Source organism: Janthinobacterium lividum (assembly GCF_011601275.1).
GTDB lineage: Bacteria > Pseudomonadota > Gammaproteobacteria > Burkholderiales > Burkholderiaceae_D > Janthinobacterium > Janthinobacterium lividum_E.
This window is the reverse complement of the sequence record NZ_JAAOLY010000024.1, coordinates 1-57,671: the sequence shown is the minus strand read 5'-3', so window position 1 is coordinate 57,671 and position 57,671 is coordinate 1. Positions and strand designations below refer to the sequence as shown.

Genomic DNA, 57,671 nt, shown 5'->3' with positions numbered 1-57,671 from the left:
CTCCGCGGCCTCGTCACGGCTCATGTTGGGCAAAGTGCCCGTCAGGACGAAGGTCTTGCCGTCCAGCTTGCCGCCAGCGGCTGGCATTTCAGGCAATTGTGACAGTAATTCATTTCTCAGGGCGTCCAGTTGAACCAGCAGCTTGACATGGCTTTCATCGGCCAGCCAGTGCGCCAGCGACTCGGCCACGGCGGCGGGCAAGCCCGCGTGGAAGCCGGCGCCTTGCGCGGCCAGGCTGGCCAGGGTCACGCCCCGCTCCACCAATTGCTTGCTGCGCGGCTCCGTCAGCTTCGGAATGCCGATGGCCGCCAGCAATTTGGTTTCCTCGAGCTGCGTGCGCAGCTTGGCGCTGGGCGCATGTTCACCCTGCGGCGTCACGCCAGCGTCCAGCAATGCCTGCAGCGCCTGCTGGTTCTTTTCTTCGGCAAAGAAATCGGCAATCGATTCCGCCACCGTGCCGCCAATATCGGGCAGCACGCGCAGCAAGGCCGCTGGCGCTTGCCGCACATACGCCAGGCTGCCCAGCCACTCGGCCAGGGTCTTGGCCGTCGATTCGCCCACGTGGCGGATGCCCAGCGCGAACAGGAAACGCTCAAGCGGCGGGCGCTTGCTCGCCTCGATACCTGCCAGCAGGTTTTCCGCCCACTTGGTGGGAATCTTGCCTTGTTGCACGGTTTCTGGCGTCGAGCCGTCGCGCTCGTCGGCGCGCAGCTTCATTTCCAGCAATTTATCGAGGGTCAGGCTGTACAGGTCGGCCAAGCCGTGCACGTATTCCAGTTCGACCAGGGTATCGATATAACGTTCCCCCAAGCCTTCAATATCCATCATGCGGCGGCCTGCGAAGTGGCGGAACGCTTCCTTGCGCTGCGCCGAACAGAACAGGCCGCCCGAGCAGCGGGCAATCGCCTCGCCCTCTTCACGCACCACGTGCGAACCACACACGGGACACGCTTCGAGCATCTTGAACGGCAGCGGCGCCGGCGCCAAGCGTTTTTCCAGCACCACGCTCAGCACTTCGGGAATCACATCGCCGGCGCGGCGCACGACGACGGTATCGCCCACGCGCACATCCTTGCGCAGCACTTCATCTTCATTGTGCAAGGTGGCGTTCGTCACCGTCACGCCCCCCACAGACACGGGTGCCAGGCGTGCCACGGGCGTCATGGCGCCCGTGCGGCCCACCTGGATATCGATGCCCAGCACCTGCGTCAGCGCCTCTTCGGCTGGAAATTTATGTGCAAGAGCAAAACGCGGCGCGCGTGACACAAAGCCCAGCTCCTGCTGGTCTTCCGTCGCGTTCACCTTGTAGACGACGCCGTCGATTTCATACGGCAAGGCGGGGCGGCGCGCGCCGATATCGGCATAGTAGGCCAGCAAGCCCTGCGCGCCCAGCACCACCTTGCGCTCTTTGGACACGGGGATGCCCAAGGTTTCGTACCAGTCCAGCAAGGCCGAATGCGAAGCCGGCATGGCGGCGCCATCCAGGGCGCCGATGCCGTAGGCATAGAAACGCAGCTTGCGCTGCGCCGTGATGCGCGAATCGAGCTGGCGCAAGCTGCCGGCCGCCGCATTGCGCGGGTTGGCGAATTCCTTCTGCCCCGCTTCGCGCTGGCGTGCGTTCAGGCGGGCAAAATCGCCCTTGAACATCATCACTTCGCCGCGCACGTCGAGCAGGGCCGGTACATTGCTGCCATGCAGGCGCAAAGGGATGCCGGAAATGGTGCGGATATTCGCCGTCACGTCCTCGCCAGTGGCGCCGTCGCCGCGCGTGGCCGCCTGCACGAACAGGCCATTTTCATAGCGCAGGTTGATGGCCAGGCCGTCGAATTTCACTTCGGCCGCATACGCGACGTCCTGCGCGTCGAGGCCCAGGCCTTCGCGCACGCGGCGGTCGAAATTGACGATATCGTCTTCGGAGAAACCATTGTTCAGCGACAACATCGACACCGCGTGCGTGACTTGCTCGAATTGCGGCAAGGGCGCCGCGCCCACGCGCAAGGTGGGCGAATCGGGCGTGCGCAAGTCGGGATGGGTCGCTTCCAGCACCTGCAGTTCGGCAAACAGCTTGTCGTACTCGGCGTCGGGGATGGTGGGATTGTCGAGCACGTGGTAGGCGTGCAGGTGCCGATTGAGTTCGGCGGTGAGATCCAGGACGCGCTGGGCGGCGTCCTGGTTGATCGGATCAGTCATTGTTGCGGGATTCTTCAGCTAAATAAACGCAGGGCGCGGGTGGAGCCGGCCGGAATGTCGGCCGCGTCCATTTCCTGGTAAAACTCTTGCACCTGTCCGGCGATCTCGGCCAGCGCCGCATCGGACAGGGCCTGGTTGTAATCGTCGACGATGGTCGCATCGAGGCGGCCCACCAGTGCCTTGGCGCAAGCGACCATGGTACCGAAACCGTCGCGCGCGGGCGCCACGCAGGGCACGTCCAGCAGCAGGGTCAGACGGGGCGTCGTTTCCTCGGCCAGCGTGACATTCGTCGACAGCGAGAACAGATAGCCGCCCTCGCCGTCGGGCATGACGAAGCGGCCATCCGGACGCACGTCAAAGCCTTGCTTTTCCAGCGCGAACAGCAAGGTGGAAATGGCCCATGGCGCGCCATTCGTGTGCAGGTTCACGCCCAGCTGGGCATCGTGGCCGGCAACGAAACGGTGCAGATTACGCGCTTCGGCCATCACTTCCATCATGTCGGGCACTTCCGGCTCGGCGCCGATCTCGTCAGCCACCCCGCGCAGGCGCGTGACCAGTTCCGAGTATTCGAGTTCATTCAAGGCCGTGCTGCGGCTGGCCAGCTGCACGCCGCCCTGCATCTTGGTGTAGACACCGCCATGCGTGATCGGTTCCCAGTCGCCATTCACGTGCAAGCCGATGAAGTGGACGGGCTTGTTGCCCACCAAGCGCAGGGTTTGCAGCACGGGCAGGATCTTGTCGCCGCGCACGGGCGCTTCCAGCGACAGGGGCAGCAGGCAATCGATGAGCGGGTCGACCAGGCTGGTCGCCTGCTCGCTGACGGCACTGACTTCCGGCTGCACCGGCGCGGCAGGGGCGGCGGCAGGCGCTTCCATGCCGGCACCACCCAACGATGGTTCCGCATGCACGGGCGCATCGGGCACGGGCGCCGCTGGCGGCGCGCCGAACGATGGTTCGGCCTTGGCGGCGGGCGCGGCGTCAAAGCGCGGTTCCTGGCGCAAGACGGGTTCCTGGGCTTCCACCGCAGGTGCATCGCCATCGCGCATCAACACGTCGTCATGGTCCGTGGAAAAAGCCCGTTCCACGCTTTTCTTGGCCTTGTATTCCTGCCATTTGTTGTACGAGAAAACGCCGACGATAAAGACGCCGCCGGCGCCGAACAAGGTAATTTGAAGGTCTGTCATGCTGCTTGTGCCTCGGTTGCAAAATTTGCGGCGGACTCCATGTCCACCGCCACGATGCGCGATACGCCCTGCTCCTGCATCGTCACACCGATCAATTGATGGGCCATTTCCATCGCAATCTTGTTATGCGAAATGAAAAGGAATTGGGTCTGGTCGGACATGCGCTTGACCATGCGGCAGAAGCGTTCCGTGTTCGAATCGTCCAGCGGTGCATCGACTTCGTCGAGCAGGCAGAACGGCGCCGGATTCAGGCGGAACATGGAAAACACCAATGCGGTCGCGGTCAGCGCCTTCTCTCCACCCGATAACAGGTGGATGGTGGCATTTTTCTTGCCGGGAGGCTGCGCCATGACTTGTACACCGGAATCGAGAATCTCGTCGCCCGTCATGGTCAGCTTGGCCTGCCCTCCGCCGAACAGAATCGGGAACAGCTCGGAAAAGTGGTGGTTGACCTTGTCGAACGTGTCTTGCAGCAAGTCGCGCGTTTCCTTGTCAATCTTGTGGATCGCGTCTTCCAGGGTATTGATCGCTTCCGTCAGGTCGGCATTCTGGGCATCGAGGAAATTCTTGCGCTCGGACGCCTGCGCCAGCTCGTCCAGCGCGGCCAGGTTGACGGCGCCCAGGCCCGTGATGGCGTTGGTCAGGCGCGTCACTTCGCCCTGCAGATACGATGGACGCATGTCCGGGTGCAGCTTTTCGCTCAAGACAGCTTCATCGGCGCCCGATTCCAGCAATTGCTGGGCGAATTGCTCCTGGTTCAGACGCGCGGCCTGTTCCTTGAGCTGCATTTCCATGATCTTGTCGCGCTGCGGCTGCAAGCTGCGTTCCGATTGCGTGCGCGCATCTTCGGACAGGCGCAGCTGCTGCGTAATTTGATCCAGTTCGTGGCGCGCGTCCGCCAGCGCCCGCTCCTGCGTCGTGCGGCGCTCGAGCAAGTCCTGCAAGCCGTCGGCGGCCGCGCCGCTTTCCAGGTTGGCCAGTTCCAGTTCGCCCGCCTGCAGGCTGGCCGTCACTTGCTGGGCCTGCGTACTGGCCGTAGCGATGTTGCGGCGCAATTCCTCGATCTTCGCGCGGTGGGCTTTTTCCGCGTATTCCGTATCCTTGGCAGCCCGCTCCAGATCGCGCAAAGCTTCGCGCGCTTCGGCCAGGCGCTGCTCTTTCTGCAGGAAGTCCGTATGGCCGTCTTCGTGCGCTTCCTGCAAGTTGCCCAGTTCCATGTCCAACTGTTCGAATTTCTCTTCCGATTCAGCCTTGATCTGCTGCTGCTCCGCTTCCTGTGCGGCGATTTCCGCCAGGTCGGCGCCGATCTGCGTGCTGCGCTGGTTGAAGCGCGCTTCCACTTCCGACAGTTTCACCACGTCCAGCTGCAAGGTGTGCACGGACGACGTGAGCTGCTGTATGCGCAGGCGCAAGTCGGACAGGTTACGCGTCAAGGTGGCGACGGCCGCGTCGGCCCGCACGGAACGGGCGCGCGCCTCTTCGGCCAGCAATTGCTGCGCGCGCAACTGCTTGCCGATATTCTCGATTTCCTGCTGGCGGCCCAGCATGCCTTCCTGCTCCGAATCGGCCGCATAGAAGCGCACGCTGGTGGCCGTGACCACGTGGCCGACGCGCGTGACGAAATAGCCGCCCGGCGGCAATTTACTACGTTCGGCCAGCGCTTCGGCCGCGTCTTCCACGGCGTAGGCGTTATACAGCCAATCCTGCAGCAAGCCGCGCAAGCCCGGATCGTTCAGTTTGAGCAAGTTCAGGAAAGGCTTCAGGCCCGGCACTTCCGGTTGCGTCAGCGGCGCCACGGTCGACGGCGCATACAGGGCCAGCTTGGCCGGTGGCGCATCGGCAAAGAAGGCCTTGGCCCAGTCGATGTTCGACAGTTGCAAAGCCGACGTACGCTCGCGCAGGATCGATTCCATGGCCGCTTCCCAGCCCGCTTCAATCTGCAGCTTTTGCCACAGTCGCGGCAAGGTGTCGAGCTCGTGCTTTTTCAGCCACGGCTGGACCTTGCCCTGCGTCTGCACCCGTTCCTGCAACTGTTTCAAAGCGGAAAGACGCGCTTCCAGCTGGGCGTTGGCGGCCGTCTCGGCATTGACTTGCGCCTGTGCTTCGGCCCGTTCCTGCTCCAGCTTCGGCTGCTGCTCCAGCGCCTCTTCCAGGTAAAAGCCCTGTTCTTCCAGGGTTTGCTGCTTTTCTTCCAGCTGCAGTTTCAGGTTTTCCAGGTGGCTGCTGTCGGGCAGGCTGAGGCTGTTCTTTTCCTGCTGCAGGCGCTCGCGGCGCGTGAGCAAGCTGGCCAGGATGTTCGAGGCGTTGCGCTGGTGCGCCGATTCCAGTTCCAGCTGCTGCTGGGCCTGCATGATCCGTGCGCGCGATTCCGTGCTCTTGTTTTGCGCGGCGCGCCAGGCGGCGTCCAGCTCGGGCAATTGCTCGCCCTTCTGCTCGGCCATCATTTGCGACTGTTCCACCTTGGCGGCCAGTTCCTCGAGGTGGAATTCCGCCTCTTCGATCTGCTCCTGATATTCGGCGCCCTGGCTGTTCCACTGGTCGCGCTGGGCCGTCAAGGTGGTCAGCTGCGCCTGCAGGCGGGCGCGCGATTCGATGACGAACTTGATCTGCGCTTCCAGGCTGCCGATTTCCGCATTCGTCTGGTACAGATGGCCTTGCGCCGTATGCAGGCGGTCGCCCACGGCAAAGTGCGCCTGGCGCATCTGCTCAAGAGTCAGTTCCACATTGCGCAGCTTGGCCGTCTGCTCTTCCAGGTCCGTCTGCGCCTGTTCCACTTCGCGGAAATAGCGTGTCTGCTCGTTTTGCGCCTCATTCTTGCGCAGCAGCCACAACAGCTTCTGCTTTTCTTCCTGGTCCGCCTGCAAGGCGTGGAAACGGGTGGCCACGGCCGCCTGTGCTTCCAGCTTTTCCAGGTTGGCATTGAGTTCGCGCAAGATGTCTTCCACGCGCAGCAAATTCTCGCGCGTATCCTGCAGGCGGTTTTCCGTTTCGCGGCGGCGTTCCTTGTATTTCGATACGCCGGCAGCTTCCTCGAGGAAGACGCGCAATTCTTCCGGGCGCGATTCGATGATGCGCGAAATCATGCCCTGCCCGATGATGGCGTAGGCGCGCGGACCGAGTCCCGTGCCGAGGAAGATATCCTGGATGTCGCGCCGGCGCACGGGCTGGCCATTGATGTAATAGGTGGACGTGCCGTCGCGCGTCAGAGTGCGCTTGACGGCGATCTCGGCGTACTGGCCCCACTGGCCGGACGCCTTGCCATCGTTATTGTCGAACACCAGTTCCACGGAAGCGCGCCCGGCGGGCTTGCGGTGGGTGGAACCGTTGAAAATGACGTCCTGCATCGATTCGCCGCGCAATTCCGACGCTTTCGATTCGCCCAGCACCCAGCGCACGGCGTCGATGATGTTCGACTTGCCGCAGCCATTCGGCCCGACCACGCCCACAAGCTGACCTGGCACCTGGAAATTGGTGGGATCGACGAAAGACTTAAATCCCGACAACTTGATGGAAGAGAGACGCACGTGTTTTAGAGTTCCTGGCCTATGCTGGCGGTTATATTATGGGTGAACCCGGTTCATATTCAGTTCAGATGCAGCATCGTGATGGCTGTCTGGCCATTCAACGCAAAAAAGTGGTTCATCATACCATTTCCTGATGCTTTTCTGGCCAAAAAACCGTAGCGCCAAGCGCCAGTTGTCAGCAGATCACCGGGCAGGACGGCCATCCTGCGCCAGTTTCCAGTCTGCACGAGAAAAAACGCGCTCATGGCCGGACAGCACCATGGCCAGTTTTTGCAGCCACTGCTCGGTCGGCATGGGTTCGGCCTTGAAGCTGAGCACGACCATCAGCACGAGGCTGGCCAGGGCCAGCGCATGGCTGACGGCGAAATTGACGGCGCCACGGGCATTCCACATGAAGCCCAGCGCCAGAGCCAGGCCCAGCACGCAGCCGCTGACGGCTTCCGACACGCTATGCGCATGCACGACCACGCGGGAAATGGCCACCAGCACGGCAAAGGCTACGCCGACGAGCACGCCGGCATGGCGCCAGCGCGGTTCGGCCCGCTGCAACAGCACGTACATCAGCACGGGAAACACGGCGCCGGCGCGCATGGCGTGGCCGCTGAAACCCGTAAAATCGAGCGTGCTGCTGCCCACGCCCCAGCTCATGAAGGCCAGCTTCGACAGCACCACGAGCGCCAGGCCGCCGCCGTACCATAGGCTCCAGCTGAGCACCAAACGCCACTGGCGCGACACGAGCAGCCACAGGGCAATCGCCACGCCAGCCGGCCCCATCACGGACATGTCGGCCGCAAAAGAAATCCCATTCCACCAATTCATCGTGCATGCGCTTATTTCATGATCAGCGTGCACTATGCCACGACTCTGCCCTGTTCCGCGCGGCTTTTGCTGTGCTGCAGCGAAGAATTACATTCCATTACAAAATTTCTACGCAAAACCATCGGCCTGGCCAGCGCAGGAGGGGCGTCAGATATTCGTCAGGCGCTTGCCCTTGGGCGGCGCAAAGTCGCGGATCGATTCGATCAGGCCCACGTCCAGCGCCTGGTCGGCCGTCAGGTGCAGGTCGGAATACGCGTGCACCTGCCACTGCTCTTCCGTCAGGCTGACGTGGCCGCGCAGAATGCGCTCCGTGCGCATGTCGTCGGCGCGCAAGCCCTCGACGATGATGCTGAGCGCATCGGGGCGCGAACCGGGCGACGCTGTCGCATGCGACTTGTGCACCATGAAGCGGGCCGTGTCGCTGGCGTGGCGGCGCCGCCCCGCCAGGAACAGGGTGACGGCGATGGACGCCACGGCGCCCGCGTTATAGGTGATGATGTCGAGCGGCAACTTGCTGAGGAAGTTGTACAAACAGATGCCATCGCTGACATAGCCGCCGTTGGACTGTATCAAGATGTGCGCGGTGGTGAGCTTGTCTTCCGTGATGTCGGCCACGGCGTTGAAGACGCGCCGCACCATATCGCTGTTGACGTCGCCCGAGAGGGTAAAGTAACCGTGCTGCTCGGTGTTGTTTTGCGTCTCGCTTTGTGTAGTGTTCATGGCAGGCACCCGCAAGAAAGCCAGGATTTCATCATAGCGCATTCCCGCGCGGCCGGGCGCCCTTTTGCGCCGGGCCAGCGCCCCTCCCAGCCCCGCAAACCGGGGCTTTTGCTGCAATTTGGCAACGTCTTTTCAGATTGACAGAAACACCCTGCTGGCATATATTCCTCCCACTTGATCGGGAGAGGGCAACCCAGCGTTGCCGCCGAAGGGGCACTACCCAAAAACTCTCAGGCAAAAGGACCGATTAGGCGGACTGAAGTTGTTGCTTTGGCGACACTACAGCTCAACTCTGGAGAGCGGCCGCGGCTATTGCCGGCGGCCCACCGAAGGGGCGCACGGGGCAAGCCCTCGTAATCTCTCAGGTACAAAGGACAGGGGGGTCAGTGTTCACGCCGGAAAGCCGTGTTTGGCTCCGTGTGTTCTGTTAACTTCCCCATTTACCTTCGTCCCGAGGAATCCATGACGCTCAAAGCGACCCCACTCAACAACGCCCACCGTGCCCTCGGCGCCCGCATGGTCGATTTCGGCGGCTGGGACATGCCTGTCAACTACGGCTCGCAAATCGAAGAACACAACGCCGTGCGCGGCGACGCCGGCATGTTCGACGTGTCCCACATGTGCGTGGTCGATATCGAAGGCCCGAACGTGCGCGCCTTCCTGCGCGGCTTGCTGGCCAATAACGTCGACAAGCTGCAAGTGTCGGGCAAGGCCCTGTACTCGTGCATGCTGAATCCTGAGGGCACCGTCATCGATGACCTGATCGTCTACTTCTTCAATGAAAACTGGTTCCGCCTCGTCGTCAACGCGGGCACGGCTGAAAAAGACGTGGCCTGGATGCAGCAGCAAAACACCGCCACCAACAGCGGCCTGACGATCACCCAGCGCCGCGACGGCAATGACACCATGGCCCTGGTGGCCGTGCAAGGCCCGAACGCGCGCGCCAAGGTGTGGCAAGTGCTGCCGGAAACGCAAGCCGCGTCCGAAGCCATCAAACCGTTCAACGTCGTCATCGTCAAGGACACGGCGTTTGGCGAAGTGATGCTGGCGCGTACCGGCTACACGGGCGAAGACGGTTTTGAAATCGGCGTGGCCGCGACCCAGGTGGAAGCGCTGTGGAACGCATTGATCGCCGCTGGCGTCAAGCCGGCCGGCCTCGGTGCGCGCGACACCCTGCGCCTGGAAGCGGGCATGAATCTGTACGGCCAGGACATGGACGAAACCGTCAACCCGCTCGACGCGGGCCTGGCATGGACCATCGACCTGGTCAGCGAGCGCGACTTCATCGGCAAGGCCGCCCTGCTGGCCAAAGGCCAGAACGCGCAATTCGTCGGCCTGATCCTGCGTGAAAAAGGCGGCGTGCTGCGCGCCCACCAGAAAGTGATCATCGCCGGCAGCGACGCCACGGGCGAAATCACGAGCGGCACCTTCAGCCCGACGATGCAGGAAGCGATTGCCCTGGCGCGCGTGCCGAACGGTGTGAACGTGGGCGACACCGTGCACGTGGAAATCCGCGGCAAGCAATTGGCCGCTTCTGTTGTCAAGCTGCCTTTCGTGCGTAACGGTAAAATCCTGGCTGCGTAAGCGTATTTATAGAGCCGCCCGCAAGACCGAACAATCATAATCAATAACGAACACTTACCATCTGGAGCCACACATGAACATTCCTGCTGACCTGAAGTACACCGCTTCCCACGAATGGGTACGCCTGGAAGCCGACGGCACGATCACCGTCGGCATCACCGAATACGCGCAGGATGCACTGGGCGACATCGTCTTCGTCGAACTGCCTGACGTCGGCACCACCTTCACCGCCGGCGACGACGCCGCCGTGGTGGAATCGGTCAAGGCAGCAAGCGACATCTATGCGCCGCTGTCGGGCGAAGTCGTGGCCGTCAACGACGACGTCGTCAACTCGCCTGAATCGATCAACGCCGACGCCTACGCCAACTGGCTGTTCAAGATCAAGCCAGCCGACGTGTCGGCTCTGGACGGCTTGCTCGACGCTGCCGCCTATGGCGCCACCACCAGCGCGTAATCGCGTTTGACTCACGGGCCGCGTTTGCGGCCCGTTTGCATTTAATTTTGTAGCTATGCCCCGGCGCCGCGCCCGCGCGCCGCATCCCGGTTTTTCAGTCTTTTTTGGCCTCTATATCATGACCCGCACCAGCCTGACCCAACTCGAAGCACGCGATGCCTTCATCGCCCGCCATATCGGCCCTTCCGCCACCGAACAGCAAGCCATGCTGGCGACCCTCGGCTATCCATCGCGCGCCGCGCTGATCGACGCCCTGGTGCCAAGCAACATCCGCAACAAGGGCGCCCTGCCCCTGGGCGCGTACTCGCAGCCGATGCCGGAACAGGAAGCGCTGTCGCGCCTGAAAGCCATCGCCGGCAAGAACCAGGTGCTGAAATCCCTGATCGGCCAGGGCTACTACAACACGTTCACCCCTGGCGTCGTGCTGCGCAACATCTTTGAAAACCCGGCCTGGTACACGGCATACACGCCTTACCAGCCAGAGATTTCGCAAGGCCGCCTGGAAGCCATTTTGAACTTCCAGCAAGTGATCACGGACCTCACCGGCATGGGCATCTCGAACGCCTCGATGCTGGACGAAGGCACGGCCGCCGCCGAAGCGATGACCCTGATCCAGCGCGTGGGCAAGTCGAAGTCGACCGTGCTGTATGTCGCCAACGACGTGCTGCCGCAAACCCTGGAAGTGGTGCAGACGCGCGCCCAGCCGATCGGCATCGAAGTGCGTACGTTCGACCCGGCTGAAATCGAGTCGCTCGATGCCTGCTTCGGCGTTCTGCTGCAATACCCTGGCGTGAACGGCGTCGTGCGCGACTACCGCGCCGGCGTGGAAAAGCTGCATGCGAATGGCGCCATGGTCATCGTCGCGGCCGACCTGCTGGCCCTGACCATGCTTACGCCACCGGGCGAATGGGGCGCCGACGTCGTTGTCGGCAACAGCCAGCGCTTCGGCGTGCCGCTCGGTTTCGGCGGCCCGCACGCAGGGTACCTGTCCACGCGCGATGAATTCAAGCGCAATATGTCGGGCCGCCTGGTGGGCGTGACCGTCGATGCGCAAGGCAACAAGGCCTATCGTCTGGCCCTGCAAACGCGCGAACAGCATATCCGCCGCGAAAAAGCCACCTCGAACATCTGCACGGCGCAAGTGCTGCTGGCCGTGATGGCCTCGATGTACGCCGTCTACCACGGCCCCGCCGGTCTGCTGCAGATCGCCCAGCGCGTGCACCGCTTTACGGGCGTGCTGGCCGCCAACCTGAAGACTCTCGGCTACGGCGTCGTCAACGCGAGCTACTTCGACACCCTGACCATCAACGTGGCCGATGCGGCGCAGCTGCACGCGACGGCCATGCACCACGGCGTCAACCTGCGCAAGATCGACAACACCCATGTCGGCGTATCGCTCGACGAAACCACCACGCGCGACGATATCGCGCTGCTGTGGAAAGTGTTCGCGCACGGCCTGGTCAACGCGCCTGCCGCCCCGGACCTGGACGCCGTCGAAGCGGCCGTCACCAGCGCCCTGCCCGCCAACCTGGCGCGCGAGAGCGCCTACCTGACCCACCCCGTCTTCAACAGCTACCACTCGGAACACGAGATGCTGCGCTACCTGCGCAGCCTGGCCGACAAGGACCTGGCGCTGGACCGCACCATGATCCCGCTCGGCTCGTGCACGATGAAGCTGAACGCGACGTCGGAAATGATTCCCGTCACCTGGCCCGAGTTCTCGAACATCCACCCGTTCGCGCCGGACGCGCAAACGGTCGGCTACCGCGAAATGATCTCGCAACTGGAAGAGATGCTGTGCGCGCTGACGGGCTACGCGGCCGTCTCGCTGCAGCCGAACGCCGGCTCGCAGGGTGAGTACGCGGGCCTGCTGGTGATCAAGGCCTACCACGAATCGCGCGGCGAAGGCCACCGCAACATCTGCCTGATTCCTTCGTCGGCGCACGGCACCAACCCTGCATCGGCCAACATGGTCGGCATGCAGGTCGTCGTCACCAGCTGCGACGCCAACGGCAACGTGGATCTGGCCGACCTGAAAGCGAAAGCGGAAAAGCACAGCGCCAACCTGGCCTGCGTGATGGTCACCTACCCGTCCACCCACGGCGTGTTTGAAGAAGGCATCCAGGAACTGTGCGAAATCATCCACTCGCACGGCGGCCAGGTCTACATCGACGGCGCCAACATGAACGCGCTGGTCGGCGTGGCCGCTCCCGGCTCGTTTGGCGGCGACGTGTCGCACCTGAACCTGCACAAGACCTTCTGCATCCCGCACGGCGGCGGCGGACCAGGCGTCGGCCCGATCGGCGTGGGCGCCCACCTGGCGAAATTCCTGCCGAACCAGCGTTCGAGCGGCTACCAGCGCGACGTGGCGGGCATCGGCGCCGTCAGCGCCGCGCCATTCGGCTCGGCCAGCATCCTGCCGATTTCGTGGATGTACATCGCCATGATGGGCGCGGAAGGCTTGACGGCAGCGACCGAGACGGCCATCCTGGCGGCGAACTACATCGCGCGCCGCCTGGCGCCGCACTATCCGGTCCTGTACTCGGGCCACGACGGCCTGGTCGCGCACGAGTGCATCCTGGACCTGCGCCCGATCACGGACGCCACCGGCATCAGCAACGAAGACGTGGCCAAGCGCCTGATGGACTTCGGCTTCCACGCGCCGACCATGAGCTTCCCCGTGCCGGGCACCTTGATGATCGAGCCGACGGAAAGCGAATCGAAAGTGGAGATCGACCGCTTCATCGACGCCATGATCGCCATCCGCGCGGAAATCGCCAAGGTCGCCAGCGGTGAATTCGACCACGACGACAACCCTTTGAGGAACGCGCCGCACACGGCACAAGTCTTGATGTCGGATAGCTGGGACCGCAAGTACAGCCGTGAGATCGCCGCGTATCCGGTCGCGTCGCTGCGCCAGCGCAAATACTGGCCGCCGGTCGGCCGCGCCGACAACGTGTATGGCGACCGCAACCTGTTCTGCGGCTGCGCCCCGATCAGCTCGTACGAAGAAGAGTAAACGCCAGGCGCCCGCTCACGCGGGCATGCCGAGGACAAGAAGGCAGGCCACGTGGCCTGCCTTTTTTCATGCCCGCAAGGCAGTAGGTCGGATTAGCGCGTGAGCGCGTAATCCGACAACATGGTTGGCGTATGGTGATGTCGGATTACGCTCCGCTAATCCGACCTACAACGCCAGCAAGACCGCACCCGGCAAGCCCAGCACGGTGCCCAGTACCGTCAGACACACGACATCGCGCCGCTCGCAGCGGGCGCGGTGCGAACTCCAGGCGGCGAACAGCAGCGCGACAGCCACGCCGCTGAGCGAGATTCCCACTTCCGTCATGCCAGCCCTTCCGTCATCGTTTCTTTCTTCATCGTTCCCGTCCTTTTCATTCATTGAACAAGCTACCTACCGGTAGGCAGTAAGTGTACAATAAAAAACAAGGCGGCGTCCATGCCCCGTTTTTTCACGATATGAAGGAAGCGCAATGCAGCAACAAACCACAATCCCCGCCGCCAGTCTCGGGCTGGCGGCCTCCCTGGCCCTCGTGGCCGTGCTCGGCCCGGCCGGCATCGACATGTACCTGGCCTCGATGCCGGCCATGGCGCGCGAGCTGCACACCTCGTATGCGAACGTGCAGCTGAGCCTGACCGTCTTCCTGCTGGCCCTGGGTGGCGGACAACTGCTGTGCGGGCCGCTCACCGACATGCTGGGCCGGCGCCGTCCGCTACTAGCCGGCATCGCCGTCTACATCGTGGCCGCCGTGTGGGCGTCGCAGGCGGATCAGTTGAGCACCCTGCTGCTGGCGCGTACCTTGCAGGGCCTGGGTGCGGCGCTGACCCTGGTCGTGGTGATGAGCATGGTGCGCGACGTGGCCGATGGGGTCAAAGCGGCGCAGCTGTTTGCCCTCCTGATGACCATCGTGGGCCTGGCGCCCGTGCTGGCGCCGGCCGTGGGCGGCATGCTCGATGCTCACTACGGCTGGCGCGCCGTGATGCTGGCCCTGGCCGCGCTGGGTATGTTCACTCTGCTCAATAGCGCGCTTTTCCTGCCGGAAACGCTGCCCCGCGCCCGCCGCGTCTCGCCGCAGGGCATGCACCGCACCTATGCGCGCATCGCACTGGACCGCGCCTTCCTGCTGCCCGCGCTGGCCCTGTCCGCCACTTTCTTTTTCCTGTTTGCGTATATCGGCGGGGCGTCGCTCGTGTACCAGCGCGATTTCGGCTTGTCCGCCAGCAGTTTCGGCCTGGTCTTCGGCGCCACGGGCGTGGCCGTGCTGCTGGGTGCCATGGCCAGCGGCCGGATGGTGGAACAGCATGGCGTGGCGCGCTTGAGCGTGGCGGGCAGTGTGGCCATGCTGGGCGGCGCGGCACTGGCCCTGCTCGGTGCGTGGGCGGGAGCGGGCATCGCCGCCGTCGTGCCGGGCATGTTCGTGGCCCTGTTCGGCCTGGGCATCGCGGAAGCGGCGCTGATGGCCATGGCCATGGGCTCGCAACGCAAAGCGCTCGGTTTCACGGCCGCCCTGCTGGGCGCCATCCAGATGAGCTTGTCGTCCCTGGCCACGCCGCTGGCGGCCAGCCTGTCCGAATGGGGTCCGCTGCCCTGGCTGCTGTTCTTGACCGTGGCCGGCCTGCTGGTATCATGGCTGACCCTGGCCACTGCGCGCGTCCATCCGGCACCCGCCAGCAGCCTGGGAGCGCACTGACGCTTCACCCAACCACTAGCCTCATATGAAGAAACGCTCGGCCTCGGCCGATAACATCTGCGCCGTCGCCGTCGTGCACTTTTCCGAGCACGGCTACGACGCCTCGTCGCTCAGCGACATCGCCGAGCAGGCGGGCATGCGCAAGGCTTCGCTGTACTCGCATTTTGCCGGCAAGGATGCCCTCTTCCTCGACGTCTTTGCCGATGCGCTGGCCGAAGAACAAGCGTTCATGGACAGCTGCTTCGCCGACGAGGCAGCGCTGACGGCGCCCGGCGGCCAGCATGCCGGCGCCCTGTATTGCGACCGCATGGCGCGGCGCTACGCGGAGTCGGCCCATCTGCGCTTCCTGCTGCGCACGGCGTATTTGCCGCCCGCGCCCTTGCGCATCGAAGTCGGCACGGGCTATGAAGCCTTGCTTGCGCAATTGCAGCGGCATTACGTGGCCAGCCTGGGCCGCATGGCGCCTGCCCTGGCGCCGCAGCGCGTCGACCTGTATGCGCAAGCCTACCTGGGCATCGTCGATAGCCTGCACGTGGAGCTCATTTATGCAGGCGGCGCCGCGCTGCAGCAGCGCCATGCGGCTCTGTGGCAAATCCTGTCGGATTCGCTCGCGATGGCACAAACGGCCTGATACGCTATAACGCTATCGACGCTTCGAAAGCACCGGTTTGCCACATTCAAAGCATGAGTAAAAAGCCAGCAAGCGGAACGACGGCAAACAGCACAACAACGCCAAGGCATCCTGATCTGGATCCAGGTCTGGAACCCGCAGGAGAAGTGCCACGCTCACGCTCGCGTGGCGCCCTGGCATGTAGCCATTTGATATGACAGGACTGGCAGAAGAATGTCGTTTTGTTGTTGCGCCAAGCTTCAATCGTTCGATCGGTGTGGCATGCAACCGTGCCGCAACGGGCACATTCGAAATGTGTTTCTTTCGGCAGCTTTTTAGACAAGTGCTTGCCAACAAAGAAGATGACGACAAGGCCGGCGATTACCGCCCCAACGATCACTTCCATAGATATTTGTTTTTCTGTATATGCATAGAGTTTACCGTGACTATTTCAAGCCAAGCAGCGTACTCGAGCATAATGGATTGCCAAGCGGAAAAAATCACACATTGTCACATTACACTTTGGAAACCTAAGATTTCTTCAGTTGACACCTGGTCAGCCCATCCATAAGATGCCCTCATTATTCATTTACGGAGTCCCACGTGGGTACTTGTTCTAGTGACAGTAGCCGATCTTGTATCGGTGATTGCCTCGGCAGCTAAACAGCAAGCAACGCGGAACCCTCTTTCCTCCGTGCCTTGCTGAGCAAGGTGCGGTGTCTCGCGCGGCCAGTCCGGCTGCGCGCCTCCTCCCTCTTTCCGATCGCGACCGGCTACTGACCCGGATTGCCCGCCGGCGTCATGGTTCGCCATGTTGCGTCGGCGGCACGCAAGTCTTGCCTGCGGCTACGCCGCCCGTCAACACCTCGCCGTGAAAGGAAGAGCCATGAATCTCTTCACCCGCTTATTCGAATCGTTCCTGCGCAAGCGCCATACGGCAGGCCATTTCCGCCGCCGCGCCATGCCGCTGGAAAACAGCACGGCCCGTCCCGTGCCCGACCACCTGGCGCGCCAGCTGCTGGCGGCCGCCCATGAAGACCTCGACAGCGCGCTGAACCGCCTGCACACGCGCCTGGAAGGCTTGCGCGATGCCGAGGCGCAAGTCATCGGCGCGCAAACGGGGCCGAACGAAGTCGAGCATGAAAAGCCGCTGGCCTGGTACCAGCACCTGTGGCTGTGCTACAAGAATCCGTTCAACCTGCTGCTCACCGTGCTGGCCATCGTTTCCTACCTGACGGAAGACCCGAAAGCCACCATCGTCATCGGCACCATGGTGATTCTCTCGACCCTGCTGCGCTTCGTGCAGGAAGGCCGCTCGAACCGCGCCGCCGAGCGCCTGAAAGCCATGGTCAGCAACACGGCCACCGTGCTGCGCAATGGCCAGCGGATCGAACTGCCGATCCGCCAGCTGGTGCAGGGCGACCTCATCGTGCTGTCGGCCGGCGACATGATCCCCGCCGATTGCCGTTTGCTGTCCGCGAAAGACCTGTTCGTCAGCCAGGCCGCCATGACGGGCGAATCATTGCCGGTGGAAAAGATGGCCGAACTGGCCGATGGCAATGGCAAAGATCCCATGGACCTGGCCAATCTGCTGTTCATGGGCACCAACGTCATTTCCGGCGCCGCTACGGCCCTGGTCTTGGCGACGGGCAACCGTACGTATTTCGGCACCATCGCCACGCGCGTGACCGCGACCGAACGCACGCCGACGGCGTTTGAAGCGGGCGTCAACAGCGTCAGTTGGCTCTTGATCCGCTTCGCCCTCGTGATGGCGCCGCTCGTATTTCTCATCAATGGGTGGACCAAGGGCGACTGGATGGAAGCGTTCCTGTTCGCCCTGTCCGTGGCCGTGGGCCTGACGCCGGAAATGCTGCCCATGATCGTCACCAGCACCCTGGCCAAGGGCGCCGTAAAACTGTCGAAAAAGAAAGTCGTCGTCAAGCGCCTGGACGCCATCCAGAACTTCGGCGCCATGGATGTGCTGTGCACGGATAAAACTGGCACCTTGACGCAGGACAAGATCGTGCTGGAACGCCATACGGACGTCTTCGGCCAGCCGTCCGATGAAGTGCTGCAATTTGCCTACTTGAACAGCCACTACCAGACGGGCCTGAAAAACCTGCTGGACCGGGCCGTGCTCGACCATGTGGAATTGCAGACGGAAATGCAACTGGCGCGCGATTACGTGAAAGTCGATGAAATCCCGTTCGATTTCGTGCGTCGCCGCATGTCTGTCGTCGTCTCCGAACGCAACGATCACCATGAACTGATCTGCAAGGGCGCCGTCGAGGAAATCCTCGCCGCCTGCAGCCATCTGCGCCTCGGTGGCGTCAGCATTCCGCTCGATCCTGCCCTGCTGGAAAAGGTGCTGGAAACCACGCATGGCCTCAACGCGGAAGGCTTGCGCGTCGTGGCCGTAGCCGTCAAGGAAGTGCCGCCGCATAAAACCGTGTATGGCGTGGCCGATGAAACGGCGCTGACCCTGATCGGCTACGTGGCCTTCCTCGATCCGCCGAAGGAATCGACGGCGCCCGCCCTGCGCGCGCTGGCGGAACACGGCGTCACCGTGAAAGTGTTGACGGGCGACAACCACCTCGTGACGGCGAAGATTTGCCGCGAAGTGGGCCTGGCCGTGCATGGCGTGCTGCAAGGCCCGCAACTGGACGACATGGACGATGCCACCCTGGCCAAGGCGGCCGAAGACAATACCGTGTTTGCCAAGCTCAGCCCGCTGCACAAGGAGCGCCTCGTGCGCGCCCTGCGCGGCAATGGCCATATCGTCGGCTTCATGGGCGACGGCATCAACGACGCGCCCGCCCTGCGCGCGGCCGACATCGGCATTTCCGTCGATTCGGCCGTCGATATCGCCAAGGAAGCGGCCGACATCATCTTGCTGGAAAAGAGCCTGATGGTGCTGGAAGAAGGCGTGCTGGAAGGCCGGCGCACCTTCAGCAACATGCTCAAATACATCCGCATGACGGCCAGCTCGAACTTCGGCAATGTGTTTTCCGTGCTGGTGGCCAGCGCCTTCTTACCGTTTTTACCGATGCTGCCGCTGCACTTGCTGGTGCAAAATCTGCTGTATGACGTGTCGCAGATCGCCATCCCGTTCGACAATGTCGACGCCGAACTGATCCAGCAGCCGCTGAGCTGGAATCCGCGCGACATCGGCCGCTTCATGGTGTTCTTCGGCCCCATCAGCTCGATCTTCGACATCAGCACGTTTATCCTGATGTGGCATGTGTTCGGCGCCAATACGCCCGAGCAGCAGACGCTGTTCCAGTCCGGCTGGTTCGTCGTGGGGCTGCTGACGCAAACCCTGATCGTGCACCTGATCCGCACGCCCAAGCTGCCCTTCATCGACAGCATCGCGTCCGTGCCCCTGCTGGTGGCCACCACCGCCATCATGGCCGTGGGCGTCTTCCTGCCGATGGGACCGCTGGCAACCTACTTCAAGCTGCAAGCGCTGCCGTTGGGCTATTTCCCATGGCTGCTGGGCATTCTCGTCTGCTACACGGTGCTGACGACGTTCATGAAACGCGTGTATCTGCGCAAATTCGGCTGGCAATAGTATGATGAGCCGCTCTTTCTCCTCACAAAGGCACGCATGAGCGGCTCCCCCCTTTCCAGACGTAAGCTCGCCCTGCTGCTGTCGGGTCTCGTGTTTCCCGGCAGCGGGCATTTTGTATTGAAACGCAAGGCGCGCGGCTGCCTCTTCCTCGTGCCGGCCCTGATCGCGCTCGTGATCGTATTGCGCCAGATCATGGCACGTTTGGACCAGGTAATGGCACAGATCGACAGCGGCGCCCTGCCCCTCGACGTGCAGCTGATCGTGGAAAAAGTCGATGCGCTGTCCGCCAATGACGGCCCGGCCATGACAGTGGCCGTGGGCGTCCTGGTGGCGTGCTGGATAGCCAGCCTCATCGACACCTTCCTGATCAAGCCATGACGGAAGAAGCAGCGGCGCGAAAACTGCGCAAGGAAGCCAAGATGCAGGCGCGCCGCGCGCAGCTGGCGCTCAGCCGCCAGGACCACGGCGGTCCGCTGGCCTGGCGCGGCTGGTTCGACGGTTCAGCCCATCCGAACCCGGGCAAGCTGGGCATAGGCGCCCTACTGCTGGGGCCGAATGGCGAACGCATCGAAGTGAGCGAGGCGGCCGGGTATGGCAGCAGCAGCGACGCGGAATATGCGGCCCTGACGGCCTTGCTGCAGGCGGCACTCAAGATGCGTCCGCCGCCTGTGCAACTGCTGCTGTACGGCGACAGCCAGGTGGTGATCAATGACGTGCTGGGAACAACGCCGATGGGCGCCAAGGGACTGGAAACGCAGAGGGCCACCGTAGTGGCCCTGCTGGAACAATTCACTGACGTGAGCTTGCGCTGGTTGCCGCGCCACAGGAATGGCGAGGCGGACCGGCTATCGCAGTTGGCGATCGCCAGCTGGCTGGAAAAAGATTAAGCGGCGCGGCCAATTTGCAAGGTAACCTTGGCTTCCTTGCCTGCCGGACGTTTTACCCCCTTCAAACCGCTGACGCTGGCCTGCTGCCCGTTCAGTTTAAAGACGCTGACGACCTGCGCCAGGTTATGCGCCTGGTGCTGCATCGATTCGGCGGCCGCCGCCGACTCTTCCACCAGCGCCGCATTTTGCTGTGTCACGGCATCCATCTGGCCGATGGCGCGGTTGATCTCGTCGATGCCCACGCTTTGCTCGCTGCTGGCCGCCGTGATTTCCGTGATGATGTCGCTCACGCGCTGCACGCTGTCGACGATGTCGTTCATGGTCGAACCGGCTTGCGCCACCAGCATGCTGCCCGCATTGACTTGCTCGACCGACGCGCCGATCAGGGTCTTGATCTCCTTCGCTGCGCTGGCCGAACGCTGGGCCAGGTTGCGCACTTCGGAGGCGACAACGGCAAAGCCGCGGCCCTGCTCGCCCGCACGCGCCGCTTCCACGGCCGCGTTCAGGGCCAGGATATTCGTCTGGAAGGCGATGCCATCGATGACGGAAATGATGTCGACGATCTTGTTCGACGAGGCGTTGATCGATTCCATCGTGCCCACCACCTGCGCCACGACTTCGCCGCCCTTGACGGCCACTTGCGCGGCCGACGCCGCCAACTGGTTCGCCTGGCGCGCATTGTCCGCATTCTGCTTCACGGTGCTGGTCAGTTCTTCCATCGACGACGCCGTTTCTTCCAGCGAACCTGCCTGCTCTTCCGTGCGGGACGACAAGTCCTGGTTACCGGCGGCAATTTGCGTCGACGAGGTCGCGATGCTGTCCGTGCCCGTACGTACTTCGCTGACGATGTTAAGCAGGCTCGTATTCATGTCCTTCAACGCTTGCAGCAATTGCCCCGTTTCATCCTTGGCGCTGGCGTCGATCTGCGCCGTCAAGTCGCCATCGGCCACCTTGCGGGCAATGTCCACGGCTGTGCGCAGGGGGCGCACGATGCCCATCGTCAACAACCAGGCGCAGACCACGCCAAAGCCCAGCGCCAGCACGGCCAGGGTCAGCAGCAGGTTGCGGCTCGTCTTGGCGACCTCGTCGATCTCGCGCGCCGTCGTGTCGATGCTGGCGCGCTGGTGCTGCAGCATGTCGTTGACCACTTTCAAGTATTTCGTCGAACCGGGCACGAAGACGCCCTTGAAAGCTTGCTCCGCTTCCGCTTCCTGCCCATCCGCCTTCAGCTTCGACACTTGCGCGCGCGAATCGAGGTAGACCTTGCGCTGTTCGCTCACGAGGCGAAACAGTTCCTTTTCTTCCGGACTGGAAATCAAGGCTTCGATTTTCTTTTGCAATTCGCCCGAGACCACCGACGATTGCTTGGCTTCTTCCGCAAAATACGCGCCCAGTGTCGTATCGCTGCTGCGCGCGATGGCCGTCGTGCGGCGCACGCCGCTATCGATTTTCGCGTACCAGTCGGAAATATAGCGTTCCTTCGCCAGCGGCAATTCCATCATGTTGCGCGTGGCCATGGCCACGTCATGCAAGCGCCACACGCTGATGCCCGTGATAAGCATGGAAAACAGCAAAATCACGGCAAAACCCAGGCCGAGGCGCACACCAATACTGACGTTTCTTAACAAATTCATGTGAATATCCTAAAAAAGCGGAACCAGACTATATAAAAGGGTTGCGGCTGCTCGGGGCAGCCGCGGCTGCCATCAGCGTGTGCCGATGCGCAAGGCGGTTTGCGGCGCCGCCGGGCGTTTGGGCGCCAGCTGGCCGTTCAATTTAAAGACGCTGACGACCTGCGCCAGGTTGTGCGCCTGGTGCTGCATCGATTCGGCGGCCGCCGCCGACTCTTCCACCAAGGCCGCATTTTGCTGTGTCACGGCATCCATCTGGCCGATGGCGCGGTTGATCTCGTCGATGCCCACGCTTTGCTCGCTGCTGGCCGCCGTAATTTCCGTGATGATGTCGCTCACGCGCTGCACGCTGTCGACGATGTCGTTCATGGTCGAACCGGCTTGCGCCACCAGCATGCTGCCCGCATTGACTTGCTCGACCGAGGCGCCGATCAGGGTCTTGATCTCCTTCGCTGCCGAAGCGGAACGCTGGGCCAGGTTGCGCACTTCGGAGGCGACGACGGCAAAGCCGCGGCCCTGCTCGCCCGCGCGCGCCGCTTCCACGGCCGCGTTCAGGGCCAGGATATTCGTCTGGAAGGCGATGCCATCGATGACGGAAATGATGTCGACGATCTTGTTCGACGAGGCGTTGATCGATTCCATCGTGCCCACCACCTGCGCCACGACTTCGCCGCCCTTGACGGCCACTTGCGCCGCCGACGCCGCCAACTGGTTGGCCTGGCGCGCATTGTCCGCATTCTGCTTCACGGTGCTGGTCAGTTCTTCCATCGACGACGCCGTTTCTTCCAGCGAACCCGCTTGCTCTTCCGTGCGGGAAGACAGGTCCTGGTTGCCGGCGGCAATCTGCGTCGAGGACGTCGCGATGCTGTCCGTGCCGCTGCGTACTTCGCCGACGATGTTGAGCAGGCTCGTGTTCATGTCCTTCAACGCTTGCAGCAATTGCCCGGTTTCATCCTTGGCGCTGGCGTCGATCTGCGCCGTCAAGTCGCCATCGGCCACCTTGCGAGCGATTTCCACGGCCGTGCGCAGGGGACGCACGATGCCCATCGTCAAGACCCAGGCGCAGATGACGCCAAAAGCCAGCGCCAGCGCGGCCAGCACCAGCATCAGGTTGCGGCTGGTATTGGCGACGGCGTCGATCTCGCGCGCCGTCGTGTCGATGCTGGCGCGCTGGTGTTCCAGCAAGTCCAGCACCATCTTCTGGTACTTGGCGGCGGCCGGCACGAAGGTCTTTTCAAACACCTCGTTGGCAGCATCGACCTGTGCTTCACCCTTCAGCTTGTAGACCTGGTCGCGCGAACTGATGTACACCTTGCGCTGTTCCAGCAAGCCCGCGAACATGGCTTTTTCTTCCGGCTTGTCGATCAGCGCCTCGATTTTCTTTTGCAGTTCGGCAGAGCTGGACGACGAGACTTTCGATTCTTCGGCGAAATAGCCGCTGAGCGAGGTATCGCTGCTGCGGGCAATGGCGATGGTGCGGCGCACGGCGCTGTCGATACGGCCATACCAGTCGGAAATATAGCGTTCCTTGGCCAGCGGCTGCTCCATCATGACGCGCGTGGCGCTGGCCACGTCGTGCAGGCGCCAGACGCTGATGCCCGTAATGAGCATGGAAAACAGCAAGATCACGGCAAAACCGAGTCCGAGGCGGACACCGATGCTGACGTTGCGTAATACATTCATGTGACTATCCTAAAAAGCCCCGACGCCAGCATGCCGAACGGCTGATGGCATCCCTTTGGCGCGCATTGGCTGGCTGCGGTATCAAAGCGGGCGTGAAAAAGTGAAACCAAAGTGAAACTGGCGCACGGTTCGGCTGAACCGTGCGCCAGGAAAGGCGCTAGCGTGCGCCTTGTACAAAAAGCAAACAATGCTTGGGGTCAATTATTTCCGATAAACTTGGCCTGCTGGCCAGCAGCAAGACGACTTAAGCGGCTAGTTTTTCGATCAAGCCCATGTCGGCGCTGGACATCAGCTGGTCGATATCGACCAGGATCAGCATGCGCTCGTCGATGGTGCCCAGGCCAATCACGTATTCCGTGTTGATCGAACGGCCCATGTCCGGCGCCGGCTTGATCTGTTCCGGCATCAGGGTGGTGACGTCTGAGACACGGTCGACGACCATGCCAACGACGCGGTTGCCAATGTTGAGGATGATGACGACGGTAAACTGGTCATAGCTGGGCGTGCCCAGATTGAACTTGATGCGCATGTCGACGATGGGCACGATGATGCCGCGCAGGTTGACCACGCCCTTGACGAACTCGGGCGCATTGGCGATGCGGGTCGGCGTTTCATAGCTGCGGATTTCGCTGACTTTCTGAATGTCGATGCCATATTCTTCCTGGCCCAGGGTAAAGGCCAGGTATTCGGCAGCCTTGGCAACGGTTGTGCCAGTGTCGCTGGAATTGGTGTTCATGATAATCCTTTCGTTAACTCGCCTGGGGCGCAGGCCAGGACGCGCTGCATGCAAGCCCTGGATGTGACGCCAAGCACGATGGAATGGCTGCCACTTGTATGTTTTTGCAAATACTTTCTCGCAATTAGCTTATGCTTCTAATTTCCGTGCGGCAATGTTACCCCATGTAAATTTTACATGCACTAAAAAAGAGCATTCGTCTGACTGGCGCTTTTCAAAAATACAATTTATGTGGCAAATACGGCACGCCGAAGTGCCGGGCGTCCCGCCACAGGCGGCGGCGTTTTATGCCACACTGACGGCCCCTGCTTTTTACAACGTTGAACCATGCATTCTTTGCTTTCCCAATGGCAGCCGCGCCTGCTGGCGCTGGCCACGGCCGGCCTGGGCGATGACAGCGCCCACGACATCAACCATCTGCACCGTGTCTGGCGCAACGCCAGCGTCCTGCTGCAGGACCACGCGCAGGCCGACGCCCTCACGGTGATGGCCGCCTGCTATCTGCACGACCTGGTCAACTTGCCGAAAAACCACCCCGAGCGCCACCTGGCCTCGCGCCAGGCGGCGGCGCTGGCTTGCCGCCAGCTGGCCGAACTGGATTTTCCGGCAGAAAAATTGGCCGGCGTGGCCCACGCCATCGAGACGCACAGTTTTTCCGCCAACCTGACGCCGCACACGATCGAAGCGCAAATCGTGCAAGATGCCGACCGCATCGACGCGCTGGGCGCCGTGGGACTGGCGCGCCTGTTCTATACGGCCGCGCGCATGGATAGCGCGCTGGCGCATGGCAGCGACCCGCTGGCCGCGCATCGCCCGCTCGACGACAAGGCCTACGCACTCGACCATATCGTCACCAAGCTCGACAAGTTACCCGGCAAGATGCAGACGGCGGCGGGCCGCGCGCTGGCTGAACAACGGCTGGCCGTGCTGACGGATTTCCGCGCCGCCTTTGCGGACGAATGGGGAGGCGGCGCATAAACCTGGTGGCGATAGCCAGCAGCGCGCATGCTGTCTATAATGCAAGGCTCAGCTATCGCGCCGCGCGCCAGCAGAACACTGCAGGACGCCGGCGCAATACCAACGCGCCGAAAGCATGCATGTCCGATAAAACCAGCCCCGACAGTCATTCCCCGTCCTCGCCCGCCGCGCCCGCGCGCGCCGGCAATCTCAATTTCATCCTCGTCTGCGTCTTCATCGATATGCTGGGCATCGGCCTGGTGGTGCCCGTGCTGCCCATCCTGATCGGCAACTTTGTCGACGGCAAGGATGCCCAGGCATTCTGGTACGGCATCATGGCTGCCCTCTTCGGCTTGCTGCAATTCATTTTCATGCCCATGCTGGGCGCCATCAGCGACCGCGTGGGACGCCGTCCTGTACTGCTGTATTCGATGGCCGGCATGGGCATCAACTTTCTCGCCACAGGCTGGGCGCCGAACCTGGCCTGCCTGTTCATCGGCAGGGTCATCGGCGGCGTCTCGTCGGCCAGCATGTCGGTCGCGTCCGCCTACGCCTCCGACGTTTCCACGCCCGACAACCGGGCCAAGAGCTTCGGCAAGATCGGTGCCGCCTTCGGCCTGGGCTTCATTTGCGGCCCCATGCTGGGCGGCCTGCTGGGCGAAATCGATCTGCGCCTGCCGTTTTACGTGGCGGCAGGCCTGTCGACGGCCAATTTCATCTACGGCTATTTCTGCGTGCCCGAATCGCTGCAGCCGGGTCCGCGCGCACCGTTTACCCTGGCGCGCATCAATCCGTTTGCCGCCCTGCTGAAACTGGTGCGCCGCGTGGAAATCCGCGGCCTGGTGCTGGCCTTCGGCCTGATGACGTTTGCGCAAATGATGCTCAATACAACGTGGGTGCTGTACACGCACTTCCGCTTCGACTGGACGCCGCGCCAGAACGGCATCGCCCTGTTCTGCGTGGGCCTGTGCGCGGCCGTCGTGCAGGCGGGCTTGCTGGGCATACTCATCAAACGCTTTGGCGAAGTGCGTTTATCCCTGCTGGGCATGGCCTCGGGCGCCCTCACCTATCTGCTGTACGGGCTGGCGACGCAGGGCTGGATGATGTATGCGCTGATCCTGTGCAACTTGCTGGCCTTTGCCGCCGGCCCGGCCCTACAAGGCATCATCTCGAAGTCATCGAACGCCGGCGAACAGGGAGAACTGATGGGTTCACTGCAATCGATCAGCAGCCTGGGCATCATCATCATGCCTTTGCTCGGCAGCATGATCCTCGGTGAAGTGAGCCATTTGCCGCCGCAGGACTGGCGCATCGGCAGCACCTTCTACCTGTGCGCCATCATGCAAACCCTGGGCATCGTGGTGGCCTGGCGCTACTTCAAGGCACAACGCCAGGCAAGACTGATGGTTTCCATCACAAAGTAGCCGGCGGCATAATATTGCATTTGAGAAATAAATAGGCGAGAATGGGATAATCAGCGGGGCGTTACCGACGCCCTGCATTCGATGGCAAGCAAGGATGGGTATGACTGACTTTTATTCCAGCGCCTGGCGCCGAACCATGGCCATACTGGCGCTGGCGCTGCCGTCCCTGGCCGGCGCGCAATGCTCGCGCGACATCCAGGTGCCCGTCTCCGCCATCGGCGCCAGCGTGGTGATCAATGGCGCCAGCATCGGCGGCATCTATCCCGACTTGCTGCGCAGCATGGGCGCCAAGCTCGGCTGCAATTTCATCTTCACGGCAGTGCCGCGCGCGCGCCTGGAAGCGATGTTCGAGGCGGGCAAGGCCGATATGCTGATACCCGCCAGCAGCACGCCGCGGCGCGACCAGCATGGCCTGTTCATTCCCCTGATGGGCAACCGTCCCCTGCTGATCTCGCTGCAAGGCGCGCGCGCGCCCATCAATACCATGCAGGAACTGATCGAGCGGCGCGAACTGCGCGTGGCGCTCGTGCGCGGCTACGACTATGGCGTGTCTTACCAGGCGCTGGCGAAGGAACTGAGCAGCCAGGGACGCCTGTTCTACGAAGTCGACGCGCTCTCCGTGGCGCGCCTGATGCAAAGCGGCTTCATCGACGCCACCATCATGAGTCCCACCATCCTGGCCGGCGTGGCGCAAAACGATGCGCGCGTTTATGGCCTGGCCGACCGCCTGCGCCTGGAAGCCTTGCCGGAATTGCCGTGGGGTATGAGCGGCGCCTACCTGTCGCGCAAGTCGCTGACGGCGGAAGACCAGGCCACCTTGCGCGAACTGCTGGAAAAAGCAGGCCGCTCGGGCACCCTGATGGAGGGTTTCCAGCGCCATCACCGCCAGGAACTGTTGTCGCAGAGCATACGCCCTCGCTAAGGCCCGCATGTCCGGTTTCGTCGTCTCCGTCGTCCTGTTTGCCGCCCTGCTGCACGCCAGCTGGAACGCCATCGTCAAGTCGGGCAAGGATACCTTTCTCAGCACAGTGCTCGTCTCCGTCGGCGCGGCCCTGATCTCGCTGGCCGTGCTGCCCTTCGTCGATGCTCCCGCACCCGCCAGCTGGCCCTATCTGGCCGCCTCGGCCGTGGCGCAGCTGGCCTATTATTCTCTGCTGGCGGCCGCCTACAAGGCCGGCGACATGAGCCATGCCTACCCCCTGATGCGCGGCAGCGCGCCGCTCATCGTGGCGCTGGCCAGCTGGCCGCTGATCGGCGAGCGCCTGTCCGCCATGCAGATGGGCGCTGTCGCCTGCATCTGCGCGGGCATCCTTGGCCTGTATGTTGCCGCGCGCCAGCGCGCCACGCCTGGCACCACGAAACAAACAGGGCGCGCCACCGCCTTTGCGCTGGGCAACGCCTGCGTCATCGCCAGCTATACCCTGATCGACGGCATCGGCGTACGCCTGTCCGGCGCGCCAGCCGCCTACACCATGTGGATTTTTGTCTTGAACGGTACGGGGCTGCTGCTGTGGACGGCGTTGCGCCGCCCCGCCGACTTGCTTGCCTATGCGCAAACGCAATGGCGCCTGGCCGCCTTTGGCGGTTTCGGCACCCTCGCTTCGTATGGCCTGGCCCTGTGGGCCATGACGCAGGCGCCCGTGGCCGCCATCGCGGCCCTGCGCGAAACGTCGATTTTGTTCGCCATCGCCATTGCGGCCCTGTTCCTGCGCGAAAAAATCAGCCCCCGCCGCTACCTGGCCATAGCCCTGATCGCAGCGGGCGCCATCCTCATGCGGGCCGGCTAGCGGGCGTCGAGCGGCGCAATCGGCAACTCGATCGCGCTGGCCGCCCCTGCCGCGTGGTACACGCGCTGCGTCGCCTTTTTATAATCGCCAGGCTGGGCCAGGAAGATGTTCGGCACGAAGGTTTGCGGGTTGCGGTCGTACAGCGGGAACCAGCTCGACTGCACTTGCACGGCGATGCGATGGCCGGGCAGGAAGACGTGATTGGCGTTCGGCAAGGCGAAACGGTAGCGTTCGACCTTGCCGGCTGGAATGGCAGTCGGGTGCTCGAAGCTGTCGCGGTAGCGGCCACGGAAGATATCCATCGCCACGCCCAATTGATAGCCGCCCATGGCCGGCTGCGACGGCACTTCGTCCGGATACACATCGATCAGCTTGACCACCCAGTCGGCATCCGTGCCGCTGGTGGCGGCGAACAGGTTCACCATCGGTGCGCCGGCGATGCGCACGGCCGTCTTCAACGGTTCGGAAACATAACTGAGCACATCCGTGCGGTCCGTATAGCCGCGCTGGTCGCTGACCAGCCAGGGTTTCCACTGATCGCCATCGCCGAGGCGCACGGGACGCGCCACGAACGGCACAGGCTTGGCCGGATCGGCCACGTATTCATCGAACGCGCCGCTGGCGGCAACAGCCGCCGTTGGCGCTGGCGCAAAGCCCAGCTTGTAACCATCCTGCAGGTAGATCGGCGTGAGCTTCGTGTCGCACGTTTCGCAAGCCAGCGGCCACTGCTGCAGGCGCTGCCACTGGTTCGTGCCGCTCTGGTACGACACCACGGGCGCCGTGTTCGCTTCCGGCGCGCCATCCTTCAGGTATTGATTGAGGAATGGCTGCATGACTTTTTCGCGGAACTGGCGCGCCGTATCGCCGTCAAATTTCAGGGCGCCCAGGGTCGAACCTTCATAGTTGACGCCGCTATGACGCCACGGCCCCACCGCCAGGTAATTGAGATTGTTGCGCTTGTCGCGCCCTTCCATCGCCGCGTAGGTGGCATAGGCGCCATAGATGTCTTCCTGGTCCCACTGTCCTACCACGTGCATGGTGGGCACGATCAGCGGACGCTTGGCGAGGATCTTGTCGAGCGCCTGTTCCTGCCAGTAACTGTCGTAGGCCGGGTGCTCGAACAGCTTTTTCGTGTACGTCAGCTTGTCGATGCCGAATTTCTTCGCGTAGTCGCCAGCCGAGCCGATGCGCAGATACGCTTCGTAATCGTCGTAGACGCCCAGCACGGGCGATTCGGCGCTGCCGCGCACGCTCGTCTGCCACGCCAGGTAAGACAAACTCGGCATGCGGAAGGCGCCGTTATGGAACCAGTCGTCGCCGCGCCAGCCATCGACCATGGCGCTCATGGGAATGGCCACCTTCAGCGCCGGATGCGGGTCGACCAGGGCCATCAGCACCGTATGCCCTTCGTACGAGGAGCCCAGCATGCCTACCTTGCCATTACTTTCCGGAATATTCTTCGACAGCCAGTCGATGGTGTCCCACGCATCGGTGACGTTATCGACTTTGGTATTGTTAAGCGGGCCGCGCACGGGACGCGTCATGACGTAATCGCCTTCGGAGCCATGCTTGCCGCGCACGTCCTGGAACACGCGGATGTAACCATTTTCCACCAGGGTATCGTCGCCCTGCGGCAAGGTGGCCAGCATGCTGGCGCTGGTGGCGCGCTGGGCCCGGCGGGCCGCGTTGTACGGCGTGCGCGTGAGCATGATGGGCGCCCGTTTGGCGTCTTTCGGCACGACGATCACCGTGTACAGCTTGACGCCGTCGCGCATGGGAATCATCACCACGCGTTTGACGTAATCATTAACATCGGGCATGACCAGCTTGGCGCCGATATCGGGCGCCATCGGCGGCGTTTGCGCCAGCACGGGTGCGGCAAACAAGGAACTGATAACCAAGGCCAGGCCGGTGAGCCGGACGGGGGACGACACGCGCATACTGTTCTCCAATGGATTCATGCCACGCAAAAGTGGCCGAACGGCAATAATACCCGGAAAGCAAGTTACGCAGTAGGCCAGTCTCTGACGCAGCGCAGCAGATAAATCGGGGCGCAACTTGACAGAACGCGCCCGAACTGCAACCATAACGCCATGAAATTTATCCCGTCACAACACGCCTGCTTGAATTGGTGGTCCCGCTCACTTTCGCGCGGCCACTGCATAGTGATGTGAATTTGATCCACGCCGCCTCGATCGGTGGCGTAACAGGCTCAGCCTGGATCATCCCCGATGCAGGCGGCTCAAAAGGAAACTTGATGAGCTTGCCTAACACCCCAGATACCCAAGACCAGAACGACGCACCGGCGGCACCGTTGTCGGCCGCCGCCATCGCTGCGCAATCCGTGATCCTGACGGGCGACCGCCCGACCGGTCCCTTGCACCTGGGCCACTACGTGGGCAGTTTGCGCGACCGCGTCAGCTACCAGAACAGCTACAAGCAATTCATCATGCTGGCCGACGCGCAGGCGCTGACGGACAATATGGAAGACATCGACAAGGTGCACCGCAATGTCGTCGAAGTGGCGCTCGACTACCTGGCCGTCGGCATCGATCCGAGCAAGACTACTGTGTTCATCCAGTCGCAGATTCCCGAGCTGGCCGAGCTGACCTTCTATTACCTGAACATCGTTACCGTGGCGCGCCTCGAGCGCAACCCCACCGTCAAGGAAGAAATCCGTTTGCGCGGCTTCGAGCGCGACATTCCAGCGGGCTTCCTGACCTACCCTGCCAGTCAGGCGGCCGACATCACGGCCTTCAAGGCCGGCGTGGTGCCTGTGGGCGAAGACCAGATCCCGATGATCGAGCAAACGAATGAAATCGTGCGCCGCTTCAACCGCATGTACAACCGCGAAGTATTGATGGAATGCAAGGCGCTGGTACCGGACATCGGCCGCCTGCCCGGCATCGACGGCAAGGCGAAGATGAGCAAGTCGCTGGGCAACACCATCAACCTGGGCGCGACCTCGGCCGAAATCACGGCCGCCGTGAAAAAAGTCTACACCGACCCGCTGCACCTGCGCGTGGAAGACCCGGGCCACCTGGAAGGCAATATCGCGTTTACCTATCTGGACGCGTTTGACCCGGAAAAAGCGGCGCTGGCCGAAATGAAGGCCCATTACGTGCGTGGCGGCCTGGGCGACAGCATCGTCAAGAAGCGCCTGGACGTGGTCTTGCAGGAAATGCTGGCGCCGATCCGTGCCCGCCGCGAAGAGTTCGCCAAGGACAAGGGGCAAGTCATCCAGATGCTGAAAGAAGGCACGTTCCGCGCACGCGAAGTGGCGGCCCGCACGGCCGATGAAGTCAAGTCGGCGCTGGGCCTCAACTACTTCTGATCACAGACAGTAATAGCAAACTGATGCGCTCAGGCGGAGTCGGGTAAAATCCCGCTTCCGCCTGGGCGCGATGCATTTGTGTCACCGTGGCACCAGCAATCCGTAGAGAAGACAACGCGCCATGACCGATACCCCTATCGAACAGCTGCTGCAGCAGCATTTTTCCATCGATGCGCTGCAACAGGCACCCGCGCCCCTGCAGCAGGCGCTGCGCATGCTGGGCGGCTGGCTGGCCGCCGAACGCGACACGGCCTATCCGCACACCCCGTATGCGGAACTGCTGAAGCAACTGTCCGACACCAGCCTGCCCGCACACGGCATGGCCGTGGCGGATTTCCTGCAAGAACTCGACACCACCGTGCTGGCCAATACGGCCCAGCTGAACCACCCGCAATACATCGGCCACATGACGCAGGCCCTGCCGTGGATCAGCGTGCTGGCCGAAGCGTTTACAGCCACCCTGAACCAGAACCAGGTCAAGATCGAGACGGCGTACGTGTCGACCCTGATCGAAAAACAGATCCTCGGCTGGCTGCACCGCCAGGTCTACCAGCAGCCCGATCATGTCTACACGCAAGCGATGGCTGCCACCAGCGGCGCGCTGGGCAATGTCGTCAATGGCGGCACCATGGGCAATTTGACGGCCCTGGCCGTGGCGCTGGAGCAGCAACTGCCCGGTACGCGCAAGCGGGGACTGTTTGCCGCCATGCAGGATTCGGGCTACGCGGGGCTGGCCGTGATCGGCTCGGCCCGCAGCCATTATTCCATCAAGAAAGCATTGGCGACTTTGGGCCTCGGTGAAAACGCCTTGCGCCTGGTGGCCGTCGACCGCGACAACCGCATCGACGTGGCCGCGCTGGAAGACACGATCGCCGATTTAAAACTGCGCAGGATCAAGGTCGTCGCCATGATAGGCATTGCCGGCACGACGGAAACGGGCGCCATCGACCCGCTGGCCGCCATGGCGGCCATTGCCGCGCGAGAAAGCATCTGGTTCCATGTGGATGCGGCCTGGGGCGGCGCCCTCCTGATCGCGGAACATTACCGCGCGCTGTACGACGGCATCGCCCTGGCCGACTCCGTCGTCATCGACGGGCACAAGCTGCTATGGGTGCCGATGGCGCAAAGCATGGTGCTGTTCAAGGATAGCGCCAGCCTGAACTTGCTGAAGCACAACGCCAACTACATCTTGCGCGACAACTCGGGCGACCTGGGCCAGACGTCGCTGGAAGGCTCGCGCCGCTTTGACGCCTTGAAACTGTGGACCTCGTTCAAGGTGCTCGGTGTGTCCGGCTACACGACCTTGCTGCAGCAGGCGGCCACCCTGTCCGGCCAGTTGCAGGATTTGCTGGCCGACCAGCAGGATTTCGAACTCGTCACACGCTCGGACACCTTCATTCTGACCTACCGCTACGTGCCCGCGCACCTGCATCAGCGCATGGAGGCCTTGCTGGCCGGCGGCCAGGTGGAGGCCGCTGCCGAACTGAACAAGCAGCTGAACACGCTCAACGCCAAGCTGCAAAACCGGCAAAAGGCGCAAGGCCACAGCTTCGTATCGCGCACGGTACTGGAATCGACGCGCTACCCTGGCCCCACCAATGTGCTGCGCGTAGTCATGACCAACGTCAGGACCCGCCCCCGCCACCTGCGCGCCATCCTGGCCGAACAGCGGGCCATCGGCCAGGCGCTGGTGGCGGAACTGGGCTTGTAAGGAACTACCCACCCATCAGCCTTGACTGGATGCACGATGCGCCGGCTTGCCCCTCTTCGCGATTTATTTCTGCACCTGGTCAAATGGCTGCTGATCGCCGCTGCTGTGGCCGTGCTGGCCGGCACGGCTTCGGCCGGATTCCTGCATGCCCTCGACTGGGCAACCGCTACGCGCCTGGCCCACGCCTGGCTGATCTGGCTGCTGCCCGTGGCCGGCTTTGTGGTCGGCTGGCTGTATTTGCGCTACGGCAGCAGTGTCGAAGGCGGCGCGAACCTGCTCATCGATGAAATCCACGATCCGAAAACAGTCATCCCCTTGCGCATGGCGCCGCTGGTGCTGGGCGGCACTGTCATCTCGCATCTGTTTGGCTCCTCCGTCGGGCGCGAAGGCACGGCCGTGCAAATGGGCGGTGCGCTGGCCGACCAGCTGACCCGCATGTTTCGCCTGAACAATGAAGACCGCCGCATCATCCTGATGGCCGGCATCAGCGCTGGCTTTGCCTCCGTCTTCGGCACGCCGCTGGCAGGCGCCATCTTTGGCCTGGAAGTGCTGGCCATCGGCCGCTTGCGCTACGAAGCCATGCTGCCCTGCCTGGCTGCTGCCGTCATCGCCGACCAAGTGGGCTTGCTGTGGGGAGTCCACCATACGCATTACGCCGTGCCGTTGATCCCCGCCCTCTCCGCCTGGACCTTGTGCGCCATGGTGCTCGCCGGCGTGCTGTTCGGCGTGACGGGCAAACTGTTTGCGCAAGCAACGCACGGCTTGAACGGCCTGATGAAGCGCTGGATCGGCTACGCGCCGCTGCGCCCGCTTGTGGGCGGCCTCGTCGTTGCCATTGCCGTGTGGCTGATCGGCACGGACAAGTATATCGGCCTGGGCATCCCCACCATCGTCGATGCACTGAAGGAACCCTTGCCCGCATACGACTTCCTCGGCAAAATGGCGTTTACCATTGTTTCATTGGGAACGGGTTTCAAGGGTGGCGAAGTAACGCCATTATTCTTCATCGGCGCGACCCTGGGCAATGCGCTGGGCCCGCTGCTGCACCAGCCCGTCACCCTGCTGGCCGCCATCGGTTTCGTTGCCGTGTTTGCGGGCGCGGCCAACACGCCGATCGCGTCGACCCTGATGGCCATGGAACTGTTCGGCGCCGAGATCGGAGTCTACGCGGCCATCGCCTGCGTCGTGGCCTATCTGTTTTCCGGCCACGCGGGTATTTACCGGGCGCAACGCAGCGGGCATGCCAAGCGCACGCCCCGCAAGGACATCGACGCATGACACAGTATATCTAGACCGGCGCGCCATGCTGCCTGAGCTAGAAGGCAAAAGTGTGCTCGACCTGGGCTGCGGCTATGAACAGCCGCCGCTGCTGGAGGATATGGCCTGCCCTGATTGCGCCGTCAGCTGACCACATTACGCGTAAATCGCAAGGTGGACTCGCCCGCATTCACGTAGGCATACGCTTGCGCGCTGCTGAAGACGAAAAAATCGCCCGTGGCCAGTTGCCTGGTTTCCGCCGCCAGCACGAGCTGCAACAGTCCTTCCAGCACGTAGAGCATTTCGCTGAAACCCGCCGGATCAGGCTCGGCATCGTAGCGCTCGCCCGGCGCCAGGCTCCACGACCACAGTTCCACCTGGCGGCTGGCGGGGGCCGCGCCCAGCAGCACGGCCTGGCTGGCCTGCGACGCGCTTTGCCACATCAGCACGCGCAGGCTGTCGTGCGGCTGCTGCGGCGGCTGGACCAGATCGACAAAGGCCACGTTCAAGGCGGCCGCCACATGGTCGAGGTTGGCCAGGCTGATATTGGTGCTGCCCGCCTCGACGCCATTGACCATGCGCCGGCTCAGGCCTGAGCTGCGCGCCAGTTCTTCCTGGCTGAGGCCAGCGGCAAGGCGCAAGCGCCGCAGATTGGTGGCCAGGTGTGCCAGCACGCCACCGGCCTCGGCTTGACTGCGCAATATATTGCTCCTATGATGATGGGAAATATTTTGCTCATAGCATAGCGCCCCATGAAAACACACGCAAGTCCCCCGCCCGCCTTTGGCCTGCCCGAACTGGCCCTGATCGCCATCACCTTCATTTGGGGAGGCACTTTTCTCGTCGTACAACATGCGGTGACGGTCAGCGGCCCGCTGGCCTTCGTGGCCGCCCGCTTTGCCGTGGCCGCCAGTATCGGCGCCCTGATTTGCCGGGGCCAGTTGCGCCATCTGAGCAAGGCCGAATTGCTGACGGGCATGGCCATCGGCGTGAGCATCTTTGGCGGCTACGCGCTGCAAACCTATGGCTTGATGCATATTTCCAGCAGCAAGTCCGCCTTCATCACGGCCTTCTATGTGCCCATCGTGCCGCTGGTACAATGGCTGGCCTTCAAGCAGCGGCCCCACCCTGCCGTATGGGCGGCCGTCGTGCTGGCGTTCGTCGGCTTGCTGCTGCTTACCGGCACGGACGGCTTGAGCATGGCCTTCGGCACGGGCGAGCTGATCACGGCCGTGGGCGCTATCGCGATTGCGCTGGAAATCATCCTCATCAGTCGCGTTTCGCCGCAACTGAACATCCTGCGCGTAACCATCGTGCAGCTGGCGACGGCATCATTGATCGCCCTGCTGCTGATGCCCGTCATGGGCGAAGCGCCGCCAGTGCTCGGCAAGACTTTCATCCTCAGCGTATTGGCGCTGGGCTGCGCCAGCGCACTGATCCAATATGTGATGAACTGGGCGCAAAAGCGCATTTCCGCCACCAAGGCCACCTTGATCTATGCGGGCGAACCCGTGTGGGCTGGCGTCATCGGACGTATCGCTGGCGAGCGCCTGCCGGCCCTGGCCATCGTGGGCGCGATACTGATCATCTGTGCGGGCATCCTCAGCGAGTGGCGGCCCAAGCGCCTGCGTGCCGATGGCAAGGCCATCATGCCATCGGATTAAGCCTCGGTACGCCGCAGCGCCAGCGGCACGGCCCTGGCCCAGCGGTTCGAGGACAGGGAAAACGTCAGCGCCCGCACCTGGTGGTACCAGCCGGCGGGCACGTACAGCATGTCGCCCGGCTCGACGATGCATTCGATCATGGTGGCCTGGCGCGCCAGGGGGAAACGCTCGAAATCGGGCGCTTCCGGGTCGAAAGGCGAGCCGAACAGGATGGCGTTCGCTTCGCTCGGGTAAAGAAAAGCGTCATGGTGCGGCGGCGATAAGAAGATGCGCTTGCGGCCCCACACTTGCGCAAAGATATTGTCGTCGTAATCGCAATGCAAAGGCGTCACCGTGCCGGCCGGCCCCACCCAAAAGCGCGGCGGACCCATCTTGTCGAAATACGTGGGCCAGTGGCACAGGCGGTTCAGTTCGCGCAATTCCAGGTTGCCCAGGTAAGGCGGCAGCGCGTACTTGCCCTCTGCCACCAGGTCCAGGTATTGCCCCATCGACATATCCTGCATGGCGCGGTCGGCCGCAAACGCCGTGTTGATGTAATCGCCCACCCGCGCGCGCACGGGCACGTGGCTGAACTGCTCGCGCAAGACATCGGGCAGCAACTGGGATAAGGGCCAGCGCTGCACCAGCCCGCGCATCAGGAATGGCAGGCCCAGCGCGGCGCGAGCGCGGAAGGCGGCCGCGTCCAGCATGGCCAGGCGCGGCACCTCGGTGATGGTGGGCAAGTCACGCGCCGCCTGCTTGATGGCCTCGCGCATGGCGTTGATAGAGGTAACACCGCGCACCTGCGCATCCTTGGCTTCGCGCGCCTGCTTGCGCGCCAGGGCCGCTTCGGGCGAACTAAATTCTGATGGCGGCCTGGGCGGCAGCGCGCGCGGCAATACGGGGGCTGCCGCAAGCGGAAGCGGTTCTTTTTTTTCTGCAGACATAGACCTTCTTTGCGATCAGGCGTCGCGCGCCATGGCGCGACCGTGCGCTATTTTAAGCCAGCAAGGCCCGTTTCAGCATATCGGCCTGCTCGCCTGCCTGGCGCGCCTTGGCTGCATACTCGCTGGCCGTGCCCGGATGCAGCCAGGCCTGGGCCTTGGCTGCCAGGCTCTGGTACAGCTTTTCTTTTTCCTGCAGCGCCCTGACGGCGGCCCACATGGCATCTTCCGCCTTTTCATGCTGCAACTCGCCGAGCGTCTGCGCCGTGAAACTGTGGCCCGTATGGCAGCGAAAACGCTGCGGCTTCTGGCCATGCAGCTCCCACAATGTGCCCTGGCATTCGGGACAGGTGAACGTCGATGGCGTGGCAATTTTTTCCAGTTGGTCCATATTCCCCACTCCCCGGGCAAAACGGTTTTCCACGGCGATCCACTGGGGCGCGGGTGGCAAGGGCAGCGCGGCGCTGGCCGGCGCCGGCGTGCCGCTGGCCAGCGCCAGCAGGGCCGGGCCGATCTCGGCGCACGGCAGGCGCCAATCCACCCCGGCATATTCAATTGCGCTTTGCGGCATCGACGGTGCCACCGCCTCCTGCGGCTCCTGCACCAATGCCTTGCCGCCGCAGGCCTTGATGGCCTGCAAGCCTGCCGTGCCATCGTCGAGGTAGCCGCTGAGGATGACGCCCACTACCTTCGGTCCAAAAGCGGCGGCGGCACTGCGAAACAGGGGGTCGATGGCGGGACGCGTATGGTTTTCCTTCGGTCCCCGGGTCAGCTCGACCGTCGCTTGGCCGGCCAGGTTGGCAACGAGCATGTGACGGTCGGGCGGCGCGAGCAGGATGCGTCCCGCGCGCACGGGTTCGCGCTCTTCTGCAAAGCGCACGGGCAAGGCGGAGGTCTTGCCGAGGATCTCGGGCAGCACGCTGTTGCGCGCCCCCACGTGCATGACGGCCAGGATCGCCGCGGGAAAATTCGCCGGCAAGGCGGCAAAGATGGCGGACAGTGCGCTCACGCCGCCCACCGAGGCCCCCATGACGATCAGCGTTTCCATGCCTGCCCCTTTGCGCAACGTCCAGGAACACATTCTGCTGCGCCCTGCGACACGACTCCGTGCGCCGACTAACACAGTCCCCTAATCTAACGACACCTGACAAAACCATAGCGAGCGGCAGTGATTTGTGGCTAAGAAGCGCAACCGTACTCTAGTACGGTGAGCATCGCAGGCCGCAAAGCGCGACGCGCAGCAGGTTTGGTCAGGCTTCCTCAGACAGGTGTTTTGAAGATCGGATCGACGATGAACTGCTGCGCCTTGATGCGCAGGGTACGCTCCTCGTCCAGCTCGGCGCGCGTTTCACCCAGCTCTTCGCGTTCCGCTTCCAGTTCCAGGCGCGCGGCGGCCAGTTCCGTTTCCACGCGCGTCAGGCTTTCCAGTTTCAGCTGGGCCTGGATCAGTTCCGCACGCGCCGCTTCGGCGGCCTCTTCCAGGCGGGGGATGCCTTCGAGCTTGAATTGCGCCTTGGCCAGATCCATGCGCGCCTGTTCGGCCGCCTCTTCCAGGCGCGGCAAGCCTTCCAGGCGCAACTGCGCCTTGGCCAGGTCCGTTCTAGCCTGGTTCGCCACTTGCCGCTCGCGTTCGAGCTCCTCACGCAAGGTTTCCAGCTCGCCCGCCTGCAGGTCGAGCAGTTCTTGCTGGCGCTCGTTCTCGCTGGCCAGGTCCATCAATTCCTGTTGATTGTCGTTCATCTCGGCTTCATGCGCGCTGTGGCTGGCGCTTAATTCCTGTCCTACATAATCGAGGATGGCTTGCTGCAGCACGGGCGACAGTTCGGCGGCGGCGGCGATCTGGCGCTGCGCCCCGGCCTTCCGGCGCTGCAAGAGCTTGCTGATGGTGCCCAGGCAGGCACCGTTGCCCAGCCGTTCGCGCAAGGCGCGCACCGTGATGGTCTGGCCTTCGCCCGCCATCGCTTCCATTGCCGCATTGATCTGTTCCGCGCTTACTTTTGCCATGTCGTGTGCTCTTGAATGTTGCCCAGGGCAATCTTGCCCAGGGGCATTATCTTATGCCAGCGGCGGCAAAGCGTAAAGTATTTCTCAATAGTAATTGCAATTGCACAACAGAACGTTGTGCAAACATGCGGCTTGGGATGTTTTACTCTTCGAGCAGACCATTTTCCGTGAGCATATCCTGCACCAGTTCCAGGCGCAGCACGGGATTGTCCTGGCTCAGCAATAGTTGTTTTTGCATGGCGCTCAGGGACAGCAGCTCGCACCAGCGGTTCGCCACCCAGCCGCACTCGTCGAGCCGGTATGGCGGCTGCAGGGGCATTTGGTCAGGCGGGATCTTTTGCTCCTGCAAGGTGCGGATCAGTGCGCCGAGCGCGTCGGCCACGTTCTGCTGCTCTTGCGGGATGGGAATGGTTTTATCTGGCGGCAAGGTTTCAACGTGCGCCATCCATAAGCCATGCTTCAGCTGTTCGCTGGAAACGATGTGAAAGCGCTGCATGCCCATGCATTTGATTTGCAGCAGGCCAGACAGGGGCGCAGCCCAGTCGACGATGCGCGCCAATGTCCCCACGGGCGCCAGGGCTTCCTGCTGGCCCGGCTTGCGCACTTCCGCGCCGTCCAGCAATTGCACCACGCCAAACGGCTGCTCGCCCATGATGCATTTACGTATCATGTCCAGATAGCGTACCTCGAAGATCTGCAAGGGCAGATAGCCGTCGGGATACAGCACCGTATTGAGCGGGAACAAAGGTATCGAGGTCATAAACGCATGATGGCACGAATGGCATATCCGTGCAGCGCGCCTCGCACCTTCCGATTATTTGTAGAAGCGGCGCTTTTTCGCTCGCTCCGCGGCCTTCGGCGCCAGCACTTTCACGGCCTTTTTCTGGATCGTGCCGCCGGCGGACGTGCCCGGCACGCGGTGTTCCGCCTCGAAGCCGGGTTCCTCGTTGCGTTTCAGAGTTTGCCGCGTCAGCGCTTCCACGGCCGACAGCAATTCCACCTCGTCGGCGCAGACGAGCGAGATCGCTTCGCCCGAAGCGCCCGCGCGGCCCGTGCGGCCGATGCGGTGGATATAGTCTTCCGCCACGGTCGGCAAGTCGAAATTGACGACGACGGGCAATTGGTCGATATCCAGGCCACGGGCGGCCACGTCGGTGGCCACCAGTACCTGCACTTCGGCGGATTTGAAACGGGCCAGCGCGCGCAAGCGGTTCGGCTGCGTCTTGTCGCCGTGAATGGAATCGGCGCGCACGCCCTGCTCCAGCAAGGTGTTCACCAGCAACTCGACGCCCTTGCGCGTCTTGACGAAGACCAATACCTGGCCCCAGCGCTTTTTCTTCAGCAAGTGCAAAAACAGTTCCGGCTTGCGTTTCTTGTCGCACACGATGACCGATTGCTTGACGGCCTTGACGGTGCTGTTGCGCGCACTCACCTCGACCGAGACGGGATCCTTCAGCATGGTTTTCGCCATGGCGCGGATGGCGTCCGAGAACGTCGCCGAGAACAGCAGGGTCTGGCGCTGCTTGGGCATGGTCATCAGCAATATATCGAGCTCGCGCTCGAAGCCCAGGTCCAGCATGCGGTCGGCCTCGTCCAGCACCAGGGTTTGCACCTGCTCGAACTTGACGGCGCCCTGCGTCTGCAAGTCCAGCAAGCGGCCTGGCGTGGCCACCAGCACGTCGAGGCCCTTGCGCAATTTGCTGATCTGCGGCTCGATGGGTACGCCGCCGTACGCGACAAAGCTGCGCAGTGGCAAGTTGCCGCCATAGCTGCGGAAGCTGGCATAGACTTGCTCGGCCAGTTCGCGCGTGGGCACGAGCACGAGCACGCGCACGCACTGGGGCGCCACCACGCCTTCCAGGGTCAGGCGCTGCAGCAGCGGCACGGCGAAACCGGCCGTCTTGCCCGTGCCCGTCTGGGCGGCGGCCATCAGGTCGCGCCCGGCCAGCACGGCAGGAATCGCTTGCGCCTGCACGGGCGTGGGCTTGGCATAGCCGAGCTCGTCAAGTTTGCGGACCAGGGGATCGATCAGGCCGAGGGAGGAAAACGTCATGGGGAAAGCAATCTTGGCAAAGTAAAAGGTGGCGCGCACGAACTGGCCGTGCGCGCGATTGCCGAGATTATAGGCCAGCGGGGATGCGGGCCGGGGTTTTCAGTATAGAAACAGCGCGCTCAGAACTTCATTTCCAGGGTCGCGCGCGCCTGTGGCGAACTCGGCGAAATGCTGTTGCGGGCTATCGTGCCGCTGGCGTCCGTATAGATAGTGTTGCTTTCGAAGTCTTGCGCCAGCAGGTTCGACACGGCCAGGCGCAGCTGGTTCTTCGCATCGAACTTCCACAGCGCATAAATGTCGAGGTCGCGCCGCGGCGAGGTGTAGGAGCTCTGGCGCTCCGTGATGCGCACGGGACCGCCATTGCGGAAATTGAAGCTGCCGCCCGTCGTCAGCACGCCATCGGGCGTCTTGTAGTCGAGACCAAAGTTGCCGCTGACGGGGGTTTGCTGGTCGAGCCGGTTGTCAGGCCCAGGCACCTGCTCCACCTGCGACCAGTTACGGCTGATGCTGGCGCGCAAGTCGATGGCTGGCACGGGGGCAGCCAGTACGGCGCGCAGCGGGAACTTCGCTTCCAGTTCCAATGTCTGAGTATTGGCGCGACCATCGTTGACGGGCGTAGATACCCAGCGGTCATTGATGAACAGCAAGCCCTGGCGCGTATAGCCATCGATGCGGCGGGCCGAGGCGCGCGCGCTGAGCAAGGCGCCTTCGGTCCAGTAGTGCTCGTACGAAGCGTCGATGCCCAGCGCCAGCTCCGGTTTCAAGTAGGGATTGCCTTCGCGGTCAGGGTCCGTCTGGCTATTGTTGGTCGAGGTATTGCGACGCGGAATCAGGCTCGCCGTGGGTTGCGCCTTGTAGGTGCGCGTCAGGGCGAGGCGTACCTGATCGCCCTTGGTATCCGGCAGCTTCCACAGAGTTTGCAGCAGCGGGCTCCACACGCTGGTGCGCTGGTTCACTTCGTCATAGGTATCGCCCGCGCTGCGCGTGTCGATGCCTTCCCAGCGCACGCCCGCATACATCGACCAGCGCGGCGTGATTTCCCATTCATCCTGCACGTACAGGGCCAGGCGCTTGATGGTGGCGTCGAAACCTTCGTCGCTGTTGACGGGCGGACGCGCACCCAAGGCAGTCAGCGCCGCTTCGCGCTGGCGGCGCGTTTCATCGCGCTCCGTGTAGGCGCCGTCCCAGCCCATCGACAAGGCATGGCCGGGCAGCAAGGGCGAGGAATACTTGCCCGTCGAACTGACGCCGTTTTCCGTCGACTTCACGCCCACCTTGCGCTCAAGCGCCAGGCCGCCGCCATCGATAAAGCCTTGCTGCAAGCTGTCGGACGTATTGCGGGCGGCCGAGGCGCCAATTTTCAGTTCCAGTCTGGCGCCGCCAGCCAGCTTGTGCATCCACGTCAGGTCGCTGCGGCCGAAGGCATTGTGGTTGCTTGAGCTGCCCGTATTGGTGTCGTAGTCGGGGCGCAAGCCCTGCTGCGTTTCCGCGCGGCTGAAATTGCGGTGGTTCGAGCGCCCGCCATTGAAGAAGAATTGCGCCGTCACATTGTCGCCGTTGGCCAGCGCCCAGTTCAGGCGCGGCGACAGGTTGATGCCTTCCGGGCGGCCATCGCCCGTGCCATTCGTGCGACGCAGCAGATTTTGCCGGCCGTCGGGCGCGTAGCCCAGTTCCAGTCCCGGATTGTCGTAATGGTAGTCGTAGCGGAACAGCGAACCGGCCAGCGAATACGAGAAATTGCCGTCGCGGTCGGACAGTTGCACGTTGACGCTGGGCGAAAAGCTCACGTCGCTGCCCTGCACGCCCAGTTTGAGTTCGCGCTGCGCCGTCTTCACGGCCTTTTTCAGCACCACGTTGATGGTGCCTGCGATCGACTGCGTGCTGTATTCGGCGCTGGCCGCATGCAGAATTTCGATGCGCTCGATCACGTCCGGCGACAGGGTGTCGAGCGAGAAACCGGCCGGCGCCCGCTCGCCGTTAAGCAATATCTGCGTGTAGCCGCTGCCCAGGCCGCGCATGCGGATTTCGCCGCCCGAGCGTCCGGCCGCGCCGGAGACGGTAATGCCGGGCAAGCGCTTGAGCACGTCGGTGACATTCGTGTCGCCGTACTTGAGGATTTCCTCGCTGCTGACCACCATCTTGCTGGCCGTATCGTCGCGGCGCGGATCATAGCCGCTGCCCTTGACTTCGACGGTTTGCATGACGGGCGCAGCAGGTTTCTCCGCCTTCAGCGGCGCGGCAGCGGAATCAGAGGCTGGCGCTTCGGATTGCTGGGCCTGGGCATTCCAGGCAAGTAAAACGGCGGAACAAACAACGGTAAGGGGGAGGCAACGGCGTGGCATCATGACCTGGCTGAAAAAAGTTGGCTGAATAAAAATGGCTAAAAGCTAAAAAACAGGCCGCCGTATTGTGCTGCAATTTTTTCCGAGTGGCGCAGTTTCCCGAAAATATTTCTTATAGCAAATTAAGTTCGGCGGAGGACTGCGATACGCACCATTGCATACGGCGCATATCATTGCGCGCCACATCGCCGCTATAATGCGTTTTCATCATTGTTCCCATCACCCCGTCAAAGGCTTCCCATCGTGTCTGACCGTCTTGCCGTCCTGCCTCAATATCTGCTACCAAAAGGAGCATTGACCAACTTTGCCGGCCGGATCGCCGGCGCCAAGGGCGGCGCCATGACGACGCGTTTGATCCGCTGGTTCGTCGGCCGCTACAACGTCAACATGGATGAGGCGCTGGACCCGGACATCACGCACTACACGAGCTTCAACGACTTTTTCACGCGCGCGCTGCGCCCCGATGCCCGCCCGCTGGCCCAGGCCGATTACATCTGCCCCGTCGATGGCCGCATCAGCCAGTTCGGCACGATCGACAAGGACCAGATCTTCCAGGCCAAGGGCCATAACTTCAGTACCACGGCCCTGGTCGGCGGTGACGCGTCCCTGGCGGCCCAGTTCGAACACGGCAGCTTTGCCAATCTGTACCTGAGCCCGCGCGACTACCACCGCATCCACATGCCGTGCGACGGCCGCCTGACGCGCATGATTTATGTGCCCGGTGAATTGTTTTCCGTTAACCCGACGACGGCGCGCGGTATTCCCGGCCTGTTCGCCCGCAACGAGCGCGTCGTCTGCGTGTTCGACACGGCCAATGGCCCCTTCGTCATGACCCTGGTCGGCGCCACCATCGTCGGCAGCATGGCCACCGTCTGGCACGGCGTCGTCAACCCGCCCCGCACGGGCCAGGTGCGCGACTGGAGCTATGCGAACGATAATGTCGTGCTGAAACAGGGTGAAGAACTGGGCCGCTTCCTGCTCGGCTCCACCGTCGTCATGCTGTTCCCGAAAGACACCGTGCAATTCAACGCCAACTGGCAGCCGGCCGGCCCCGTGCAACTGGGCGAAGTCATGGGCAACCTGCCCAAGTAAGCCAACGGGACGCGCGCCTACACGGGCGCGTCGGTCTTGTACATTTCTTCCATCAAGTCCAGGAATGCGCGGGTCTTGGCCGGCATCAACCGCCGGCCGGGAAACACGGCCCAGCCCGTAACCAGCGGAAAACTCCACTCCGGCAGCACGCGCACCAATTCCCCCGTCGCCACATAGGCCTTGGCAAAGCGGTCCGTGCTGGCCGCGATGCCCACGCCCGTGCAGGCCATGCGCACCAGCAACTCCGGCGAGTTCGCCAGCAGGCGCACGGGCAGATCGCGCTCCCACGTCGTCTTGCCGCGGATCAAAGTCCAGTGCACGAGGCCATGCACTGCGCGGGGCAAACTGAGCAAATCGTGGCCGTACAGATCGTCGGGATGCTCGGGCAAGCCGTGCACGCTCGTGTATTGCGGCGAGGCATACAGGGCGAGCGTACTGAAGGCCACGCGGCGCGCGGACAGGCTGGCGTCGTCGGGCAAGTTACCCATGCGGATGGCCAGGTCGAAGTTTTCTTCCAATAAATCCACGCGGCGCGCCGACAAGTCCAGTTCCAGGGAAATGGCCGGATAGCGGCGCACGAACTCGGCCAGCACCTGGCGCATCAGGGTATCGCCAAAGTCAGCCGGCATGGAAATGCGCAGCAAGCCGCTGGGGCCCGCCTGGCGGTGCTGCGCCAGGGCGCCGGCCGCCTCCGTTTCTTCCACCACCTTGCGCGCATGCTCGAGCAGGCTGGCGCCAAACTCCGTCAGCGCCAGCTTGCGCGTCGTGCGCAGCAGCAATCGTTCGCCCAACTTCGCTTCCAGCAGCGAGATGCGGCGCGACAGGGTCGACTTGGGCAAGTCCACGCGCACGGCGGCGCGACTGAAACTGCCGCATTCGACGACTCTGGCGAACAGCAGCAAATCTCCGGGATCGATATCCATAAAACCTCATTGTTCCATTGGTGGGTTAATGCTATCCATTTTAACGGCTTCCGCATCAATTTTGGAATTGCTATAGTTCATCCATCGCAAGACACCTCACAACGGAGAAAACAAGATGAACATCCTGCAAATCAATTCCAGCGCCCGCAGCACCGGCTCCGCCTCGACCCGCCTGGCTGACGCCATCGTTAGCCGCGTACAAGCGGCCAACCCTGGCGCCGCCCTCGTCCGCCGCGACCTGGCTGCCGCACCGCACCCCGTGCTGGACGAGCCGACCCTGCAGGCACTGTTCACGCCAGCGGACAAACGCACACCGGAACAGGCGGCCCGCATCGCCCTGGACGACGCGCTGATTGCGCAAGTGCAAGCAGCTGACGTGATCGTCATCGGCGCGCCGATGTACAACTTCGGCATCACCGTGCAACTGAAAAGCTGGTTCGACGCGATTGCCCGCGCCAACGTCACCTTCAAGTACACGGAAAACGGCCCTGTTGGCCTCTTGAGTGGCAAGAAAGTCTACGTGGGCCTGTCCCGCGGCGGCTTGCACCGCGACAGCGCCAACGATAGCCAGGTGCCTTACCTGAACACCATGTTCGGCTTCCTGGGCATGACCGACGTGCAATACGTGTATTCGGAAGGTATGGGCATGGGTCCGGAAGCCGTGGCCAAGGCGCAAGCGCAAGCGGACGCCGAGATCAACGCCATCCTGGTGTAATTCCCAGCAGTAAAAGGGGCGGCGCACTGGCGCCGTCCTGGCCTAGAGGAGAAAGCAATGAGCGATATCACCACCGTCAACAAGCCACGCGCCGTCGAGCGCGTGATCGCCGGCCAGGCCGTCATGGATGGCGCCGGCGTGAAGATCAACCGCGTGCTGACGCAGCAGCTGCAGCGCCGTCTCGACCCGTTTTTGATGCTCGACAATTTCGCCAGCGACAAGCCGAACGACTATATCGCCGGCTTCCCCGAACATCCGCACCGGGGTTTCGAAACGGTGTCGTACATGATCACGGGACGCATGCGCCACAAGGACAGCGCGGGCAACGAAGGCTTGCTGACGTCGGGCGGCGTGCAATGGATGACGGCCGGCAGCGGCGTGATCCATTCGGAAATGCCGGAGCAGGAAGAAGGCGTGATGGAAGGTTTTCAGCTGTGGCTGAACCTGCCCGCGCGCGACAAGATGCGCACGCCGTGGTACCGCGATTTCGATAGCAGCGAGATCCCCCGCTACACGACGGACGCGGGCGTGGCCGTGCAAGTGATCGCCGGCGAGAGCCATGGCGTGACGGGCGCCGTGCAGCGCGAGCTGACGGAACCGTTGTACCTCGACATCGACTTGCCGGCCGGCGCCAGCTTCGAACAGCCATTGCCGCCAGGCCATAACGCCTTCATCTACACGTTTCGTGGCGAAGTGCAGGTCGACGGCAAGGCCGTGCCCGCCCTGCGCATGGCGATCTTCAGCAACACGCCGGGCAGCGACGGCGTGCGCATCGAAGCGCCCGAAGGCGGCCGCGTCATCCTCGTCGCCGGTCAACCCTTGAACGAGCCCATCGCGCAGTATGGCCCGTTTGTCATGAATACCCAGGCGGAAGTATTCCAGGCCGTACAGGATTTCCGCGAAGGCAAGTTTGGCGAGACGGCGCCGCAGTAAGTCTGTCGCAATAACATTGCTTGCTCCAGGAAAAACCTGCAGCGCCACAAGGCCTGCAGGTTTTTTTATGCGCCGACTGTTTTGTTGCTTTTCAATTACACTGACGGCAAGATCACTCAACTAAGCATTCCATGCAACCGACGCACACCGAACACGACGCCACCCATTTGCATGCCCACCTGAAAGGCGACGCCAAGCACACCCACTCGTTCGAGGGACGCAGCCAGAGCATCCTCGCGTGGGCGCTGGGGCTGACCCTGTCGTTTGCCGGCATCGAGGTGGCGGCCGGCTTCCTGTCCAATTCGCTGGCCCTGATTTCCGACGCGGGCCACATGGTCACGGACGCGGCCGCGCTGGGCCTGGCCCTGCTGGCGCAGCTGATCGCGCGCCGCCCGCCGTCGCCGCGCCACTCGTTCGGCTTTGGCCGCGCCGAAGCGCTGGCCGCCTTCGTCAATGGCCTGGCCATGCTGTGCGTCGTGGGCTGGATCTGCTATGAAGCCGTGCTGCGCTTTTCCGCCCCGCAAACCGTGCAAGGCGGCATGGTCTTCATCGTCGCCTTCATCGGCCTGGCGATCAATCTGGTGGTGGCGTGGGTCTTGTCGAAAGACAAGCAAAGCGTCAACACGCGCGCCGCCCTCGTGCACGTCATGGGCGACTTGCTGGGCTCGGTCGCCGCCATCGTCGCCGGCGCCGTGATTTACTTCACGGGCTGGATGCAGATCGACCCGCTGCTGTCCGTGCTGGTGTCGCTGCTGATCCTGAAATCCACGTTCGGGGTATTGAAAGAGTCGTACCACTTCCTGATGGAAGGCGTGCCCATGCACATCGACTACATCCAGGTGGGCGCGGACGTGGAACAGGTGGACGGCGTGATCTCCGTGCATGACCTGCACGTATGGGACATGTCGCCAGGCCAGCCGGCCCTGATCGGCCACGTGGAAATCGAACACCTCGACCATTGGCCGAAGGTATTGCGGGCGATCAAGAAGATGCTGTTAGCCAAGCATGGCATCGACCATATTACCTTGCAGCCGGAGACGGCAGCGATGGCGGGCTTGCATCAAGATGATCGCAGCCACAGGAAGTTGACTTAAGGTCACAAAGAAAGGCAGATGTTTGATGACGAATACCTCTCAGATTGAACACAAGGCAATCCTCAGAACACTTTGGTATCAAAAAGACGAGGCAAACACGGGCACACTTTCGCAGACTGAACTTGTTCAGCGTGCTGAACCAATGATCATCCTTGGCGAAGCAGGAATGGGGAAGTCCTATCTTCTTGAATGGCTGGCCACAAATTCAGCTTATGCGCGCTGCACTGCTCGCCAACTCCTTAATCGTCATAATCCTCATACCCTTCTTGGCGATGCCAAAATTTTGTTAATTGACGCTTTAGATGAAGTGAGCACACAACAGGGTGGAGATGCAGTTGACCAAGTCCTTCAAAAACTGGGAGAGCTTGGCTACCCGACTTTTGTATTGTCATGTCGTGTAGCGGATTGGCGTAGTGCTACTGGCCTGGAAGCTATTAACGAGCAATATGTAGACAAACCACTTGAACTGCACCTTGAACCTTTCAATGATGATGATGCAGTCAATTTTCTTGGTTCCAGACTGGGAATCGATACAGCACAAAAAGTAATCGAACATTTCAATGCACGTAACCTGCAGGGCCTGCTCGGCAATCCACAAACATTAGAGCTAATAGTCAGAGTTGCTGATAAGGGAGAATTACCAGAGACGCGTAGTGAACTTTTCTCAAAAGCAATCGAAGTATTACGAGTTGAACACCAGGATAGCAAAGCGTCCTACCAGCCTGCGGAGGAAGCCGGACTCAATGCTGCTGGAGCAGCTTTTTCGGCATTAATCCTGACTGGTAGCGAAGCTTTGGTGCGCAAAGCAGCAGCGAATCGAAGCGAAGGAGAGCTACTGTTTTCCGATATCGCTATTCTTCCGGGCGCCAATGATATCCGGGCAATGCTATCAAGCAGACTATTCAAGGCGGACGGTGCAGACCGGTTCAGCTACTGGCATCGCCGGATCGGTGAATTCCTGGCTGCACATTGGCTGGCAAAGAACGCTAACACGCCACGCAAACGCAGACGTCTTCTTACTCTGTTTCACAGTCATGGTTTGGTGCCTGCAAACCTTCGGGGACTTCATGCTTGGCTAGCGCGCGAACCCTCGCTTGCATTGCAAGTAATTGCGGCAGACCCTATGGGAGTCATCGAATATGGCGACGCCGATGACCTCTCACTTGAACAAGCACGTGCGCTTATTAACGCCCTGCAACGCCTTGCTATTGATAATCCTGATTTCTGCGACTGGGGTTCCTATGCGGTACGTGGGATCGTTCAATTAGAACTCCTCAGCGAGATGCGCGAACTGATCACTCATCCTAAAACACCATTCGGTCTGCGTCTGCTTATACTTGAAGCGATGAAGGGAGCGAAGATTGCGTCTGATCTCACGAACGAACTACGTGCTCTTGTACTAGACGACAGCGCTTTTTTCGCAAATAGAAGCGCAGCAGCGGAGGCGCTTGTGGGATTAGTAGTCGAGGAAGATTGGACGACTATCATACGAACTCTACACGCATGTGGAAACGATCTCTCCGTTCGTCTAGCGATAGAAATAAGCGATGAAGTCGGCTATGCCCATTTAGATGACAGTTTGATTGTCGACCTAATCATAAGCCATGCACAGATCGACAATCACACGATTGGTATCCTTCTACGTATGCAGCAACACTTACCGCTCTCACGTCTTGATGGAATTCTTGATCACCTTGCATCTGCTACGAAAGCACTAGGTAATCCACTCAATCCCCATACAACTTACGATATTACCGATTTTGCCAATCATCTCATCGTAAGGCGCGTTAGCGCTGGCGGAGTATCGGCAGATAATCTCTGGTCGTGGCTAGATACATTTGATAGCTGGGTAGGGTATCAACAAACACATAAACAACAGTTAGATGAGCTTATTCGAAATGATGACTCTCTACGTCAATACATCCAAAGTCTCGTGCTGTTAGAAAAAAACAATGATGACTCTATCGAAAAAAGAGCATTTTCTCTGACCAAAAGAGCCCCAAGCCTTTTTCCGACATCTAGCGATGACGTTATTGCCTTGCTAAAAAAACTCGATCCAACCAATCGAAACGATCTGCGTTGGCGTGAAATTGTAAATCTTGCGATGTATACGGATGAGACTAGCGCCATAATCAAAGAGGCTGCACTGCCCTTCGCAGCACATAGGCCAGACTTGCAAGCTTGGATAAACAAACCCCGAATATCTCAATTAACTAAATTTCAGATCCACAACAAAAGACTAGAACTTCGCCAATCGGCAAAGCGCGCCAGAAAATACGCTGAACAACGTCAATATTTCACAGCTCAAATAGACCGTATTCGTTTGGGTGAAGGCTATATACTCATCCAACCAGCCAAAGCCTATCTCAACCTGTTCAGCGATCTCGACAAGTCGATCGCAGCTCATGAACGTATTGCGAATTGGCTCGGAGATGAACTCGCTGATGCTGCGCGCAACGGTTTTGAGGTATTCCTAAAAAGAAACCCGCCATCTCCTACGGCCAAGGAAATTGCCAACTCGCTTGCAAAAGGCCGGCATTGGGAGTTGGCTTACGTCATAGTTGTAGCTCTTGCAGAACGCTTCCGGCAAGATATTGAGTTGGATGACCTTACTGATGAGTGCTTAATGGCGGGATTTTTCGAGTTACGCCGCAGCAAAACAGAAAAAGACGCAGGAATCGACGGTTTAGATGGAGCGCTAGAGGCAGCACTCCATAAACGTGGGGTATGGTGCACCGCGATGCGACTGTATTATGAGCCTCAGTTTGTGGCGCGGCTCACCTATGTTGATGAACTCTATGCATTGATGCGGGATGAAAAAAATGCGATTGCCGCAGCCGATCTCGCAGACGATTGGTTGAGGCGTTTTCCAAAAATGCCGCACATCCCAGAATTGGAACTAGTTACCCGCCTCCTCCGGTCCGGTGATTTCGACAAACTACGCCACGCAAGAGAACGATTTACAGAAATAAACGATGAAGAGCGCCGTCGTAATTGGTTCGCTATTGGCGTGCTAGTTGATTTCAAAAGAACTTTGACATGTCTTGAAACTTCCACGGTTGATCCAGAAGTGCTTTGGAATTTAAAAAAACTGATCGTCGAGGCCTCTACTGATGGCGCCAATGTCGCACTCAGTTCCTCGCAGTTAGAATGGATCATTGGAACCTTTCGTCCATTCTGGCCATTTACTCATCGTCAGACTGGCGGCTTTGTTGGGGATAAAAATGCCTGGGATGCCAGCGATCAACTGACTTACCTTATTCGCCGCCTTGGTAACGATGCTAGCAGCGAAGCCAGTGCATCACTCCAACGCCTGAGAAACGCTCCGGATGATGGCTATACAGAAACAATCAAATCCGTAGCTTCCGAGCAAGCACGAATCCGTGTCGAGGTTGCCTATACAGCACCTACGCTTGACGTTATTAATGCAATCGTTCTCGATCGCGCACCTTCGAATGCCGCAGATATCCAATCCTTCATGATAGAAGAACTGTCAGTGGTGCAAGCAAAAATCAAGAGTGACGATGCAGAATCATGGAGGGGCTTCTATAACAACGACACCGCGTGCGATGAGGAGCGCTGCCGGGATCATCTGCTCGGGCTCCTGCGCCAAGGTTCAGAGGGAATAGTACTCGAACCAGAAACCCATATTGCCGCAGATAAAGAAGTCGACATCACCTGTTCGGTAGGATCGATACGTATCCCAATTGAAATTAAGGGGCAATGGCATCCTCAGCTTTGGCAGGGCGCCGACGCACAACTCGATGCACTATACACACAAGACTGGCGCGCAAATGGATACGGTATTTATCTCGTGCTGTGGTTTGGAGAAGGACAACCAGCCAATAAACTCCTCAAGAACCCAGGTCCCTCCAAAGAACGTCCTCAAAGCCCGGAGGAACTTCGTCAGATGCTAACGACCTCTAGCAGAGCCGCATCAGAAGGACGCGTCATAGTCGTTGTGCTTGATTTGAGACGTCCCTAAAAAGTAGCAGATTTACATGAGCAGGCTTCGAAGCAACACGAGCATCAACGCTCATCATTTTATTTATATCGAACAATAATCAGCTAATTTTTAAGACTGGTTTCATTGGCCGATATGGCATAGCCTGCTTCAAAAATTAGCTCCTCCTTGCCTCCAGCACGCCACTGACATCCTTGATCACATTCAGCGCCTTCAACAACTGCGCCGTCGAGCTGATCTCGGCCGTAAAGGTCATGCGGGCCTGGCCCTTGGCGCTTTGGGTGTTGACGCCGATGACGTTGATCTTTTCACGCGAAAATATTTCGGAGATGTCGCGCAGCAAACCCTGGCGGTCGCCAGCAAGAATAAAGATGTCGACCGGATACACGGTGTCGTGCCCGCCCGTGCTGCCCCATTCCGTGAAGATCACGCGCTCGGGCGACTTGGCGCGCATTTCCTCGAAGTTTTTACATGTGGCGCGGTGGATCGAGACGCCCTTGCCGCGCGTCACGAAGCCGACGATGCTGTCCGGCGGCGCCGGCTTGCAGCACTTGGCCAACACCGTCATGAGGCCTTCGGTCCCCACCACCAGCACGCCGGATTTGGCGCCCTGCTCCACGCTGGAAGCGCGGCTTTTGCCGACCAGCACGGCGTCTTCCGGCACCACCACTTCGCCATTGTCGTGCAGCGCCTGCTCCACGTGGCGCAGGCTGAATTCATCCTTGCCCACCGACAGGAACAACTCGTCGACTTTCGCAAAGCCCAGCTTTTGCGCCAGCGCCTCGAGGTTGACGGCCGTCTTGCCTTCGCGCTGCAGCGATTTCTCCACCAGCGCGCGGCCGTGGGCCAGGGTTTCCTGCATGTCGATGGCGTGGAACCAGGCGCGGATTTTCGAGCGCGTGCGCGTGCTGACGGCGTAGCCGGCGCTGAGCCAGTCGCGCGACGGTCCGGCCGTGCCCGGCGCGCCCTTGGCCGTGATGATTTCGCAGGTCTGGCCGTTTTTCAGCTGGGTATTCAAGGGCACCATGATGCCGTCGACCTTGGCGCCGCGGCAGCGGTGGCCCACGTCCGTGTGCAGGTGATAGGCAAAATCGACGGGCGTGGCGCCGACCGGCAATTCCAGCACGCGCGCTTGCGGCGTCATGACGAAGATACGGTCGTCTAGGGTGGCCGATTTGAGCTTTTCCACCCACTCGCGCTGGATTTCTTCCTGGCCCACGACGGCGTCGGCCACTTCCGTTTTCCAGGCCAGCAACTGGCGCAGCCAGGCGATCTTTTCGTCGTACTTCTGGCCGGCAAAATTCGAGCCGCCCTCTTCCTTGTAGCGCCAGTGCGCTGCCACGCCGTATTCGGCAAAGCTGTGCATTTCATTCGTGCGGATTTGCACTTCCAGCGGACGGCCATCCTCGGCCGTCACCACCGTGTGCAGCGACTGGTAACCGTTCGGTTTCGGCCGCGAAATGTAATCGTCGAATTCTTTCGGGATGGGGGTCCAGATATTGTGGACCACGCCCAGCACCGTGTAGCAGGTCTTCACGTCGGCAACGATGACGCGGAAGGCGCGCACGTCGTACAGGGCCGTAAAATCAAGTTCCTTGCCGCGCATCTTGTTCCAGATGCTGTAAATGTGTTTCGGGCGGCCAAATACTTCCGCCTGGATACCAGCCGAAGCCAGCTCCGTCTGCAAGCGCAGAATCGCCGAGGCAACGAAGCCCTCGCGCATCATGCGCTTTTCTTCCAGCATCTTGGCGATGCGTTTATACGCTTCCGGCTCGATGAAACGGAACGACAAATCTTCCAGTTCCCACTTCAGCTGCCAGATGCCGAGGCGGTTGGCCAGCGGCGCGTACAGGTCCAGGGTTTCCTTGCCGTATTCACACGTCATTTCGTTGAACAGCTTCAAGTCGGCAAAGTAACGCAAGGTCGTCACGCAGGCGGCCAGGCGCACCAGCACGACACGCATGTCGGAAGCCATCGCCAGCAACATCTTGCGCAAGGTTTCCACCTGGGCCACGGCTTGCTGCGCCGCATTCTTGCCGCGCCCGCCAGCGCTGCCGTGCTGCGCCTGGGTCAGCGCGCGCAAACGGATCAGCTGGCGCACGCCCGTTGCCAGGTCGCACACCTGCTTGCCGAAGCGGGGCTCGATGTCGGCCGCCGTATCGGGTTCCAGCAGGGTCAGCTCGAACATCAGGCCGGCGATGCGCGTTTCCGCATCGCTGCGCAGGAAAGCCAGGGTGGTGGCCACGCCGATGGCGAACTCCAGCGCGGAGCGGCCGGCAAAGGTCTGCTTGTCGCCATACGCTTCGGTGGCATACGCGAGCGCATCCAGCACGCGCGCGCTGTCCGGCGCACTCAAGCCCTCTACCAGTTGTTCCGATGTGGCGCTATTCGGGGCCGAGATGGAAACCATGTATTACCTTATAAACTTGATGACTCAACAGCTTGAAAAACTTAGCGTTCTGCAGCGATGATGACGATTTCAACCAGGCATGCCGGATTGGCCAGTTTCGCTTCCACCGTGGCACGCGGCGGCGTGTGGCCGGAGGCGACCCAGTCGTCCCACACTTCATTCATGCCGGTAAAGTCTTTCATGTCGGCGATGTAGATCTGGCACGACAGGATGCAAGTCTTGTCGCTGCCCGCTTCCATCAGCAGACGGTCGACGTGGCCGAGCACTTCGCGCGTCTGGCCGACGATGCCTTGCGTGGTGTCTTCCGCGATCTGGCCGGCCAGGTAGATGGTGTTGTTGTGTATCGCTACTTCGGAGAGGCGTTTGCCTACGTGCAATCGTGTAATTTCCATGCTTCTTCTTTCGGTTGTTTCAAAATCTGTACAGCGTTACTGATTATTACTTGCCCAGCAAAAACTTGCGGGCAATGGCGATCTGGTCGTCATGGACGAAAGTGGGCGCATGGCCTACGCCGGCGATTTCCACCAGTTCCGCTTTCGGGCCGCGACCGAGCATGCGCGTGGCCGTCTCGTGCGACAGCAAATCGGATTCCGAGCCGCGCACCAGCAGAGTCGGGCAGCGCACGGCGTCATACGCGGCCCACAGCATGGCTTCGTCGCTGGCCGCCGATTCCGGCGTGGCCGAGCGGAACGGCATGGCCAGTCCCATATCATAGTGGCGGCGCCAGTGGCCATCCTTGTCTTGCCGCAACACATCCACCGCCAGTTTATGCCATTCCGCGTCCGTGTGCGGGCCGAAGCTGGCGGACACGTCGCGCACGAACTTGGCGCCCTGCTCGAACGTCTCGAAACGCAAGTCCTGGCCGATGTAGTCGCCGATGCGCTGCAAGGCTTCGGGCGCCAGGGTCGGGCCGATATCGTTCAGCACCAGCTTGCTGATCGGGCTATGCGGCAACGACGCCAGGCCCAGGCCGATCAAGCCGCCCATCGAGGTGCCGAACCAGTCCACCGTCTGGCGCTCGCCATTGGCCAACACGCGCGCCAGCAAGGTCACCATGTCGCTCACATATTGCGGCACGCGGTAGAACTGGGGATTGGCCAGCCAGCCCGAACGGCCGCGGCCCACCACATCGGGGCAGATCACGCGGTAATCGCTGGCCATGGCGCGCGCCAGGTTGTCGAAGTCGTCCGCCACGCGCGTCACGCCATGGGCGCAGACGAGCACGTTCGGATTGTCGGGCGCGCCCCACTCCTTGTACGACATGGTATGCAAGCCTGCGGGGGAGATGCATTGCACTGACTTGATGCTCGCTTCGATCATGCGACTTCCTTATTCGATGTAAAAGAGCACCGCTTTCTGCCCGCCAAGAGGTGTCTCGCGCGCGACGCTACGGCAGTGTAGCGCAGCGCGGGCAATGCTCCAAGCGCGCGGCTGAAATGCTGCGCCGCAGCACGCCCGCCATGGCGCAATACCCGATATAGCGAAAATGCATATCTGCGGTTATCCACAATTGAGCCGACCTGGCAATGCGCGGATGATCGCAGCATCAACCCGCAAGAGGAGACCACTCGTGAAAAAACCATTCTATAAAATCCTGTACGTACAGGTGCTGTTCGCCATCGTGGCCGGCGTGCTGCTGGGGGTGTTCTACCCCTCAAACGCCGTCGACATGAAACCGCTGGGCGACGGCTTTATCAAACTGATCAAGATGATCATCGCTCCCGTGATCTTCTGTACCGTGGTCTCCGGCATCGCCGGCATGCAGGACGTCAAGAAAATCGGCCGAGTGGGCGGCAAGGCGCTCCTGTACTTCGAAGTGGTCTCCACCTTCGCGCTGGCCATCGGCTTGCTGGTTGCTAACATCCTCAAACCGGGCGCCGGCTTCAACGCCGATCCGGCCCACCTCGATGCCAAGTCGATTGCGCAATACACGCACGCCGAAGGCATGTCGACCATCGACTTCCTGATGAACATCATCCCGAAGACTTTCGTCGACGCCTTCGCCAAGGGCGACATCCTGCAAGTACTGTTGATCGCCATCCTGTTCGGCTTCTCGCTGTCCCTGCTGGGCGAGCGCGGCCGTCCCGTTACCAAGCTGATCGACGAGTTGTCGCATGCCATCTTCGGCATGGTCAACATCATCATGAAAGTCGCTCCTGTCGGCGCGTTCGGCGCGATGGCCTTTACCATCGGTAAATACGGCCTGGCTTCGCTGATTCCGCTGGCTAAACTGATGGGTTCGTTCTACCTGACCTGCTTCCTGTTCGTCTTCGTCGTGCTGGGCCTGATCGCCAAGTACACGGGCTTCTCCATCGGCCGCTTCCTGCTGTACATCAAGGAAGAACTGCTGATCGTGCTGGGCACGAGCTCGTCGGAATCGGCCCTGCCGGCCCTGATGAAGAAACTCGAGCGCCTGGGTTGCTCCAAGCCGGTCGTCGGCCTGGTCGTGCCTACCGGCTACTCGTTCAACCTGGACGGCACCAACATCTACATGACCATGGCCGCCCTGTTCGTGGCGCAAGCGACCAACACGGAACTGACCATCTGGCAGGAACTGACCATCCTGGGCGTGGCAATGCTGACTTCGAAAGGCGCGTCCGGCATCACCGGCGCCGGCTTCATCACCCTGGCGGCCACCCTGGCCGTGGTGCCGACGATTCCGGTGGCCGGCATGGCGCTGATCCTGGGCATCGACCGCTTCATGAGCGAATGCCGCGCGCTGACCAATTTCGTCGGCAACGGCGTGGCCACCATCGTCGTATCGAAATGGGAAAAGGAACTGGAC

Annotated in this window: 44 protein-coding genes and 2 riboswitches (1 of these 46 running past the window's edge); of the genes, 22 read left to right on the top strand and 22 right to left on the bottom strand. The window is 61.6% G+C overall.

From position 1 onward, the window contains the following. The 5 genes from ligA to GYK42_RS26060 all read right to left on the bottom strand — a co-directional run. Positions 1 to 2,190, bottom strand: partial view of an NAD-dependent DNA ligase LigA gene (gene ligA / locus GYK42_RS26080; RefSeq protein WP_166449861.1) — the 5' portion only. It extends 162 nt beyond the left edge of the window; the window shows 2,190 of its 2,352 coding nt (coding positions 1-2,190); it begins with the start codon at positions 2,188 to 2,190; the stop codon falls past the left edge of the window. Positions 2,191 to 2,204: 14 nt separating this feature from the next. Next, positions 2,205 to 3,374: a cell division protein ZipA C-terminal FtsZ-binding domain-containing protein gene (locus GYK42_RS26075; protein WP_166449860.1), complete on the bottom strand. Its 1,170-nt coding sequence runs from the start codon at positions 3,372 to 3,374 to the stop codon at positions 2,205 to 2,207. After that, positions 3,371 to 6,898: a chromosome segregation protein SMC gene (gene smc / locus GYK42_RS26070; RefSeq protein WP_166449859.1), complete on the bottom strand. Its 3,528-nt coding sequence runs from the start codon at positions 6,896 to 6,898 to the stop codon at positions 3,371 to 3,373. The genes GYK42_RS26075 and smc overlap by 4 nt, the downstream gene beginning before the upstream one ends. Before the next feature lie 183 nt (positions 6,899 to 7,081). Beyond that, positions 7,082 to 7,717 carry a phosphatase PAP2 family protein gene (locus tag GYK42_RS26065; RefSeq protein ID WP_235501958.1) on the bottom strand — a complete coding sequence of 212 codons (636 nt, stop codon included), beginning with the start codon at positions 7,715 to 7,717 and terminating at the stop codon, positions 7,082 to 7,084. Positions 7,718 to 7,864: 147 nt separating this feature from the next. Continuing rightward, complete coding sequence (locus GYK42_RS26060) at positions 7,865 to 8,437, bottom strand: ATP-dependent Clp protease proteolytic subunit (RefSeq protein ID WP_240943834.1); 573 nt, start codon at positions 8,435 to 8,437, stop codon at positions 7,865 to 7,867. Between the two features lie 169 nt (positions 8,438 to 8,606). Next, positions 8,607 to 8,693, top strand: a riboswitch (glycine riboswitch). A 26-nt stretch (positions 8,694 to 8,719) separates the two neighbouring features. Next, positions 8,720 to 8,825, top strand: a riboswitch (glycine riboswitch). 74 nt (positions 8,826 to 8,899) lie between these two features. Between GYK42_RS26060 and gcvT the strand changes: the two genes are divergently transcribed. The 3 genes from gcvT to gcvP all read left to right on the top strand — a co-directional run bounded on the left by gcvT (position 8,900) and on the right by gcvP (position 13,494). Further along, positions 8,900 to 10,021: a glycine cleavage system aminomethyltransferase GcvT gene (gene gcvT / locus GYK42_RS26055; protein ID WP_166449857.1), complete on the top strand. Its 1,122-nt coding sequence runs from the start codon at positions 8,900 to 8,902 to the stop codon at positions 10,019 to 10,021. A gap of 73 nt (positions 10,022 to 10,094) precedes the next feature. Further along, positions 10,095 to 10,475, top strand: coding sequence for a glycine cleavage system protein GcvH (gcvH, locus tag GYK42_RS26050; RefSeq protein ID WP_166449856.1), 381 nt, complete (start codon positions 10,095 to 10,097; stop codon positions 10,473 to 10,475). 118 nt (positions 10,476 to 10,593) lie between these two features. Beyond that, positions 10,594 to 13,494 carry an aminomethyl-transferring glycine dehydrogenase gene (gcvP, locus tag GYK42_RS26045; protein ID WP_166449855.1) on the top strand — a complete coding sequence of 967 codons (2,901 nt, stop codon included), beginning with the start codon at positions 10,594 to 10,596 and terminating at the stop codon, positions 13,492 to 13,494. 165 nt (positions 13,495 to 13,659) lie between these two features. On the opposite strand, the gene GYK42_RS26040 is transcribed toward gcvP, so the two are convergent. Further along, the gene (locus tag GYK42_RS26040; RefSeq protein ID WP_160309306.1) at positions 13,660 to 13,818 is read right to left on the bottom strand and encodes a hypothetical protein; all 159 of its coding nucleotides are present in this window, start codon (positions 13,816 to 13,818) and stop codon (positions 13,660 to 13,662) included. A gap of 145 nt (positions 13,819 to 13,963) precedes the next feature. Here GYK42_RS26040 and GYK42_RS26035 point away from each other — a divergent pair, with 145 nt between their 5' ends. Beyond that, the gene (locus GYK42_RS26035) at positions 13,964 to 15,181 is read left to right on the top strand and encodes a Bcr/CflA family efflux MFS transporter (RefSeq protein ID WP_166449854.1); all 1,218 of its coding nucleotides are present in this window, start codon (positions 13,964 to 13,966) and stop codon (positions 15,179 to 15,181) included. Positions 15,182 to 15,206: 25 nt separating this feature from the next. Beyond that, a complete protein-coding gene (locus tag GYK42_RS26030; RefSeq protein ID WP_166449853.1) occupies positions 15,207 to 15,812 on the top strand; it encodes a TetR/AcrR family transcriptional regulator in 606 nt (201 codons plus the stop codon). 46 nt (positions 15,813 to 15,858) lie between these two features. On the opposite strand, the gene GYK42_RS26025 is transcribed toward GYK42_RS26030, so the two are convergent. Beyond that, positions 15,859 to 16,197: a hypothetical protein gene (locus GYK42_RS26025; RefSeq protein ID WP_166449852.1), complete on the bottom strand. Its 339-nt coding sequence runs from the start codon at positions 16,195 to 16,197 to the stop codon at positions 15,859 to 15,861. 480 nt (positions 16,198 to 16,677) lie between these two features. Here GYK42_RS26025 and mgtA point away from each other — a divergent pair, with 480 nt between their 5' ends. Genes mgtA through GYK42_RS26010 form a run of 3 tightly spaced genes read left to right on the top strand, consistent with a single transcriptional unit; the run spans position 16,678 to position 20,249 of the window. Further along, entirely contained in the window at positions 16,678 to 19,362 is a 2,685-nt protein-coding gene (gene mgtA, locus GYK42_RS26020) for a magnesium-translocating P-type ATPase (protein WP_166449851.1), read from the top strand. Between the two features lie 36 nt (positions 19,363 to 19,398). Then, complete coding sequence (locus GYK42_RS26015) at positions 19,399 to 19,740, top strand: hypothetical protein (protein WP_166449850.1); 342 nt, start codon at positions 19,399 to 19,401, stop codon at positions 19,738 to 19,740. After that, positions 19,737 to 20,249, top strand: a complete 513-nt coding sequence (locus tag GYK42_RS26010) for a ribonuclease HI family protein (RefSeq protein ID WP_166449849.1) — start codon at positions 19,737 to 19,739, stop codon at positions 20,247 to 20,249. Before GYK42_RS26015 ends, GYK42_RS26010 begins: the two co-directional genes overlap by 4 nt. Here GYK42_RS26010 and GYK42_RS26005 read toward each other — a convergent pair. The 3 genes from GYK42_RS26005 to GYK42_RS25995 form a co-directional block, all read right to left on the bottom strand. Continuing rightward, on the bottom strand, positions 20,246 to 21,883 hold the full coding sequence (locus GYK42_RS26005; RefSeq protein WP_166449848.1) for a methyl-accepting chemotaxis protein: 1,638 nt from the start codon (positions 21,881 to 21,883) through the stop codon (positions 20,246 to 20,248). The genes GYK42_RS26010 and GYK42_RS26005 overlap by 4 nt on opposite strands. Positions 21,884 to 21,955: 72 nt before the next feature. Continuing rightward, positions 21,956 to 23,563: a methyl-accepting chemotaxis protein gene (locus GYK42_RS26000; protein ID WP_166449847.1), complete on the bottom strand. Its 1,608-nt coding sequence runs from the start codon at positions 23,561 to 23,563 to the stop codon at positions 21,956 to 21,958. Between the two features lie 244 nt (positions 23,564 to 23,807). Further along, positions 23,808 to 24,299, bottom strand: coding sequence for a chemotaxis protein CheW (locus tag GYK42_RS25995; RefSeq protein ID WP_166449846.1), 492 nt, complete (start codon positions 24,297 to 24,299; stop codon positions 23,808 to 23,810). 327 nt (positions 24,300 to 24,626) lie between these two features. Between GYK42_RS25995 and GYK42_RS25990 the strand changes: the two genes are divergently transcribed. From GYK42_RS25990 to GYK42_RS25975, 4 genes are all read left to right on the top strand, one after another. After that, positions 24,627 to 25,277, top strand: a complete 651-nt coding sequence (locus GYK42_RS25990) for an HD domain-containing protein (protein ID WP_166449845.1) — start codon at positions 24,627 to 24,629, stop codon at positions 25,275 to 25,277. 119 nt (positions 25,278 to 25,396) lie between these two features. After that, positions 25,397 to 26,680: a TCR/Tet family MFS transporter gene (locus GYK42_RS25985; protein WP_166449844.1), complete on the top strand. Its 1,284-nt coding sequence runs from the start codon at positions 25,397 to 25,399 to the stop codon at positions 26,678 to 26,680. A 100-nt stretch (positions 26,681 to 26,780) separates the two neighbouring features. Beyond that, positions 26,781 to 27,602: a substrate-binding periplasmic protein gene (locus GYK42_RS25980; RefSeq protein ID WP_166449843.1), complete on the top strand. Its 822-nt coding sequence runs from the start codon at positions 26,781 to 26,783 to the stop codon at positions 27,600 to 27,602. A gap of 7 nt (positions 27,603 to 27,609) precedes the next feature. Beyond that, positions 27,610 to 28,467 carry a DMT family transporter gene (locus tag GYK42_RS25975; protein WP_166449842.1) on the top strand — a complete coding sequence of 286 codons (858 nt, stop codon included), beginning with the start codon at positions 27,610 to 27,612 and terminating at the stop codon, positions 28,465 to 28,467. Here the strand turns inward: GYK42_RS25975 and GYK42_RS25970 are convergent. Next, positions 28,464 to 30,407: a CocE/NonD family hydrolase gene (locus tag GYK42_RS25970; protein WP_166449841.1), complete on the bottom strand. Its 1,944-nt coding sequence runs from the start codon at positions 30,405 to 30,407 to the stop codon at positions 28,464 to 28,466. The genes GYK42_RS25975 and GYK42_RS25970 overlap by 4 nt on opposite strands. Positions 30,408 to 30,724: 317 nt before the next feature. Between GYK42_RS25970 and trpS the strand changes: the two genes are divergently transcribed. The 3 genes from trpS to GYK42_RS25955 all read left to right on the top strand — a co-directional run bounded on the left by trpS (position 30,725) and on the right by GYK42_RS25955 (position 34,790). Further along, positions 30,725 to 31,801 (top strand): tryptophan--tRNA ligase, encoded by a 1,077-nt coding sequence (gene trpS, locus GYK42_RS25965; RefSeq protein WP_240943831.1) that lies wholly within the window; start codon positions 30,725 to 30,727, stop codon positions 31,799 to 31,801. 121 nt (positions 31,802 to 31,922) lie between these two features. Next, positions 31,923 to 33,512, top strand: coding sequence for a pyridoxal-dependent decarboxylase (locus GYK42_RS25960; RefSeq protein WP_166449840.1), 1,590 nt, complete (start codon positions 31,923 to 31,925; stop codon positions 33,510 to 33,512). 36 nt (positions 33,513 to 33,548) lie between these two features. Further along, on the top strand, positions 33,549 to 34,790 hold the full coding sequence (locus tag GYK42_RS25955; protein WP_166449839.1) for a voltage-gated chloride channel family protein: 1,242 nt from the start codon (positions 33,549 to 33,551) through the stop codon (positions 34,788 to 34,790). Between the two features lie 122 nt (positions 34,791 to 34,912). On the opposite strand, the gene GYK42_RS25950 is transcribed toward GYK42_RS25955, so the two are convergent. Next, on the bottom strand, positions 34,913 to 35,470 hold the full coding sequence (locus tag GYK42_RS25950) for a helix-turn-helix domain-containing protein (protein WP_205711564.1): 558 nt from the start codon (positions 35,468 to 35,470) through the stop codon (positions 34,913 to 34,915). Between the two features lie 51 nt (positions 35,471 to 35,521). On the opposite strand from GYK42_RS25950, the gene GYK42_RS25945 reads away from it, so the two are divergent. After that, positions 35,522 to 36,433, top strand: a complete 912-nt coding sequence (locus tag GYK42_RS25945) for a DMT family transporter (protein ID WP_166449838.1) — start codon at positions 35,522 to 35,524, stop codon at positions 36,431 to 36,433. Here GYK42_RS25945 and GYK42_RS25940 read toward each other — a convergent pair. From GYK42_RS25940 to GYK42_RS25915, 6 genes are all read right to left on the bottom strand, one after another. Next, positions 36,430 to 37,359, bottom strand: a complete 930-nt coding sequence (locus tag GYK42_RS25940; RefSeq protein ID WP_166449837.1) for a cupin-like domain-containing protein — start codon at positions 37,357 to 37,359, stop codon at positions 36,430 to 36,432. The genes GYK42_RS25945 and GYK42_RS25940 overlap by 4 nt on opposite strands. A 52-nt stretch (positions 37,360 to 37,411) precedes the next feature. Next, the gene (locus tag GYK42_RS25935; protein ID WP_166449836.1) at positions 37,412 to 38,404 is read right to left on the bottom strand and encodes a chemotaxis protein CheB; all 993 of its coding nucleotides are present in this window, start codon (positions 38,402 to 38,404) and stop codon (positions 37,412 to 37,414) included. 212 nt (positions 38,405 to 38,616) lie between these two features. Next, positions 38,617 to 39,360, bottom strand: coding sequence for a DNA-binding protein (locus GYK42_RS25930; RefSeq protein WP_166449835.1), 744 nt, complete (start codon positions 39,358 to 39,360; stop codon positions 38,617 to 38,619). A gap of 142 nt (positions 39,361 to 39,502) precedes the next feature. Then, complete coding sequence (locus GYK42_RS25925) at positions 39,503 to 40,120, bottom strand: LON peptidase substrate-binding domain-containing protein (protein ID WP_058049442.1); 618 nt, start codon at positions 40,118 to 40,120, stop codon at positions 39,503 to 39,505. Positions 40,121 to 40,174: 54 nt separating this feature from the next. After that, the gene (locus GYK42_RS25920) at positions 40,175 to 41,413 is read right to left on the bottom strand and encodes a DEAD/DEAH box helicase (RefSeq protein WP_034752386.1); all 1,239 of its coding nucleotides are present in this window, start codon (positions 41,411 to 41,413) and stop codon (positions 40,175 to 40,177) included. Positions 41,414 to 41,532: 119 nt separating this feature from the next. Continuing rightward, complete coding sequence (locus tag GYK42_RS25915; RefSeq protein ID WP_240943829.1) at positions 41,533 to 43,614, bottom strand: TonB-dependent receptor plug domain-containing protein; 2,082 nt, start codon at positions 43,612 to 43,614, stop codon at positions 41,533 to 41,535. A 384-nt stretch (positions 43,615 to 43,998) separates the two neighbouring features. On the opposite strand from GYK42_RS25915, the gene asd reads away from it, so the two are divergent. Beyond that, positions 43,999 to 44,847: an archaetidylserine decarboxylase gene (asd, locus tag GYK42_RS25910; RefSeq protein WP_058049441.1), complete on the top strand. Its 849-nt coding sequence runs from the start codon at positions 43,999 to 44,001 to the stop codon at positions 44,845 to 44,847. A gap of 17 nt (positions 44,848 to 44,864) precedes the next feature. On the opposite strand, the gene GYK42_RS25905 is transcribed toward asd, so the two are convergent. Next, on the bottom strand, positions 44,865 to 45,770 hold the full coding sequence (locus GYK42_RS25905; protein WP_046684934.1) for a LysR family transcriptional regulator: 906 nt from the start codon (positions 45,768 to 45,770) through the stop codon (positions 44,865 to 44,867). A gap of 115 nt (positions 45,771 to 45,885) precedes the next feature. Between GYK42_RS25905 and GYK42_RS25900 the strand changes: the two genes are divergently transcribed. From GYK42_RS25900 to GYK42_RS29135, 4 genes are all read left to right on the top strand, one after another. Then, positions 45,886 to 46,485: an FMN-dependent NADH-azoreductase gene (locus tag GYK42_RS25900; RefSeq protein ID WP_046684933.1), complete on the top strand. Its 600-nt coding sequence runs from the start codon at positions 45,886 to 45,888 to the stop codon at positions 46,483 to 46,485. Positions 46,486 to 46,542: 57 nt separating this feature from the next. Next, entirely contained in the window at positions 46,543 to 47,418 is an 876-nt protein-coding gene (locus GYK42_RS25895; protein ID WP_166449834.1) for a pirin family protein, read from the top strand. A gap of 131 nt (positions 47,419 to 47,549) precedes the next feature. Then, complete coding sequence (locus GYK42_RS25890) at positions 47,550 to 48,512, top strand: cation diffusion facilitator family transporter (protein ID WP_166449833.1); 963 nt, start codon at positions 47,550 to 47,552, stop codon at positions 48,510 to 48,512. A gap of 25 nt (positions 48,513 to 48,537) precedes the next feature. After that, positions 48,538 to 52,497 carry an NACHT domain-containing protein gene (locus tag GYK42_RS29135; RefSeq protein ID WP_205711562.1) on the top strand — a complete coding sequence of 1,320 codons (3,960 nt, stop codon included), beginning with the start codon at positions 48,538 to 48,540 and terminating at the stop codon, positions 52,495 to 52,497. 136 nt (positions 52,498 to 52,633) lie between these two features. On the opposite strand, the gene GYK42_RS25880 is transcribed toward GYK42_RS29135, so the two are convergent. Genes GYK42_RS25880 through GYK42_RS25870 form a run of 3 tightly spaced genes read right to left on the bottom strand, consistent with a single transcriptional unit; the run spans position 52,634 to position 56,206 of the window. Continuing rightward, entirely contained in the window at positions 52,634 to 54,886 is a 2,253-nt protein-coding gene (locus tag GYK42_RS25880; protein WP_166449832.1) for a RelA/SpoT family protein, read from the bottom strand. A gap of 41 nt (positions 54,887 to 54,927) precedes the next feature. Then, complete coding sequence (locus GYK42_RS25875) at positions 54,928 to 55,278, bottom strand: RidA family protein (protein ID WP_166449831.1); 351 nt, start codon at positions 55,276 to 55,278, stop codon at positions 54,928 to 54,930. A 46-nt stretch (positions 55,279 to 55,324) separates the two neighbouring features. After that, on the bottom strand, positions 55,325 to 56,206 hold the full coding sequence (locus GYK42_RS25870) for an alpha/beta fold hydrolase (RefSeq protein ID WP_046684929.1): 882 nt from the start codon (positions 56,204 to 56,206) through the stop codon (positions 55,325 to 55,327). Between the two features lie 214 nt (positions 56,207 to 56,420). Here GYK42_RS25870 and GYK42_RS25865 point away from each other — a divergent pair. Beyond that, positions 56,421 to 57,671 (top strand): dicarboxylate/amino acid:cation symporter (locus tag GYK42_RS25865; protein WP_205711561.1); only part of this gene is annotated, 1,251 nt, incomplete at its 3' end.

Bases quoted from the DNA above. Each gene is read 5' to 3' on its own strand.
- GYK42_RS26075 (WP_166449860.1), bottom strand. From the start codon at position 3,374: ATGACAGACCTTCAAATTACCTTGTTCGGCGCCGGCGGCGTCTTTATC.
- GYK42_RS26065 (WP_235501958.1), bottom strand. From the start codon at position 7,717: ATGAATTGGTGGAATGGGATTTCTTTTGCGGCCGACATGTCCGTGATG.
- GYK42_RS26060 (WP_240943834.1), bottom strand. From the start codon at position 8,437: ATGAACACTACACAAAGCGAGACGCAAAACAACACCGAGCAGCACGGT.
- gcvT (WP_166449857.1), top strand. From the start codon at position 8,900: ATGACGCTCAAAGCGACCCCACTCAACAACGCCCACCGTGCCCTCGGC.
- gcvH (WP_166449856.1), top strand. From the start codon at position 10,095: ATGAACATTCCTGCTGACCTGAAGTACACCGCTTCCCACGAATGGGTA.
- gcvP (WP_166449855.1), top strand. From the start codon at position 10,594: ATGACCCGCACCAGCCTGACCCAACTCGAAGCACGCGATGCCTTCATC.
- GYK42_RS26040 (WP_160309306.1), bottom strand. From the start codon at position 13,818: ATGACGGAAGTGGGAATCTCGCTCAGCGGCGTGGCTGTCGCGCTGCTG.
- GYK42_RS26035 (WP_166449854.1), top strand. From the start codon at position 13,964: ATGCAGCAACAAACCACAATCCCCGCCGCCAGTCTCGGGCTGGCGGCC.
- GYK42_RS26030 (WP_166449853.1), top strand. From the start codon at position 15,207: ATGAAGAAACGCTCGGCCTCGGCCGATAACATCTGCGCCGTCGCCGTC.
- GYK42_RS26025 (WP_166449852.1), bottom strand. From the start codon at position 16,197: ATGGAAGTGATCGTTGGGGCGGTAATCGCCGGCCTTGTCGTCATCTTC.
- mgtA (WP_166449851.1), top strand. From the start codon at position 16,678: ATGAATCTCTTCACCCGCTTATTCGAATCGTTCCTGCGCAAGCGCCAT.
- GYK42_RS26015 (WP_166449850.1), top strand. From the start codon at position 19,399: ATGAGCGGCTCCCCCCTTTCCAGACGTAAGCTCGCCCTGCTGCTGTCG.
- GYK42_RS26010 (WP_166449849.1), top strand. From the start codon at position 19,737: ATGACGGAAGAAGCAGCGGCGCGAAAACTGCGCAAGGAAGCCAAGATG.
- GYK42_RS26005 (WP_166449848.1), bottom strand. From the start codon at position 21,883: ATGAATTTGTTAAGAAACGTCAGTATTGGTGTGCGCCTCGGCCTGGGT.
- GYK42_RS26000 (WP_166449847.1), bottom strand. From the start codon at position 23,563: ATGAATGTATTACGCAACGTCAGCATCGGTGTCCGCCTCGGACTCGGT.
- GYK42_RS25995 (WP_166449846.1), bottom strand. From the start codon at position 24,299: ATGAACACCAATTCCAGCGACACTGGCACAACCGTTGCCAAGGCTGCC.
- GYK42_RS25990 (WP_166449845.1), top strand. From the start codon at position 24,627: ATGCATTCTTTGCTTTCCCAATGGCAGCCGCGCCTGCTGGCGCTGGCC.
- GYK42_RS25985 (WP_166449844.1), top strand. From the start codon at position 25,397: ATGTCCGATAAAACCAGCCCCGACAGTCATTCCCCGTCCTCGCCCGCC.
- GYK42_RS25980 (WP_166449843.1), top strand. From the start codon at position 26,781: ATGACTGACTTTTATTCCAGCGCCTGGCGCCGAACCATGGCCATACTG.
- GYK42_RS25975 (WP_166449842.1), top strand. From the start codon at position 27,610: ATGTCCGGTTTCGTCGTCTCCGTCGTCCTGTTTGCCGCCCTGCTGCAC.
- GYK42_RS25970 (WP_166449841.1), bottom strand. From the start codon at position 30,407: ATGCGCGTGTCGTCCCCCGTCCGGCTCACCGGCCTGGCCTTGGTTATC.
- trpS (WP_240943831.1), top strand. From the start codon at position 30,725: ATGAGCTTGCCTAACACCCCAGATACCCAAGACCAGAACGACGCACCG.
- GYK42_RS25960 (WP_166449840.1), top strand. From the start codon at position 31,923: ATGACCGATACCCCTATCGAACAGCTGCTGCAGCAGCATTTTTCCATC.
- GYK42_RS25955 (WP_166449839.1), top strand. From the start codon at position 33,549: ATGCGCCGGCTTGCCCCTCTTCGCGATTTATTTCTGCACCTGGTCAAA.
- GYK42_RS25945 (WP_166449838.1), top strand. From the start codon at position 35,522: ATGAAAACACACGCAAGTCCCCCGCCCGCCTTTGGCCTGCCCGAACTG.
- GYK42_RS25940 (WP_166449837.1), bottom strand. From the start codon at position 37,359: ATGTCTGCAGAAAAAAAAGAACCGCTTCCGCTTGCGGCAGCCCCCGTA.
- GYK42_RS25935 (WP_166449836.1), bottom strand. From the start codon at position 38,404: ATGGAAACGCTGATCGTCATGGGGGCCTCGGTGGGCGGCGTGAGCGCA.
- GYK42_RS25930 (WP_166449835.1), bottom strand. From the start codon at position 39,360: ATGGCAAAAGTAAGCGCGGAACAGATCAATGCGGCAATGGAAGCGATG.
- GYK42_RS25925 (WP_058049442.1), bottom strand. From the start codon at position 40,120: ATGACCTCGATACCTTTGTTCCCGCTCAATACGGTGCTGTATCCCGAC.
- GYK42_RS25920 (WP_034752386.1), bottom strand. From the start codon at position 41,413: ATGACGTTTTCCTCCCTCGGCCTGATCGATCCCCTGGTCCGCAAACTT.
- GYK42_RS25915 (WP_240943829.1), bottom strand. From the start codon at position 43,614: ATGCAAACCGTCGAAGTCAAGGGCAGCGGCTATGATCCGCGCCGCGAC.
- GYK42_RS25905 (WP_046684934.1), bottom strand. From the start codon at position 45,770: ATGGATATCGATCCCGGAGATTTGCTGCTGTTCGCCAGAGTCGTCGAA.
- GYK42_RS25900 (WP_046684933.1), top strand. From the start codon at position 45,886: ATGAACATCCTGCAAATCAATTCCAGCGCCCGCAGCACCGGCTCCGCC.
- GYK42_RS25895 (WP_166449834.1), top strand. From the start codon at position 46,543: ATGAGCGATATCACCACCGTCAACAAGCCACGCGCCGTCGAGCGCGTG.
- GYK42_RS25890 (WP_166449833.1), top strand. From the start codon at position 47,550: ATGCAACCGACGCACACCGAACACGACGCCACCCATTTGCATGCCCAC.
- GYK42_RS29135 (WP_205711562.1), top strand. From the start codon at position 48,538: ATGACGAATACCTCTCAGATTGAACACAAGGCAATCCTCAGAACACTT.
- GYK42_RS25880 (WP_166449832.1), bottom strand. From the start codon at position 54,886: ATGGTTTCCATCTCGGCCCCGAATAGCGCCACATCGGAACAACTGGTA.
- GYK42_RS25875 (WP_166449831.1), bottom strand. From the start codon at position 55,278: ATGGAAATTACACGATTGCACGTAGGCAAACGCCTCTCCGAAGTAGCG.
- GYK42_RS25870 (WP_046684929.1), bottom strand. From the start codon at position 56,206: ATGATCGAAGCGAGCATCAAGTCAGTGCAATGCATCTCCCCCGCAGGC.